At 61.1% G+C, this 56,087-nt stretch carries 57 protein-coding genes and 1 tRNA gene (2 of these 58 only partly in view); 42 read left to right on the forward strand and 16 right to left on the reverse strand.

Going from position 1 to position 56,087, the window contains the following annotated elements:
• The 9 genes from AB7951_RS08815 to AB7951_RS08855 form a co-directional block, all read left to right on the forward strand.
• Positions 1-625, forward strand: partial view of an urea ABC transporter substrate-binding protein gene (locus tag AB7951_RS08815; protein WP_120292931.1) — the 3' portion only. It extends 614 nt beyond the left edge of the window; the window shows 625 of its 1,239 coding nt (coding positions 615-1,239); its start codon lies beyond the left edge, outside the window; its stop codon occupies positions 623-625.
• Between the two features lie 107 nt (positions 626-732).
• Positions 733-1,605 (forward strand): ABC transporter permease subunit, encoded by an 873-nt coding sequence (locus tag AB7951_RS08820; RefSeq protein ID WP_089267934.1) that lies wholly within the window; start codon positions 733-735, stop codon positions 1,603-1,605.
• 13 nt (positions 1,606-1,618) lie between these two features.
• Positions 1,619-2,683, forward strand: coding sequence for an ABC transporter permease subunit (locus AB7951_RS08825; RefSeq protein ID WP_120292933.1), 1,065 nt, complete (start codon positions 1,619-1,621; stop codon positions 2,681-2,683).
• Positions 2,683-3,399 (forward strand): ABC transporter ATP-binding protein, encoded by a 717-nt coding sequence (locus tag AB7951_RS08830; RefSeq protein WP_120292935.1) that lies wholly within the window; start codon positions 2,683-2,685, stop codon positions 3,397-3,399. Before AB7951_RS08825 ends, AB7951_RS08830 begins: the two co-directional genes overlap by 1 nt.
• Entirely contained in the window at positions 3,392-4,105 is a 714-nt protein-coding gene (locus AB7951_RS08835) for a branched-chain amino acid ABC transporter ATP-binding protein (RefSeq protein WP_120292937.1), read from the forward strand. Before AB7951_RS08830 ends, AB7951_RS08835 begins: the two co-directional genes overlap by 8 nt.
• Positions 4,106-4,150: 45 nt before the next feature.
• A complete protein-coding gene (locus AB7951_RS08840; RefSeq protein ID WP_120292939.1) occupies positions 4,151-5,140 on the forward strand; it encodes an acetamidase/formamidase family protein in 990 nt (329 codons plus the stop codon).
• 15 nt (positions 5,141-5,155) lie between these two features.
• On the forward strand, positions 5,156-6,913 hold the full coding sequence (locus AB7951_RS08845; protein ID WP_120292941.1) for a nitrilase-related carbon-nitrogen hydrolase: 1,758 nt from the start codon (positions 5,156-5,158) through the stop codon (positions 6,911-6,913).
• A gap of 47 nt (positions 6,914-6,960) precedes the next feature.
• Complete coding sequence (locus tag AB7951_RS08850; protein ID WP_120292943.1) at positions 6,961-7,716, forward strand: SDR family NAD(P)-dependent oxidoreductase; 756 nt, start codon at positions 6,961-6,963, stop codon at positions 7,714-7,716.
• A gap of 1,512 nt (positions 7,717-9,228) precedes the next feature.
• On the forward strand, positions 9,229-9,528 hold the full coding sequence (locus AB7951_RS08855; RefSeq protein ID WP_158596872.1) for a DUF3551 domain-containing protein: 300 nt from the start codon (positions 9,229-9,231) through the stop codon (positions 9,526-9,528).
• A 138-nt stretch (positions 9,529-9,666) separates the two neighbouring features.
• On the opposite strand, the gene AB7951_RS08860 is transcribed toward AB7951_RS08855, so the two are convergent.
• From AB7951_RS08860 to AB7951_RS08875, 4 genes are read right to left on the reverse strand one after another with little or no spacing between them, the layout of a single operon-like run.
• Positions 9,667-11,205, reverse strand: coding sequence for a DHA2 family efflux MFS transporter permease subunit (locus AB7951_RS08860; protein ID WP_439061755.1), 1,539 nt, complete (start codon positions 11,203-11,205; stop codon positions 9,667-9,669).
• Positions 11,202-12,350: an FAD-dependent monooxygenase gene (locus tag AB7951_RS08865; RefSeq protein WP_158596874.1), complete on the reverse strand. Its 1,149-nt coding sequence runs from the start codon at positions 12,348-12,350 to the stop codon at positions 11,202-11,204. Before AB7951_RS08865 ends, AB7951_RS08860 begins: the two co-directional genes overlap by 4 nt.
• Positions 12,347-13,084 (reverse strand): methyltransferase domain-containing protein, encoded by a 738-nt coding sequence (locus AB7951_RS08870; protein WP_092144976.1) that lies wholly within the window; start codon positions 13,082-13,084, stop codon positions 12,347-12,349. Before AB7951_RS08870 ends, AB7951_RS08865 begins: the two co-directional genes overlap by 4 nt.
• Before the next feature lie 4 nt (positions 13,085-13,088).
• Positions 13,089-14,609 carry a type III polyketide synthase gene (locus AB7951_RS08875; RefSeq protein WP_439089832.1) on the reverse strand — a complete coding sequence of 507 codons (1,521 nt, stop codon included), beginning with the start codon at positions 14,607-14,609 and terminating at the stop codon, positions 13,089-13,091.
• Between the two features lie 81 nt (positions 14,610-14,690).
• On the opposite strand from AB7951_RS08875, the gene AB7951_RS08880 reads away from it, so the two are divergent.
• From AB7951_RS08880 to rpoH, 4 genes are all read left to right on the forward strand, one after another.
• On the forward strand, positions 14,691-15,368 hold the full coding sequence (locus tag AB7951_RS08880; RefSeq protein ID WP_441256112.1) for a response regulator: 678 nt from the start codon (positions 14,691-14,693) through the stop codon (positions 15,366-15,368).
• A complete protein-coding gene (locus AB7951_RS08885; protein WP_120292951.1) occupies positions 15,328-16,710 on the forward strand; it encodes a sensor histidine kinase in 1,383 nt (460 codons plus the stop codon). The genes AB7951_RS08880 and AB7951_RS08885 overlap by 41 nt, the downstream gene beginning before the upstream one ends.
• 124 nt (positions 16,711-16,834) lie before the next feature.
• Complete coding sequence (locus AB7951_RS08890; protein WP_199712136.1) at positions 16,835-17,248, forward strand: hypothetical protein; 414 nt, start codon at positions 16,835-16,837, stop codon at positions 17,246-17,248.
• A 223-nt stretch (positions 17,249-17,471) separates the two neighbouring features.
• Positions 17,472-18,425 carry an RNA polymerase sigma factor RpoH gene (rpoH, locus tag AB7951_RS08895; RefSeq protein WP_441255738.1) on the forward strand — a complete coding sequence of 318 codons (954 nt, stop codon included), beginning with the start codon at positions 17,472-17,474 and terminating at the stop codon, positions 18,423-18,425.
• A gap of 120 nt (positions 18,426-18,545) precedes the next feature.
• On the opposite strand, the gene AB7951_RS08900 is transcribed toward rpoH, so the two are convergent.
• The gene (locus tag AB7951_RS08900; protein ID WP_158596876.1) at positions 18,546-18,725 is read right to left on the reverse strand and encodes a hypothetical protein; all 180 of its coding nucleotides are present in this window, start codon (positions 18,723-18,725) and stop codon (positions 18,546-18,548) included.
• A 27-nt stretch (positions 18,726-18,752) separates the two neighbouring features.
• On the opposite strand from AB7951_RS08900, the gene AB7951_RS08905 reads away from it, so the two are divergent.
• The 16 genes from AB7951_RS08905 to eutC all read left to right on the forward strand — a co-directional run bounded on the left by AB7951_RS08905 (position 18,753) and on the right by eutC (position 38,297).
• The gene (locus tag AB7951_RS08905; protein WP_441255739.1) at positions 18,753-19,892 is read left to right on the forward strand and encodes an ATP-binding protein; all 1,140 of its coding nucleotides are present in this window, start codon (positions 18,753-18,755) and stop codon (positions 19,890-19,892) included.
• Positions 19,893-19,983: 91 nt separating this feature from the next.
• Positions 19,984-20,328 (forward strand): hypothetical protein, encoded by a 345-nt coding sequence (locus AB7951_RS08910; RefSeq protein ID WP_147421751.1) that lies wholly within the window; start codon positions 19,984-19,986, stop codon positions 20,326-20,328.
• A gap of 72 nt (positions 20,329-20,400) precedes the next feature.
• Positions 20,401-23,583, forward strand: a complete 3,183-nt coding sequence (locus AB7951_RS08915; protein WP_120292957.1) for an efflux RND transporter permease subunit — start codon at positions 20,401-20,403, stop codon at positions 23,581-23,583.
• Entirely contained in the window at positions 23,580-24,833 is a 1,254-nt protein-coding gene (locus tag AB7951_RS08920; protein WP_120292959.1) for an efflux RND transporter periplasmic adaptor subunit, read from the forward strand. The genes AB7951_RS08915 and AB7951_RS08920 overlap by 4 nt, the downstream gene beginning before the upstream one ends.
• A gap of 20 nt (positions 24,834-24,853) precedes the next feature.
• A complete protein-coding gene (locus tag AB7951_RS08925; RefSeq protein WP_147421753.1) occupies positions 24,854-25,501 on the forward strand; it encodes a hypothetical protein in 648 nt (215 codons plus the stop codon).
• Between the two features lie 422 nt (positions 25,502-25,923).
• Positions 25,924-27,507, forward strand: a complete 1,584-nt coding sequence (locus AB7951_RS08930; RefSeq protein WP_120292964.1) for an ABC transporter substrate-binding protein — start codon at positions 25,924-25,926, stop codon at positions 27,505-27,507.
• A 68-nt stretch (positions 27,508-27,575) separates the two neighbouring features.
• A complete protein-coding gene (locus AB7951_RS08935; protein WP_120292966.1) occupies positions 27,576-28,556 on the forward strand; it encodes an ABC transporter permease in 981 nt (326 codons plus the stop codon).
• Positions 28,556-29,473, forward strand: a complete 918-nt coding sequence (locus AB7951_RS08940) for an ABC transporter permease (RefSeq protein WP_120292968.1) — start codon at positions 28,556-28,558, stop codon at positions 29,471-29,473. The genes AB7951_RS08935 and AB7951_RS08940 overlap by 1 nt, the downstream gene beginning before the upstream one ends.
• The gene (locus AB7951_RS08945; protein WP_120292970.1) at positions 29,473-31,311 is read left to right on the forward strand and encodes an ABC transporter ATP-binding protein; all 1,839 of its coding nucleotides are present in this window, start codon (positions 29,473-29,475) and stop codon (positions 31,309-31,311) included. The genes AB7951_RS08940 and AB7951_RS08945 overlap by 1 nt, the downstream gene beginning before the upstream one ends.
• Positions 31,312-31,375: 64 nt before the next feature.
• Complete coding sequence (locus tag AB7951_RS08950) at positions 31,376-32,137, forward strand: DeoR/GlpR family DNA-binding transcription regulator (protein WP_116661694.1); 762 nt, start codon at positions 31,376-31,378, stop codon at positions 32,135-32,137.
• Positions 32,130-33,416: a Zn-dependent hydrolase gene (locus tag AB7951_RS08955; RefSeq protein ID WP_120292972.1), complete on the forward strand. Its 1,287-nt coding sequence runs from the start codon at positions 32,130-32,132 to the stop codon at positions 33,414-33,416. The genes AB7951_RS08950 and AB7951_RS08955 overlap by 8 nt, the downstream gene beginning before the upstream one ends.
• Before the next feature lies 1 nt (position 33,417).
• The gene (locus AB7951_RS08960) at positions 33,418-34,383 is read left to right on the forward strand and encodes a phosphotransferase (protein ID WP_120292974.1); all 966 of its coding nucleotides are present in this window, start codon (positions 33,418-33,420) and stop codon (positions 34,381-34,383) included.
• A gap of 14 nt (positions 34,384-34,397) precedes the next feature.
• Entirely contained in the window at positions 34,398-35,333 is a 936-nt protein-coding gene (locus tag AB7951_RS08965; RefSeq protein WP_120292976.1) for a choline/ethanolamine kinase family protein, read from the forward strand.
• On the forward strand, positions 35,333-36,121 hold the full coding sequence (gene hisN, locus AB7951_RS08970) for a histidinol-phosphatase (protein ID WP_120292978.1): 789 nt from the start codon (positions 35,333-35,335) through the stop codon (positions 36,119-36,121). The genes AB7951_RS08965 and hisN overlap by 1 nt, the downstream gene beginning before the upstream one ends.
• A gap of 9 nt (positions 36,122-36,130) precedes the next feature.
• On the forward strand, positions 36,131-37,522 hold the full coding sequence (locus AB7951_RS08975; protein WP_120292980.1) for an ethanolamine ammonia-lyase subunit EutB: 1,392 nt from the start codon (positions 36,131-36,133) through the stop codon (positions 37,520-37,522).
• 1 nt (position 37,523) lies between these two features.
• A complete protein-coding gene (gene eutC / locus AB7951_RS08980; RefSeq protein WP_120292982.1) occupies positions 37,524-38,297 on the forward strand; it encodes an ethanolamine ammonia-lyase subunit EutC in 774 nt (257 codons plus the stop codon).
• Positions 38,298-39,281: 984 nt separating this feature from the next.
• On the opposite strand, the gene AB7951_RS08985 is transcribed toward eutC, so the two are convergent.
• Positions 39,282-39,593 carry a hypothetical protein gene (locus AB7951_RS08985; protein ID WP_120292986.1) on the reverse strand — a complete coding sequence of 104 codons (312 nt, stop codon included), beginning with the start codon at positions 39,591-39,593 and terminating at the stop codon, positions 39,282-39,284.
• Positions 39,594-40,068: 475 nt separating this feature from the next.
• Between AB7951_RS08985 and AB7951_RS08990 the strand changes: the two genes are divergently transcribed.
• A complete protein-coding gene (locus AB7951_RS08990) occupies positions 40,069-40,290 on the forward strand; it encodes a hypothetical protein (protein WP_147421754.1) in 222 nt (73 codons plus the stop codon).
• A gap of 9 nt (positions 40,291-40,299) precedes the next feature.
• On the opposite strand, the gene AB7951_RS08995 is transcribed toward AB7951_RS08990, so the two are convergent.
• Positions 40,300-40,503, reverse strand: coding sequence for a hypothetical protein (locus AB7951_RS08995; protein ID WP_120292988.1), 204 nt, complete (start codon positions 40,501-40,503; stop codon positions 40,300-40,302).
• A 94-nt stretch (positions 40,504-40,597) separates the two neighbouring features.
• Entirely contained in the window at positions 40,598-40,861 is a 264-nt protein-coding gene (locus tag AB7951_RS09000; protein WP_093762074.1) for a hypothetical protein, read from the reverse strand.
• 290 nt (positions 40,862-41,151) lie between these two features.
• Here AB7951_RS09000 and AB7951_RS09005 point away from each other — a divergent pair, with 290 nt between their 5' ends.
• The gene (locus AB7951_RS09005; RefSeq protein WP_120293146.1) at positions 41,152-41,577 is read left to right on the forward strand and encodes a hypothetical protein; all 426 of its coding nucleotides are present in this window, start codon (positions 41,152-41,154) and stop codon (positions 41,575-41,577) included.
• 50 nt (positions 41,578-41,627) lie between these two features.
• Positions 41,628-42,260, forward strand: a complete 633-nt coding sequence (locus AB7951_RS09010) for a hypothetical protein (protein WP_120292990.1) — start codon at positions 41,628-41,630, stop codon at positions 42,258-42,260.
• Positions 42,261-42,389: 129 nt separating this feature from the next.
• Here AB7951_RS09010 and rlmB read toward each other — a convergent pair whose 3' ends face one another.
• Complete coding sequence (gene rlmB, locus AB7951_RS09015; protein WP_120292992.1) at positions 42,390-43,241, reverse strand: 23S rRNA (guanosine(2251)-2'-O)-methyltransferase RlmB; 852 nt, start codon at positions 43,239-43,241, stop codon at positions 42,390-42,392.
• Between the two features lie 244 nt (positions 43,242-43,485).
• On the opposite strand from rlmB, the gene AB7951_RS09020 reads away from it, so the two are divergent.
• A tRNA-Tyr gene (locus tag AB7951_RS09020) sits at positions 43,486-43,571 on the forward strand.
• A gap of 486 nt (positions 43,572-44,057) precedes the next feature.
• Here the strand turns inward: AB7951_RS09020 and AB7951_RS09025 are convergent.
• On the reverse strand, positions 44,058-44,423 hold the full coding sequence (locus tag AB7951_RS09025) for a hypothetical protein (RefSeq protein ID WP_120293044.1): 366 nt from the start codon (positions 44,421-44,423) through the stop codon (positions 44,058-44,060).
• Positions 44,424-44,895: 472 nt separating this feature from the next.
• Here AB7951_RS09025 and AB7951_RS09030 point away from each other — a divergent pair, with 472 nt between their 5' ends.
• The 3 genes from AB7951_RS09030 to AB7951_RS09040 all read left to right on the forward strand — a co-directional run bounded on the left by AB7951_RS09030 (position 44,896) and on the right by AB7951_RS09040 (position 46,990).
• Positions 44,896-45,945, forward strand: coding sequence for a YeeE/YedE family protein (locus AB7951_RS09030; protein WP_120293046.1), 1,050 nt, complete (start codon positions 44,896-44,898; stop codon positions 45,943-45,945).
• Positions 45,946-46,078: 133 nt separating this feature from the next.
• Positions 46,079-46,507 carry a DsrE family protein gene (locus tag AB7951_RS09035; protein WP_439061728.1) on the forward strand — a complete coding sequence of 143 codons (429 nt, stop codon included), beginning with the start codon at positions 46,079-46,081 and terminating at the stop codon, positions 46,505-46,507.
• Between the two features lie 30 nt (positions 46,508-46,537).
• A complete protein-coding gene (locus AB7951_RS09040; RefSeq protein ID WP_120293050.1) occupies positions 46,538-46,990 on the forward strand; it encodes a DsrE family protein in 453 nt (150 codons plus the stop codon).
• A gap of 109 nt (positions 46,991-47,099) precedes the next feature.
• On the opposite strand, the gene AB7951_RS09045 is transcribed toward AB7951_RS09040, so the two are convergent.
• From AB7951_RS09045 to AB7951_RS09055, 3 genes are all read right to left on the reverse strand, one after another.
• Entirely contained in the window at positions 47,100-48,209 is a 1,110-nt protein-coding gene (locus AB7951_RS09045) for a YeeE/YedE family protein (protein ID WP_120293052.1), read from the reverse strand.
• 69 nt (positions 48,210-48,278) lie between these two features.
• Positions 48,279-48,656 (reverse strand): ArsR/SmtB family transcription factor, encoded by a 378-nt coding sequence (locus AB7951_RS09050; protein WP_068731992.1) that lies wholly within the window; start codon positions 48,654-48,656, stop codon positions 48,279-48,281.
• Between the two features lie 35 nt (positions 48,657-48,691).
• On the reverse strand, positions 48,692-49,090 hold the full coding sequence (locus tag AB7951_RS09055) for a thioredoxin fold domain-containing protein (RefSeq protein WP_165826790.1): 399 nt from the start codon (positions 49,088-49,090) through the stop codon (positions 48,692-48,694).
• 49 nt (positions 49,091-49,139) lie between these two features.
• Here AB7951_RS09055 and AB7951_RS09060 point away from each other — a divergent pair, with 49 nt between their 5' ends.
• Positions 49,140-49,883 (forward strand): cytochrome c biogenesis protein CcdA, encoded by a 744-nt coding sequence (locus tag AB7951_RS09060; RefSeq protein ID WP_199712132.1) that lies wholly within the window; start codon positions 49,140-49,142, stop codon positions 49,881-49,883.
• Positions 49,884-49,903: 20 nt separating this feature from the next.
• Positions 49,904-50,500, forward strand: a complete 597-nt coding sequence (locus AB7951_RS09065) for a SoxW family protein (RefSeq protein ID WP_120293054.1) — start codon at positions 49,904-49,906, stop codon at positions 50,498-50,500.
• 13 nt (positions 50,501-50,513) lie between these two features.
• On the opposite strand, the gene AB7951_RS09070 is transcribed toward AB7951_RS09065, so the two are convergent.
• The 3 genes from AB7951_RS09070 to soxA are packed head-to-tail and all read right to left on the reverse strand — an operon-like array spanning position 50,514 to position 52,498.
• Entirely contained in the window at positions 50,514-51,014 is a 501-nt protein-coding gene (locus AB7951_RS09070; protein WP_120293056.1) for a heme-binding protein, read from the reverse strand.
• Positions 51,015-51,036: 22 nt separating this feature from the next.
• A complete protein-coding gene (gene soxX / locus AB7951_RS09075) occupies positions 51,037-51,663 on the reverse strand; it encodes a sulfur oxidation c-type cytochrome SoxX (protein ID WP_120293058.1) in 627 nt (208 codons plus the stop codon).
• Between the two features lie 10 nt (positions 51,664-51,673).
• Positions 51,674-52,498: a sulfur oxidation c-type cytochrome SoxA gene (gene soxA / locus AB7951_RS09080; RefSeq protein ID WP_120293060.1), complete on the reverse strand. Its 825-nt coding sequence runs from the start codon at positions 52,496-52,498 to the stop codon at positions 51,674-51,676.
• Between the two features lie 165 nt (positions 52,499-52,663).
• Here soxA and soxY point away from each other — a divergent pair, with 165 nt between their 5' ends.
• From soxY to soxC, 4 genes are all read left to right on the forward strand, one after another.
• Positions 52,664-53,128, forward strand: coding sequence for a thiosulfate oxidation carrier protein SoxY (gene soxY / locus AB7951_RS09085; RefSeq protein WP_068732003.1), 465 nt, complete (start codon positions 52,664-52,666; stop codon positions 53,126-53,128).
• Between the two features lie 48 nt (positions 53,129-53,176).
• Complete coding sequence (gene soxZ, locus AB7951_RS09090) at positions 53,177-53,506, forward strand: thiosulfate oxidation carrier complex protein SoxZ (RefSeq protein WP_120293062.1); 330 nt, start codon at positions 53,177-53,179, stop codon at positions 53,504-53,506.
• Between the two features lie 102 nt (positions 53,507-53,608).
• Positions 53,609-55,306: a thiosulfohydrolase SoxB gene (soxB, locus tag AB7951_RS09095; protein WP_120293064.1), complete on the forward strand. Its 1,698-nt coding sequence runs from the start codon at positions 53,609-53,611 to the stop codon at positions 55,304-55,306.
• 40 nt (positions 55,307-55,346) lie between these two features.
• Positions 55,347-56,087: the 5' portion of a sulfite dehydrogenase gene (gene soxC / locus AB7951_RS09100; RefSeq protein WP_120293066.1), read on the forward strand. 540 nt of this gene lie beyond the right edge of the window; only the first 741 of its 1,281 coding nucleotides appear in the window; it begins with the start codon at positions 55,347-55,349; its stop codon lies off the right edge, out of view.

Raw genomic sequence — 56,087 nt, forward strand, 5'->3', positions numbered from 1 at the left:
CCAGTTCTCACAGAGCATCCAGAATATCCAGAAAGCAAAGCCTGATTTTGTGGTGACGCTGCTGGTTGGCACTGCGCAGGCTTCCTATTACGAGCAGGCGGCATCCGCCAACGTCAATCTGCCGATGGCCTCGTCGGTCAACGTCGGGCAGGGCTACGAACACAAACGCTTCAAGCCGCCAAGCCTGAAGGACATGTACGTCACGACCAACTACATCGAGGAAATCGATACCCCGGCCAGCAAGGCATTCTACACCAAGTTCAAGGCCAAGTTCCCTAACGAGCCCTATGTGAACCAGGAAGCCGAGAATTCCTATCTCGCAGTCTATCTCTATAAGCAGATGGTCGAACGGGCGAAGTCGACCAAGCGGGAAGATATCCGCAAGGTAATCGCGGTCGGTGATGTCTGCATGGATGCGCCGGAGGGCAAGGTCTGTATCGACCCGAAGAGCCAGCATATGTCGCACACCATTTATCTCGCCAAGGTCGGGGCCGATCATTCGATCTCGTTTCCGAAAGTGTGGGAGGGCATCAAGCCGTACTGGCTGGGCGATGCCGGTTGCGATCTGACCAAGAAGGATCCTATGGCGCAGTACACGCCCTCGAACCCGCCGCCGAAACCCTGACATCGGCGTCGGCGCCGTCCCGGCAGGTACGTCTGCCTGCCGGGACAGTGTTCTCGAAGAGCTGAAGTTTCCCTCGCATTTCGAATTTGCATCATCCCGGTTGGTTCATGGACATCGCAACGCATATATTCTCGGCGCTCTATCAGTTCGGCGATGCATTCGCTTTTCTCGTGCTGTCGGCATGCGGACTCGCGGTGATCTTCGGCATGATGGGCGTGATCAATCTCGCCCATGGCGAGTTCATCATGTGCGGCGCCTATGTGACGGCTTCCACCGTCCATCTCGGCCTGCCGCTGCCGCTGGCGATCTTGGCCGGGGCCATCGTCGCCGCGTTGGTCGGCGCGCTAGTCGAACTCGTGGTGATCCGCCATCTCTATGACCGGCCGCTCGACACCATCGTGGCAACCTGGGGCCTGAGCCTCATTGCGACCCAGGGGACGCTGATCTTGGTGGGCTCGTCCATGGCCGGCGTCGGAACGCCGTTCGGCAGCTTTCAGGTTGGCGAGTATTCTTATTCCATCTATCGCCTCGTGCTGTTTGCCTCCGCGCTCGGCGTACTCGGCGGCCTCTATATGCTGTTCAACTGGACGCGCTTCGGCGTGCTTGCCCGCGCCACCATCCAGGTGCCGCACATGGCCGCGGCTCTCGGTGTCGATACCCGCCTGATCTACAGTCTCACCTTTGCCTGCGGTGCCGGGCTCGCCGGTCTTGCAGGTGGCCTGTACGCGCCCACCATGACGCTGGTGCCGACGATGGGCGCCACCTTCATCATGGAGGCCTTCGTCACCGTGGTGATTGGTGGGGCCGACGTATTCCTCGGTACCGCGCCGGCCGGCGCGATCCTCGCGGTGGTGAAGTCGGTGATGACCTCCTGGCAGGGACAATTGTTTGGCCAGATCGGTTTGCTGGTCGCCGTGATCATCGTTGTCCGGGTCCTGCCGAAAGGCATCTCCGGCTTCCTGCTGCGCGAACGAACCTGAAGGATCCGCAGCTGTGAACGGTTTGCCTGGTTTCCTCCGCCGCCTCGAAGGCCCGCAGACTGTGGGTCGTGGTCCGGCGTTCTGGATTACGTTCGCCATCGTGTTCGCGATTGCCTGCGCCTATCCGTTGTTCAGCGACGGTTATACGGTCGGCAATACCGTGTATTTCTTCGTCTGGGTGTTCATCGCGCTCAGCCTGTGTGTGATCTGGGGCTATGGCGGTTCGCTCTCGTTCGGGCAGACCGCTTTTTTTGGCATTGCCGGTTATAGCTACGGCATCCTCACGCTCAATTTCGGCTCGGCTTATGGGTTCACCTTGGCCGCGCTGGTGCTGGCGGTCGTGATCGCCGCGCTGTTTGCGTTGCTGCTCGGCTATTTCATGTTCTTCGGCCGTATCGCCGGCGTCTTCCTCGGTATTGTCACGCTGGCGGTGACGCTGATGCTGGAGCGCTTTATGGCCCAGACCGCGGGCCCTGAGTGGCGCATCGGCGCGGCGCGCCTCAACGGCTTTAATGGCATGAGCGCGATGCCGCCGCTAACGATCCCATGGTCCGGTGGCGACATCGTGTTGTTGGCCGATATCGGACTCTATTACGCCGTGCTGGGATTGCTGCTGCTGGTCTATCTCGGCCTGCGCATCCTGATGAACTCCTCGTTTGGCAATGTCATCGTTGCTATCCGCGAGAATCCGGAGCGCGCGGAGATGCTGGGCTACGACGTGCGCAAATATCAGCTCATCACCTTCGTGATCGGAGCGGCGCTCGCGGGCATTTCCGGCGTGCTTTACACGGCGTGGGGACAGTACATCACGCCGTCGAGCATGGGCATGACCGCGGCCGCGCTGCCGTTGATCTGGGTCGCGGTCGGCGGCCGCAGCGATCTCACGTCGACCGTGATCGGCACGCTGGTGGTGCTCGCGGCCTTCCAGGCCCTGACCATTTACGGCAGCCAATACGCGCTGGTGTTCATGGGTGTGCTGCTGGTCCTGACCGTGCTGATCGCGCCGAACGGGCTCGTGCTCGGTGCCATGAATCTGATTTCCCGGCTCGTTGCGCGCCGCAGCAAGGGAGACGTCTGATGGCGCTTCTCGAGCTTCGCGGACTCAATAAACATTTCGGCGGCTTGCATGTCACCAATTCGGTCGATCTCGTGCTTGAGGCCGGTGAAATCCATTGCCTGATCGGTCCGAACGGTGCGGGGAAGAGTACGCTGTTCAGGTTGATCCTAGGCGAACACCATCCCGGCAGCGGCGATATTCTGTTCGCCGGCGAGAACATCACTGCGCTGAAACCGTTCGCGCGCATTCACCGCGGGCTGTCGGTCAAATTCCAGGTGCCTGGCGTATTCAAGGGATTGTCTGTCCGACAAAACCTCGAAATCGCCCTGCAGCGGACGCATCGCAGCGTTGAGCTCGCGCGCGGGATCGATCGGTTGCTGACGTTCCTCAACCTTGAAGCCGAGCAGATGCAGACCGCCGGGAATCTGAGCCACGGCCAGAAGCAGTGGCTCGAAATCGGCATGGCGATCAGCCTGAAGCCGCAACTGTTGCTGCTCGACGAGCCGACTGCGGGCATGTCGCCGGAAGAAACGCATCAGACGGGCGAGATGGTGCAGCGATTGAATGCGGACGGCATGACAGTGTTGGCGATCGAGCACGACATGGCCTTCGTGCGCCAGGTCGCGCAGCGCGTCACGGTGCTGCATCTTGGACAGGTCTTCGCGCAAGGCTCGATCGATGAGATCGTCGCCGACGAACGCGTCGCAGCTATCTATCTGGGGCAGGCCCATGCGTAAGGAAGTCATTCTCTCGACGCAGGCCTTGCGCGCCGGTTACGGCGGCAAGCCGGTGTTGCAGGGCCTCGAAATCGAGGTACGGGAGAGCGAGATCATCGCTGTGATCGGCCGCAACGGCGTCGGCAAATCGACGCTGATGAAAAGCCTGATTGGCCTCGTGCCGGCGATGAGCGGTTCGGTTGTCTATCGCGGCGAGGCCGTCGAACTGTTGCCGCCGCACAAACGGGCGCGGCTTGGCATGGGTTATGTGCCACAGGGGCGCGACGTGTTTCCGCGGCTGACGGTGGCCGAAAACATCGCCGTCGGCGCTGCGATCAAGGGCGATATCCCCGAGGAGGGACGGCGGCGGATCGTGGAAGCCTTTCCGATCCTCGCGGAGCGCTGGAGCCAGCGTGCCGGCACCATGTCCGGTGGCCAGCAGCAGCAACTCGCCATCGGGCGTGTGCTGATAGCCGATCCCCACCTCATTTTGCTCGATGAGCCATCCGAAGGCATTCAGCCGAATATCGTTCAGGACATTGCCCGCAACATGGTCGAACTCAACCGCAGCACCGGCGTCACTATCATCCTGGTCGAGCAGAATCTCGACATGATCCGCGCCATGGCGCAGCGCTGTTACGTGATGGACAAGGGGCGCATCGTCGCAAGCCTCGATCGGGCCGCGCTCGACGATCAGGCAGAAATGCGCCGTCATCTCGCGGTCTGAAACCAACCCACGCCCATAACAACACAGAGACGAAGGAGTGAATCGATGGCCTGGCAGGAAAATTCGATCATGGCGAGCAAGGGCGTCGCCAAGGGAAAACCCGGCACCCATCACATGATCACCGAACAGGATCAGGGCAAGTACCACTATGTCTATGGCCCTTACGTAGGGCCTGTGCTGACGGTCGATCCCGGCGCTGTGGTCTCCGCCGAAACCCATGATGCGTTCGAGGGCGCCATCAAGCACGAGACCGACATCCCCTCGAAGATTCTCAACTTTCCCTTTCTCAACCCGCAGAACGGGCCGATCTGGATCAACGGAGCCGAGAAGGGCGATACGCTCGCGGTCTATATCGAGAGCATCGTGCCGCGTGGGCCGCAACCGCGCGGCACCACTGTCGTCATGCCGGAATTCGGCGGGCTGGTCGGCACCGGCCAGACCGCGTTGCTCAATCCGGCTTTGCCCGAGCGCGTCAAGAAGCTCGAGATCACTCTCGAGAACGGCACCAAATGGAACGACAAGATCACGCTGCCCTATGAGCCGTTCATCGGCACCATCGGCACTTCGCCGGAGATCGAGGCGATTTCGTCGCTGGTGCCGGACTATTACGGCGGCAACATGGACCTGCCCGACGTCGGTGTTGGTGCGGTGATCTATCTGCCGGTCAATACCAAGGGCGCGTTGCTCTATCTCGGTGACTGCCACGCGGCGCAGGGCGACGGCGAACTCTGCGGCGTCGCGATCGAGCATCCGACCGTGACCACGGTCCAGATCGATCTGATCAAGGGCTGGAGCATTGCTTGGCCGCGGCTGGAGACCAAGGACTTCATCATGACGATCGGCTCGGCGCGGCCGATGGAAGATGCTGCGCGCATCGCCTATCGCGAGCTTTGCCGTTGGATGACGGCCGATTACGGCTTTGAGGAGATCGATGCCTACATGCTACTGACCCAGACCGGCCGCGTCCGGCTCGGCAACATGGTGGATCCGAAATATACGCTCGGCGCTTCGATCAAGAAATCATTTTTGGTCTAAAAGGGTAAGCCGATCATGTCGCGCGTGCACAAGGTTGCCACGGTTCAGTTCGAACCGACCATGTTCGAGAAGGAGCGCAATATCGCGCGGCTGCTCGAACTCTGCGAAGCGGCGGCGACAGCGGGCGCCCGGCTCATCGTTACGCCGGAGATGGGCACCACGGGCTATTGCTGGTTCGACCGGGCTGAGGTCGCACCTTTCGTCGAGACGATCCCGGGGCCGACCACGGATCGCTTCGCAGTGCTCGCGCGGAAACATGACTGCTACATCGTTGTCGGCATGCCGGAGGTCGATAGCGACAGCATCTATTTCAACTCTGCGGTGCTGATCGGACCCGAAGGTGTGATTGGCCAGCATCGCAAGACGCATCCCTATATTGCGGAGCCGAAATGGTCGGCGGCAGGCGATCTCGGCCATCAGGTCTTAGACACGCCGATCGGTCGCATCGCGCTGCTGATCTGCATGGACATCCACTTTGTGGAGACCGCGCGTCTCGTCGCCTTGCAGGGCGCCGACGTGATCTGCCATATCTCGAACTGGCTCGCTGAGCGCACACCGGCTCCGTATTGGATCAGCCGGGCGTTCGAGAACGGTTGCTATCTGATCGAAAGCAATCGGTGGGGACTTGAACGCACCGTCCAGTTCAGCGGCGGCAGTTGCGTGATCGCGCCGGACGGAACAATTGCGGCCCTGATCGATGGCGGGGACGGCTTCGCACTAGCTGACATGGATCTGGACGCGTCCCGCGCGCGGCGTGTTGGTGGTGAAGCCGTGTTCTCTCAGCGCCGCCCCGAGCTCTATGCGGGGCTGCTGTCCGATACGTTCAGCTGGAATCCTCGCGATTTCTTCAAGTTGTACGGCCACAAGCCCTGGCCGACGGGGCGGACGTCGCGGGTTGCGGTCGCGCAGATGAGTCCCGGTGACGACGTCGAAGCAAATCTCGCGCGCATCACCTCGCTTGCGCGGCAGGCGGAGCTTGAGGGCAAGGCCGACCTCGTCGTGTTTCCGGAACTCGCGCTGAGCGGCCTCAACAATCCCGGCGCGCGAGCGCAGACTGTTCCGGGGCCGGAGACCGATCAGCTCTGCCGTCTGGCCGCCCAGCTCAAGGTGTATCTTGTCGTCGGCATCGCCGAGCGTAACGGCGATGCGATCTACAACAGCGCGTGCCTGATCGGGCCAGAAGGCCTTGTCGCGGTTTACCGCAAGACCCACTTGACGGAATCCGAGCGTGCCTGGGCGCGTCACGGCGATGACTGGGTGGTGGCCGACACGTCGGTCGGGCGTATCGGCCTTCTGATCGGTCACGATGCATCGTTTCCTGAAGCCGGCCGCATCCTTGCGCTGAAGGGGTGTGATCTCATCGTCTGCGCGGCAGCGATTAAGGAACGTTTCAGCACCCCGCATGTGGGATCGCTTGTGTCGCAGAACTATCCGATCCCGACCGGCGCCGATCTCTATCACTGGCATCACTTCCGGGTTCGCGCCGGCGAGAACAACGTGTTTTTTGCGTTCTCGAATGTGTTCGATCCCGGCAACGGATATCCAGGCCTCAGCGGCGTGTTCGGCCCCGACACCTTCGAGTTTCCGCGTCGGGAAGCCATCGCGGCGGATACCGAAGGGACGGCGACGGCGGTGGTGGACACCACGAATCTCGACACCGTCTATCCGACCAACGTTGTGCGCCGGAAAGATCTGGTTGCTATGCGGATGCCGCACAGCTACCGCGGGTTGATCACGAAGGCTGCGGGGTGGCACGCGCGAGAGCACCGATGACAATCGTGCAAGCCGAGCAGTCAGGCATCTCAACCGAGGAGTGAACCATGGATCTGGGATTGAAGGGCACGAACGCTCTGGTGACGGGCGGAAGTAAGGGAATCGGTCGTGCGATTGCGGATATGTTCGCTAGCGAGGGCGCCAACGTCGCCATTTGCGCGCGACAGCAAGTGCAGATCGACAGCGTCGTTGCGGCCTTGCAGGCGAAGAGCGTCAAGGCCTGGGGCAAGTCGACCGATGTCGCCGATCCCGTCGCCCTCAAGCAATGGGTTGACGGCGCGGCCGCCGAGCTCGGCGGCGTCGATATCCTCGTATGCAATGTCAGCGCACTGGCGGTCGGCGATACCGCGGAAACCTGGGAAAAGTCATTCCGCATCGACATGATGCACACGGTCAATGCGGTGGCGGCCGCGCTTCCCTATCTGGAAAAATCGAAGACGCCGTCGATTGTCATCGTCTCCAGCGTCTCCGGGTTCGAGGTCGATTTCGCCGCCGGCTCTTACGGCGCCTTCAAGGCTGCACTGATCCACTATGCCAAGGGATTGAGCAATCAGCTCGCCGGCAAAGGCGTCCGCGTCAACGCGGTGTCGCCCGGCAACACCTATTTCGAAGGCGGCATATGGCAGGGCATCGAACACGGCTCGCCCGAACTTTACAAGACGGCCATGAGCTTGAATCCGACCGGTCGAATGGGAACCGCGGAGGAAGTGGCCGCCGGAGTCGTGTTCGTGGCTAGCCCTATCGCGAGCCGCATCTCGGGTACCAACCTCATCATCGACGGTGCTCTGACGAGGGCCGTGTAGCTCTGAACCCGCTTCGAAACGAGGCGCGATCAGTTCGAGGAGCGGGATAGTTCGACGATCATTGCTGAACTAAGAAACATGAGAATTCATCCACGCTGACGACTGTATAGGAAACTGCAATTTCCTATACAGTCATCGGCGATCAGCTAACTCGGTGTGATCTCGCCATTCTGCAATGAGTGACATCAACCCGGCGCCAACGCCAAACTGCGACCGTGGAAACGAAACGGGCTGGAAGGTGGGGCTCAGTCGGTTGGTGCCCCCATGTGCCTCTAATTGGCGGCTATGGGGCTGGTGATACGACAGCTACGAGCTATCGTGAAGCAGTGGGCTTTTCGGCTCAGCTTGGGCGATTGGCAGCTCCTGGCGCAAAGCAAACCTTCGGCAAATTCGGGGGCAGCGAAGTGACAAATGACACCGATTGCGATCGGCCTGAGTGCTGACTGCCAACGGTTGCCAGATGCAAAACAAACGCAGGTGGGCTTCTCGAGCTACTCTTTACCATTATGAATTTCGAGGGTTTTGACTGAGTCTTAAAACGCTTTTCCAAACCTATCATTCCGAGCACAAAATCTAGCGCGCGCCCTTCCAGTTTTTGCCCTCTCTGACAACAACCACGTCAATATCCGTTGGCATCCTGCTGTGGTGTGAAAATGTAGGTGTGATCCGATCTGCCTCGATGCACCTTCAAGTTTGTATGGGAGAAGGCATGAGCCCTGGCTGATATGCGATGAGCAGGGAGCGCTTCGATCTGATCTGTCTCGAGCAAGTATAGAGCCTTCATCCGGACTAAAGGAAACTTGCCATGGGAGCGCTCAATGATTGAGATGACTCCCAATGAGACGGCCCCCATCGCCCCGAGCATCAGTCGCCCTAACCTTCCGCAAGCGACGCTCCCGCCACCAAGGGTAAAATCGAGCACTGCATGTGTTGGCGCTTCAGCCTGGAGCGCATCGTGCGCGCTTCTACAGTCGGAGAGGGTTCAGTGGTGATGAGCGATGCAGCTCGCAGCAATCGTTGGAAGCCGACGTTTTACGTGCTGATCGAAGACAATGCAGCCGAGGAATGATGGTCGCCTAGCCAATATCTTGAGGTCGTAGTCACCAAATGTCGTTAAGTGACACAACCGTGGACACTGGACGGGCCAGGTGGCTTTTGCAGCGTGATGGCCGCTTTGTGCCGAAGATGATGGCGGCTGTTCGAAACGCTGCGGAAAATTCGAGAGGCCGATTTTCCGCCGTCAGTCAGACCTTCATTCGGAACGTCGATCGGGGTCGCTGCGAGCGCTTTCGAAAGTTAAACACGTATTTATTCGGGAAATTCATAGGATTTCCTATCTCTTTGGTATGGGACCTGTGCGAAGAAAATCTTGAATTTCCAGCGCACGATGATCTCGGAAACGTAGCCCTTGGCTGCCCATCTGGCAGGCTTTGCAATCGCGATCTCCCGATCGATGCGACTGCGGGACCGCGAGCGGCACGCTTTGAGGTTCACAGCAGATGGAGATGGATGATGATTTTCGATCGACAATCCAGATATCTCACCGCGGCCTTTGCCGTTGCCGTCGTGCTCTCGTTCGCAGCGCTGAGCTCGCAACCCGCCGAAGCTACGCCACTGCACCGTGACGCGTCGCCGTTCTGTCTGTTGCCAGGCTCATCCAATGGTCCGGGGGGGGCACCGCAGATCTGCGGCTACTATGATTATCAGGAATGTCTGCAGGCCGCGGCCGACATGCACGCCAACTGCGTGGAGAACATCGATTTCCGCGGTAGTTATGAGCGAACGCCCGACGGGTGGCGTGCCCGGTACTGAGCGCCTTCGCGAGCGGCACAGCCCGGTCGATAATAATCTCTTGTGCGGAAAACGAGATCATCTTGAAAAGGGGGCGCCGTGAAGCGCGTCTATCGCTTCTCGAGATGGTGGCAGCAGCGCCGCTCGCCCCGGGCCGAACTACCGTTCGCGCCCGCCCCACGCGAATGGCACCAGCAGCACGGCAAGCAGCGCCGTTGCTGCCAGCATTGCCCAAGCATCGTTCACACTCCAGATAAAGGCCGTCTTTTCGATCATGGGCCGGACCAGGGCTTCCATGGCAGGAGTGGGTGGGCCGGAGAGAGCGCTTGTCAGCGATGCGGGATCGAGGCCAATGGCCGTTGCCGCCGTGGGGTCTGCCGACAACAACCGCATATGCAACGCAGCGGCGTAGATGTGAGCGCGGGTGTATAGGATGGTGTCAATCAGCGCGATGCCGATCGCGCCGCCCAGATTGCGCATCAGATTGAACAGGCCGCTCGCTGCCGGCACCTGCGCTTCCGGCAGCGAGCCCAACGCCAGGCGGGTCGGTGGCAACAGGCAGAACATGATGGCGACGCCGCGAACGATCTGTGGCCAGAACATCTGGTTGAAATCGGTGTCGCGTGTCTGAAACATGCTGAGGGCGAGGCCGATACCAAACACCGCAAAACCTGCGGCGGTCAGCCAGCGCGCACTGAGTCGCCGTTCCAGCGCGACGGCGATGGGCGACATCGCCAGTTGCGCGGCGCCGGTCACCAGCATCGTCGAACCAATCTGCAGGGCGTCGTGACCCCTGATGTAAGCCAGAAAAACCGGGATGAGATAGACTGAGCCGTACAGGCCCACGCCCAGGCAAAAGCTCAACGCGCATCCGATCGCGAACGAGCGGTTTCGGAACGGGCCAAGCTGCACGACAGGATAGGCAGCACGCAATGTGCGTCGTACGAATAGGCCGCCGCAGAGAGCGCTGATTGTGAACAGGCCCGTGCAGGTGGCCGACGCCCAGCCGTCATGGGGTGACTGCTTCAGTCCGATCTCCAGAGCGGCAAGCGACATCGCCATCAGAGCTAGCGACCGCCAATCGATTTTCGCAACGTCGCCAAAGTTCAGCTGCTGCTGGGGCAGCAGGGGAGGCGCCACAAGGCAAGCGATCAGCCCGGGAACGACATTGATCAGGAACAGCCAGTGCCAGGACCAGGTCTGCGTGATCCAGCCGCCGACCACAGGTCCGACCGTCGGCGCCAGCACAGCCACGATGCCGGCGATCGTCGTGGCGATACCTTGGCTGCGCGGCGGAAACAGCAGGAAGACTGCGGCGAACACCGCCGGGATGAGCGTGCCGCCCGCGAATCCCTGTAGCACGCGAAACGATACGAGGGCGGCGAAGGTGCCACTCGCGGCGCAGCCGATCGACGCCAGCGTGAAGAGAGCGAGGGCGGAGGCAAACAGCCAGCGCATCGAGAGCACATGCGTTAGCCAGCCCGTCAGGGGAATGGCTATGATCTCGGCAATCAAATAGGAGGTCTGGATCCAGCTCATCGTCTCCGGGGAGATGGCTAGGGCATTCTGAATGGTCGGCAGCGATGTTGCGACCACCTGAATGTCGAGGATCGCCATGAACATCCCAAGGCACATCAGGACAAAGCCAAACCATGTGCGGGTGTCGGCGAGGGGCAGTTCGGTGCGCAGCGTCGTCATGGGTTCACGAGCGGTGGGGCTGGCAGCACGGCAGGGTCAAGGCCATCCATCGCATGGGTCAACCGGGTGCGGCGGACGATCGAGCTGATCAGGTCCGGGCCGTGCGTGGCCGCGGCGAACATCAGGTTTCGGCTGATGCGATGTCCGGCAAGGCAGGAGACGATGCTCGCCAGTCGGATCGGTCCGGCAATGAGTTTTCGCGCGGCCGCCAGATACACATCAGGTGAAAGTCCCCCTCGGATATGAGCGACTGCCAGCGCGGCCGATCCAAGGGCGATGGCAAGGCCGTCGCCGGTGAAGGGCGGGATGTGTGCGAGACGGTCGCCTACCCGATAGGCTGCAGCGTTCCGCTCGCGATGAAGATGCCCGCCGCTGGGACAGACCACGGCCTTGGGCTTGTCCCACAGCGGCTCGGCGTCTGCTAGCCGCTCCGCCAGTGCGGGAAATGTCGCGGCCACATGGTTGCGCAGCGCGGTCCAGCCGGATCCGAACTGGCTCATGGTTTCACCCGGCAGCACCAAGCAGAGGTTGGCGATACCGTCTTCGACCAGTTCTAGGCCAATATAGCTGGCCTCGAGAAAGTAAAGCTCGACCCGACCCTCAAGCGCTCGGCGAATGTCGGGGGCAGGCCGCAGGTGCATTTTCAACCCGACCTGCGAGCCGTCGCGCGTGTCGTCGATGCCGCGCAAACCCAGCTTGCCGGTGGCCAGTACGAGATTTCTGCAACTGATTGTGTGGCCATTGTCGCACACGACCAGCCAGCCGGATCCATCGGGTCTCGCCGTTTTCACAGTCACGTCTCGATGCAGGCGGGCGCCGCTGAAATGCGCGTGTCGCAGCAGCGCAGCGTCGAGACGATAACGCGAGAGCGACAGCCCGTGAAACGGTAGTGCCGAGGTCACGCTGCGGCGAGCGGAATACAATGCCACCTCATCGACCGGCACGGCGCCGAGCGCCAGCGGATCGACGCCCAGCCGCCGTAACAGCAGCTGTGTCTCGACGCTGAGGAATTCGCCACACACTTTATGCTGGGAGGTCGCCGTGCGCTCGATCAGCATGACGTCGTGGCCATAACTGGCCAGACCGCAGGCCACCGCGCTGCCGGCCGGCCCGCCGCCGATGACGATTGTCTCGACCTGGATCATCGCACACGTCCGATCACGAAGCGGAACAGGAACCATCGCAGGCGCACCGCGCGCGGCGAGATACCGGCATCGCGTAACCGTGCCATCCATTCCGTGCGGGTGAGGGCTCTCGCAACCGAGATCCGGCCGTCGTGAATGACAATGGGATGCAGCCGCGTCAGCCAGCCCATCAGGCCGATGAAATGGAACGGCACCCGGTGGCGCTGCAGATCGTAGATCATCCAGCCGCGCTGCGCGTTCCTCTCCATCCAGCACAGGAACGTCACGATCATCTCGTCGGACATATGATGCGTGAGCAGGCTGCTGACGACGAAGTCGATGGGGGAGGGCGGGATGAAATTGAAGATATCCATCACCTGATATTCGATATTGAGATCGTTTCCTGTCGCCGACTGCGCGATGCGGACCGTCTCGCGATTGAGATCGAGCCCGATCAGCTTGATCCGCCGGCCGCGCCCGGCGGCCCAGCTGCGGATCGCTCGCAGCAGGTCGCCATAGCCGCAACCGACATCGACGAGCGTGAGCTCGGTGCTTTCAGGTATCCGCTGGATGGCGGCGTCCAGCCAGGCGATCACCGCCCTGTGCCCGAGCATCGCGCCGTTGAAGCGGGCGAGGTCGCGCAGCACAAGTTCGAGCTCTTCCGGACTTGCGTCGGCGCTGTCCAGCCATTCGGCTTCGGTACTTCGCTGCGACAGGTCCGTCGCTGCAGCGTGGGTGGTGCTGAATGTGCTCATGGGGTCAGGCCGCGGTTCGAAAAAGCATGGTTTCGGCGATCAGTCCGGGCCCGAACGACATCGCGCACCCGCTGCGGCCGCGTGCGCCCGAACGCATCAACCGCTCGATCACGAACATGACCGTCGCCGACGACATGTTTCCATAACGGCGCAGCACGTCGCGCGACGCCGCCAGTGCGGTCGGCGCCAGCGCGAAGGCTCGCTCCACCGCGTCGAGAACGGTCCGGCCGCCGGGATGCACCGCCCACAGGTCGATCGCCGCCGCGGGCGCTCCAGCCAGGATTTCATCGGCGCTCCGCCGTAGGCCGTCCTGGATAACGGCCGGAACGCGTCCCGACAAAACCATGTCGAAGCCGGCATCGCGGATGTTCCATGTGATCAGATCGTGGGTATCGGGGACCAGCATGGCGCGGAAACTGTCGAGCGCGATGCCGGACGGCTCGGCGCTCACAAGGCTTGCCGCACAACCGTCGGCGAACAGCAGGAACGAGAGCATCTGCTCGAGATCGGCGGTTTCCTTGAGATGCAGCGTACAGAGTTCGAGGTTCACGACCAGTACGCGCGCCGACGCCTCGGAGCGGACGATGTGATAGGCCAGCTTCAGGGCGTTGATGGCGGCGTAGCAGCCCATAAAGCCGATAACGGTACGTTCGACCGTCGTTGGAAGCTCGCAACGCGCGATGAGATCGAGGTCGAGGCCGGGCGCGGAGAAACCTGTGCAACTGGTGATGATCAAGTGCGTGATGCGGTCACGATCTGCTCCGAGATGCAGGCGATCGACGGCGGCTTGCGCCAGTTCGGGCGCGTGCCGCTCATACTGCTCCATCCGCGTCGCCGTATCGGGAAAACCACTACGGGCATAGAAGCCGCCGGCATCGAAATGGTCGCCTTCCGGTCGATTGCTCGGCGTAAGGCACGAGAAGCGGTGCTCGATACCGGACTTGTCGGCCATGCGTTCGAACAGCCGCGCCTGACGCGGGTTGGCCAGATGGAGCGTAGACTGTGCGAAGCGGCGAAAAGTGTCATGAACGTCGTAAGGCGGCACAGCCGTTGCGACACGATTGATATAAACTGCTGGCAAGGGAATCCCTCCGTATGCCTCCGGCGAAATGAGCGCCGGCCGATAAAGGTCGAGATAGCGAAGAAAGTCCGCGGAGCGATTAAATTGCGATTTAAGAACGGACCGACGCTCTGCTTCGGTTGCTGCCGGGGATGTCGATGGCAGGTGTCTGGCCGGCAATCGCCGCGCATGGGACGTCGCTGCGTCGCAAGTTAAATTCGTATTTAATTGAAGAACACAGGTCTTCCGAAGATGTTGTAGCCATTGGTCTACTGTTCGGTTGGGCGCGTTCCGATGACTGCTGTGAGGACACGAGGAAAATCTCTGCGGCTTGGCCCGGCAGATCATGGCGATACGGCATACCGATGCCGCAGCAACGCCATACGCGATCCCGGGATCCTTGGTCCCTGTCGCAGTGGTGAGGCTTGTACCGACCGGATGGACGAAATGACCGAGTTTCGACAAGATGACGACGTTTTCCGCTATGCTACGGCGCGGTCGCACCTTGTCGTGTCTTCAGATCAAACGGTGCCCGAGATACTCCAGATGACCAAGATTCTGCTGATCGAGGACGACGTTGAGACCGCCGAGGAACTCGCGGCCGAACTGACGCAGCGCGGCTTCGAGGTCGAACATGCGGCGAGCGGTATCGAAGGACTCGACAAGGCTCGCTCCATCAAGCCGGACTTGATGGTCGTCGATCGCATGTTACCGGGAATGGACGGCCTCACCATCGTCGAGGCGCTGCGGAATGACCAGATTCGCACGCCCGTACTGATCCTGAGCGCGCTCGGAGCGGTCGATGATCGCGTACGTGGATTGCGTATTGGCGGCGATGATTATCTGACCAAGCCTTTTGCGATCGTCGAACTGGTGGCGAGGATCGAGGCCCTGTTGCGCCGTCCGATCGAAACGCGGGAGACCATGTTGCGGGTAGGACCGCTCGAACTCGACCTGATCGAACGCACAGCGCGGCGTGGCGAGCGGGAGATCGAATTGCTGCCGCGGGAATTCCGCCTTCTCGAATACATGATGCAGCGCAACGAGCAGCTGCTGACGCGGGCGATGTTGCTGGAGGAGGTCTGGAACTATAAATTCGTCCCGGACACTAATCTTGTCGATGTTCATATGGGGCGGCTGCGGCACAAGGTAGACACGCCGGGCGATCCGCCGATGATCCACAATGTCCGCGGCGCAGGATTTATTCTTCGTGCGCCTTCCTGATTTCGTCCGCACAACGACGTTCCGGTGGACTTCCATCGCGATCGCGCTCTGCATTCTTTTGTTCTCGGCCTTCGTGTACTGGGAGGCTGGCAGTTCGATGCGGGCCGACATGGACGCTTCGATCGCGGAGGCGAGCGAGGCGATCGCTGCGGACGTGCCGGAGCGCAGGGTCATCGCCATCGAGGACCGCCTGGCGTCCGATCCGCGCCGGACCCGGTTGGCCGGTCTGTTCACAGCTGACGGAAAACGGATCGCCGGCAATCTGCGCGATATCCCGCCGCAATTGGCGATCGACGCGCGGATTCATGCGACGCAGGTGGTCAGGATCGATCCGCACAAGCCGGAGTCGATGTCCGTGCGTGCCATCGGTCGTCGCTTGCCTGACGGCCAAGTGTTGGTCATTGCGCGCCATAGCGGCGAACTCAAGGAACTGGCGGCGGCGATCGGCCGCGCCCTGCTGCTCGGTCTGCCGGTGGCGGGCGCCCTCAGCCTCGCGATCGGTGGTGTGCTCAGCCTGCGGGTGCAGCGTCGTGTCGATGAACTCCATGCACAGGTCAGGCGCATTATCGATGCCGACCTGCGCGAGCGACTTCCGACGGCCAACCTCGACCACCCCTTCGACAAGCTGGCTATTATCGCCAACGGTATGCTCGACGAGATCGAGGTGCTGGTCACCGAAATGGCGGGGACTGGCAACGAGATCGCGCATGATCTGCGCACGCCGCTGACCCGTGTCCGCGTTGGTCTCGAGCGTGGCCGCGCCAATGCCACGACGGTCGCGGACCTGCAGGCGGTCGCCGACCGCGCGATCACTGGCGTGGACGAAGTGCTGACCATCATCACCAGCCTGCTACGTATCCAGGAGATCGAACATTATGGCGACCGCAGGGGATTCGGCGATGTGGTGCTGGCGGGTTTACTACGTGAGGCCTGCGACCTCTACGAACCGATCGCTGAAGACAAGCAGGTCAGCCTGCGCGTCGATGTCGACGACGATGCCATTGTCCGATGCGACCGCGATCTGCTGCAGGAGGCTATCATCAACCTGGTCGATAACGCGGTCAAGTTCACGCCGCCCCACGGATGCGTCCGGTTGGCTCTGGTGCGAGGGCCCGGCGATGTCATTATCAGAATATCGGACACTGGACCCGGCATTGGAGAAGACGAGCGTGAAGCAGTGCTGCGGCGGTTCTATCGCTCCGACAAGAGTCGTAGGACTGTTGGCACCGGTCTTGGCCTCAGCCTCGTTTCCGCGATAGTCAAGCTGCATGGATTCCGGCTGACGTTGTCGACCGGTCCCGGCTGCGTCGCGGAGATCGCCTGTCCATTGCCGGAAAGGTGATCTGTCTAAAGGGCATTTTAATCGTCTCGCCGTGTCCCCTCACCATGTTTCGTAGATCGCGCTGTTGCCTCGATGCCATATGGGCGCTTACGGCAACAACGGCATCGATGGAAAGGATGAGATCATGAAAGGACGTACATTCAAGGTATTCGCAACGGCTGCGCTGGCGTTGAGCCTGCTGGCTACCGCCGCTGATGCGCGCGGCGGCGGCGGAGGAGGCGGCCACGGTGGTGGTTTCGGCGGCGGTGGTGGCCATATGGGCGGCTTTGGCGGCGGCTTCGGTGGGGGGCACATGGCGGGCGGCATCGCCGCCGGTCATGTGGGTGGAATCGGCGGCGAGCATCTCGGCGGAATCGGCGGCCGGCGTTTCGCTGGAGGCGGATTCGGATCGCACGCTTTTGCCGGACATCACCTCGTCAGACATACCGGTCGTGGCTTCGGCTTCCCAGGCTACTACGACGATTACGGCTATAGCTGTCCGTATGTTTACGGCCCGCTGCATCCCAACCATTATCCTTGGGTCGCCGGCTGCAGCTGACGAACCGTCCTGCAAGGCATCGCGGGCGTGACGTTGCGGAAGCCACGTCACGCCCGCCTTGTTCGTGCCGCAAGCCGAACCTGAATTCGAATTTATATCCTTAACCTGTAATTTAATGGTTCCCGTGATCGCCGCCGCTATCTTTTCAGGATCGTCCGCAAAGGCCGTGACATCGGCCCCGGACATCGATCAGCAACAGATCAATCATAGCGGAGGGGCTGACATGAATACCGATGGAATGTCGACGGAGTATTCCACACCGGGGTCTGGCCTGGCGGCTCCGATCGGGCTTCGATCGCCCGCGGCAGCCGGCAGCGCCCTGAATTACCGAACCGACATCCGGCGTTTTGCGATGCTCGAGCGCGAGCAGGAATACGTGCTGGCGATACGCTGGCGCGATCACGGCGACCGTGCTGCAGCCGAGCAACTTGTCACCAGCCACTTACGCCTCGCTGCCAAGATGGCCATGAACTATCGTGGTTACGGCCTGCCGCTGTCGGAGATCACGTCGGAGGCCAATCTCGGCCTGATGCAGGCCCTTGACGGGTTCGACCCGGACAAGGGATTCCGCTTCTCCACCTACGCGGTGTGGTGGATCCGTGCGGCGATCCAGGACTACATCCTGCGCTCATGGTCGCTGGTGAAGATCGGCACCACCGCGAGTCAGAAGAAATTGTTCTTCAAGCTACGTTCGGCCAAGAGCAGGATTTCGGCACTGGGAGGCGGCGACTTGCGGCCCGACCAGGTGACCCTGATAGCCACCGATCTGGGTGTGCCCGAGAAGGACGTCGTCGACATGAACCGTCGGCTCGGCGGTGATGCTTCGCTCAACGCACTAGTGCATGATGACGAGGGCGCCGCCGAGTGGCAGGACTATCTGATCGACCAGGCGCCCACACCAGAGCTGATCACGGTCGAGCAGGACGAAATCGATCATCGGCGTCAGGTTCTGGTGCGCGCGATCGACGTACTCAATGCGCGCGAGCGGCACATCTTCGAGGCGCGTTATCTCGCCGACGAGCCGGATAAGCTCGAAGACCTCGCGCAGCACTATGGGCTGTCGCGCGAGCGGATCCGCCAGATCGAACAGCGGGCGTTCGAGAAGGTGCAGTCGGCGGCGCGCAAGCTTTCGCAGGATCGACGTCACACCCGCGCCCCGGCGCTGGCAACGCATTGAATTGCGTCATTCCGGCGGACGATGACGAATCGCGCAAGCGTGGGAAATCCGTTATGTTGGCGGCCCAAATATCCCTCACGGGCCGCTCACGCGATGAATCTGGCCGAGTTTGCGAGTAGTTCAACCTTCCGCGCCGCTACGGTCGCGGCTGTCGCACTTTCTTTGTTCGTGCTGGTCCTGTTCGGCTTCATCTATTGGAAGACCGACCGCCTGCTGGTGACCCGCTCCGACCATGTCATCGCCTTGCAGCTGCAAACGGTAGCGGCATTGCCGAATGAACGCAGGCTCGACGCGCTTCATCTTCAACTCAGCGAGGATTCGCGCGACGTGCATTTCGTCGGCCTGTTCCGGGCGGATGGAAGCCGGGTCGCCGGCAATCTTGAGCGCCCGCCGGCGATGCTGCGGCTGGACGCCACGGTGCAGACCGTCGAGATCATAAGGCCGCGCCCCGCTGGCCCGGAGCAACTAACCGTTCAGGCCATCGGCCAGCAGTTGCCGGACGGCGAAATATTGGTGATCGGCCGCTATGTCGATGAGGCGATTCAGCTGTCGATGGTTGTCAGCCAGGCTCTGGCTCTCGGTCTGATCCCGGCTCTGCTGCTATGCCTCGCGCTGGGCGCACTGCTCAGTCTGCGTGCCGAACGTCGGATCGCCGGCGTTAATGAGCGCATTCAGCGCATCGTGGCGGGTAGTCTGCATGAACGGCTCCCGGTTGATCGCGGCCGCGATCCGTTCACTCAGCTCGCCGCCATGGTCAACAGCATGTTGGACGAGATCGAAACGTTGATCCACACGATTGCCGGAGTCGGCAATGACATCGCGCACGACCTGCGGACCCCGTTGACCCGGGCACGCCTGGCCCTGGAGCGCGGCCGGAACAACGCCAGGACGCTGCCCGAACTGCGATCTGTGGTCGACAAGGCCATCTTGAGCATGGACCAGTCGCTGGCGATTGCCGCAGCGCTGCTGAGGCTGGCCGAGATCGAGAACAGCCGTCGCTCCACTGGATTCGGCAAGGTCGCACTGGAGGAACTGCTGCACGAGGTCCGCGATCTCTATGCGCCGATCGCCGAAGACAAGGGCATCACGCTGCGCACCGATATCGTTCATGCCCCGATCGTCGAGGGCGATCGTGATCTGCTGATGGAAGCGATCGCCAATCTGGTCGATAACGCCGTCAAGTTCACGCCGCGGGGTGGGCAGGTCCAGATCACGGCCGTGTCCGGCGACGGCGAAAGTATCCTGCGCATCACGGACACCGGCGCGGGGATAAGCGAACACGAGCGCAATGCGGTGCTGCGGCGGTTCTACCGCTCCGATGCGTTTCGCAAGACACCAGGTCTTGGGCTTGGCCTCACTCTTGTTGCCACGATTGCCAAATTGCACGGCTTTCGGTTGACGATCTTTTCGGGGGCGGGGTGCGTGATCGAAATTGGATTCCCTGACGCTTCCGAGACAAAAGTCTAGATCGCGATCACATCGCCGCGAGATCGCTGTCCGTTGCTCGGTGCGCCGTTTCCTAAATCGTTATTTAGTTGGTCCGCCGCATCGCATCATTATGTCTTCCGAAGACCCAACAGTCGCGCGCCGCTGGATTGCTAATCCGGTCGGACGTCAAGGAAGGAATGATCCAATGCGCTCAAATCTCATGCCAGTAGTGTCGGCAGTTTTCGTCGCGTTGATCGCCATCGCAGCAGCTCCGAATGCCGCGATGGCCCGTGAACCCATCGTTGCATCGAAACCCCTGCCGGCTCCGGTGGGGCATGCCCAGCCGACCCCGAATGGCTTTCTGTCAGACGAAGATGCGAACGCGGACGAACAGCAGCGACTTTCGAAGTTCGATGTGCAGCAGCATTTGCTGGACGAGCAGCTCGACAAGTCGCTGAACATCTGCCGGTGCTGATGTTCTGCCTTCACGCGGCGCTTAGGGGCAGTCGCAGAATTATTCCACGTACGGACAATCTTGGAGCGAGCAATGGGCATCGTGCGGTTTGCACTGAGATTTCCGTATACCTATTACGTGGTGGCGGTGTTGATTCTGTTTCTCGGCGGCGTTGCCATCCGCTCGATGCCGACCGACATCTTTCCAGAGATCCGAATTCCCGTCGTAACGGTGATCTGGAGCTATACGGGTCTCTCGACACCTGAGATGGAAGATCGAGTCTCGACCTACAGCCAGTACTCCATCAGCGCGAACGTCAACGGCATCAAGAATATCGAAGCACAAACTCTGAACGGGCTCTCGATTCAGAAGATTTACTTCCAACCCGACGTCAATCTCGACCTCGCAATTTCGCAGATCGTTTCGGCTACAAATGCGATCCGTGCGCTGATGCCGCCTGGCATCCAGCCGCCAATCGTGGTGCAGTTCAATGCCTCCAGCGTTCCGGTGCTGCAGCTCAGCCTCAACTCCGATACGCTCAACGAACAGCAATTGTATGATTTCGGCATCTACAGAGTCCGGCAACAGCTGGCGCCGGTGCATGGCGTGACGCTACCGACCCCGGCTGGCGGCAAGTATCGCCAGATTATGGTTGATCTCGATCCTGACAAGCTGCTGTCGCGCGGACTGACGCCGCTCGATGTCGTCAACGCGGTCAACACTCAGAACCTGACGCTGCCGACCGGAACCGCCAAGATCGGTGACAAGCAGTATACGATGCGTACCAACGCGACGCCCGCCAGCATCGCTGACCTCAACATGATCCCGGTCAAGTTTGTCAACGGCGCGACGATCTTTCTGAAGGACGTTGCCCAGGTTCGCGACGCGTCGGCAGTGCAGCAAAATATCGTGCGCCAGGACGGCCGGCGTTCGGTGCTGTTGAGTATCATCAAGAACGGCAACGCCTCGACGCTGACCGTGGTCAACGCAGTCAAGGACGTGCTTAAACAGGCGCGGGCAGCAGCGCCCGCCGGGTTAAAGATCAACGAATTGTTCGATCAGTCTGTATTCGTCAAGTCATCGGTGACGGGCGTGCTGCACGAAGGCGCGATCGCCGCCGGCCTGACGGCGGTGATGATCCTGCTCTTCCTGGGATCGTGGCGTTCAACACTTGTGGTGATGATCTCGATCCCGCTGGCGATCTTGTCGTCGCTCGTGGTGTTATATTTCCTCGGCGAGACGCTCAACACGATGACGCTCGGCGGCCTCGCGCTCGCGGTCGGCATTCTGGTCGATGATTCCACGGTGACGATCGAGAATACGCATCGGCTACTGACCGAGGAGCACATGACGCTGCCGGACGCGACCCTGCATGGCGCAGCCGGCATCGCGATCCCGACGCTGGTCTCGACGCTGGCTATAAGTTGCGTCTTCACCTCGGTAGTGTTCCTCGATGGCCCCGCGAAATATCTGTTCACGCCGCTTGGCCTGGCGGTCGTATTCGCCATGCTGGCATCCTACGGCCTGTCGCGGACGCTCACCCCGATTACTATCGGGCTGCTGCTGCGGTACGAAAAGCACGGCCCGGACGATGGCCATCCGAAGGGGCTGTTCGCGCGGCTGTCGGGTGCGTTCGAGCGCGGCTTCGAGCGGATGCGTACTGGCTACGTCGCGCTGCTGACCCAGTTGCTCAAGAACCGCGTCGCCGTGCCGGTGGCTGCAGTGCTGATCATCGGTCTCGGCGGCGTCATGCTGGTCTCGGTCGGCCGCGATTTCTTCCCGCTGATCGACGGCGGCGAGATCCAGCTCCACGTCCGTGCCCCTGCCGGCACGCGGATCGACGCCACCGAAAAAATCTTTCAGCAGGTGGAGGACAAGATCCGCCAGATCGTTCCGGAGAGCGAGCGTAGTCTGATCGTCGACAATATCGGCCTGCCTGCTCGACCCTATAATCTTGCCTTTACCGACGGCTCAACCATCGGTGTCAATGACGGCATTATTCAGGTGGAGCTCAAAGAAGGTCACAAGCCTACGGCGGATTATGTCCGCAGGCTGCGTGAAGTGCTGCCGGCCACATTCCCTGAAGAGGTGTTCTACTTCCAGGCCGCCGATATCGTAACGCAGATTCTGAATTTCGGGCTGCCGGCGCAGATCGACGTCCGGACCGTCGGCTACGATCCCGGTGACCTTGCCATCGCGCAGAAGCTGCGGGAACGCATCGCGGCGATCCCCGGCATTGTCGATGCACATCTCCAGCAGGAAACTGACGCGCCGTCATTCTATACCGAGATCGACCGTACCCGCGCGGCGCAGCTGGGACTCAATGCCAGTACGATCGCGACGAATATCAATGTCAGCCTGAGTTCCTCGTCGCAGGTGTCGCCGAATTTCTGGACCGATCCGACATCTGGCATTCCCTATTATCTCGCCGTGCAGACACCCGAATACCGAGTCAATTCGCTCAACGCCTACGGCAATACGCCGGTGTCGAGTACGCTGACCGTTGGCGGCCAGCCGGTGCCGGGAATGCTCAGCAACGTCGCGACCTTCAAGCGCGAGCCGCTGCCCACCAACCTGAACCAGGCCAACGTGCAGCCGGTTTACGACGTCTATGCAAGCGCACAGGGCCGCGACCTCGGCGCGATCTCCGCCGACATCAACAAGGTAACGGCCGATTTGCAGAAGGAGATGAAGCCCGGAAACAGCATTGTTGTACTGGGGCAGATCCAGAGCATGAACGATGCCTTCGTCAATCTCGGCATCGGTTTGCTGTTCGCTGCTGTGTTCGTCTATCTCCTGATGGTGGTGAACTACCAGAACTTCAGCGATCCCTTCGTCGTGATGCTGGCGCTGCCGGCGACGCTGGCCGGCATCGTCAGCATGCTGTTCATCACGGGTACCACCCTGAACGTGCCGTCGATGATGGGCGCGATCATGGCGGTCGGCGTGGCGTCGGCGAATTCGATCCTGTTGGTTACCTTCGCGCGCGAGCAGCAACTCGCAGGCCATTCTGCGTTCGAGGCCGCAATCAGCGCCGGCCACACCCGGATCCGGCCGGTGCTGATGACCGCGGCGGCGATGATCGTCGGCATGATTCCGATGGCGATCGGCAGCGCCGGGGAGGAACAGAATGCAGCGCTCGCCCGCGCGGTGATCGGCGGATTGCTGTTTGCGACGCCGACTACGCTTTTGATCGTGCCGTACTTGTTTTCGCTGTTGCGCAAACGCGTCGACGGCCAGCCGCAACACGGCGTCTTTGAGGAGGCTAGTTCATGACCGGGATTCAGAGGTTGCATGAGGCGCGGACGCAGGAGGGGCCGTCCGTGGTGAATCGGCAGGCGGAGCCGCCGCCGGTGCGGCCTCGCTCCAAGGCCCGGCTGATGCTGGTTCTGGCGGTCCTGCTGTTACTCGGCGGTGGTCTCAGCTTCGGCTTCTGGCGGCATGAGCAGGCGCAGCAGGCCGTTGCGGACGCAGCAAAGGAACTCCGCGATCTGGTCCCGGACGTTAAGGTCGCGGTTATCAGCGACAGCACCGGCAGCAACGACATCTCACTGCCGGCCACTACCACGGCGTTCGAAGCGGCGAATATCTTTGCCCGAACCAGCGGCTATGTTGAAAAACGCTATGTAGACATTGGCGATCGGGTCAAGGCTGGCGACCTTTTGGCCGAGATCACCGCGCCGGAACTCGATCACCAGATCACTCAGGCTCAGGCCACGCTGAAACAGAACCAGGCTGCGTTGCAGCAGACCCAGGCCAGCCGCGATCTGGCGGACGCCACCAACGGCCGTGACAGCAGGCTCGTGAAACAGGGCTGGCTGACGCTGCAGCAGGGCGACAACGACCGGCTGACGCTGGCAGCCCAGCAGGCGGCGGTCGGAGTCGCGCAGTCCAACATCGCCGCGCAGGAGGCGCAAATTCGAATACTCACGCAGGAGAAGGCTTATCAGCGCGTGATCGCGCCGTTTGACGGCGTCATCACCCAGCGCAATATCGATAACGGCAGCCTGGTTCAGTCCGGATCCACGTTTATGTATACGCTGATGCACAGCAATGTCGTCCGCGTTCAGCTATTCGTGCCGCAGGACGCGGCGTTCGGTGTGACTCCCGGCGTGAAAGCGAGCGTCCACGTCCCGGAAATTCCCAATCAGGTGTTTGACGGCACGGTCACGCGGATCGCTTCTGCGTTGCAGCCCGGCAGCCGGACGTTGTTGACCGAAGTTGACATCCCCAATCCGGATGGGGCGCTCAGCCCGGGCATCTATTGCACCGTGGATCTGCACGTTCCGCGCAAGACGCCCGCCTTTATCGTGCCGGCAGATGCTGTGATCTTCAACGCCGAGGGCACGCAAGTGGCCGTTGCGCAGAATGGCATCGTCCATATGCACAAGATCACCATTGCGCGCGATTTCGGCACCTCCGTCGAAGTGCGCAATGGCATCAAGGCGGGCGACCAGGTGGTGCTGAATCCGATGGTGAATCTGGCCGAAGGTCAGAAGGTGAGGGCCCACAAGCAGGCTGTGTGAGCAGGAAAGGAAACGTAGCCATGGTGCGACTGTTAGGCGTTTTGATGCTATCGCTGTTGGGCTGCGATGCGGTTCTGGCGCAGGTCTCGACCATGGGCACGACGTCGATGGGGCTTCCGACCACTCCTGGTACGATGGTTTCCTCGCCGCTCAACGGCCCGAGTCCGTTCTCCGCGGCGACGCTTCCGGGGGCGGCAGATACCAGCCTGGCTGCGGTGCCGCTGGCGTCGGATCCGACAACGCCGGGCACCGTTATCAATTGCGCGCCAACCACAGCGCCAAGTGCGGCGACACCCGCCGCCGCACTGGGAACGATCTCGACGACGAATCTCGGTAGCGCGACCGGTACGGCCACCCCGACCACGCCGGTTGGTAGCCCGCTGGACTCCAGCAGCTGTATCCTGAACGGGAATACCAGCCCAAGCGACCCCTCATCGTTGCCGCTCACGACTCCGCTGATTTCCAGCGTCCTGCCCGGCACGCTTGAGGCGCCGACTGCCATCCTCGGCGACACCAGTATCGCCCCGTCGGCGACGATGCCTACACCGAACGCGACGGCCTGCAACGAGACCGTCTCGATGAAGCTTGCCGCCCCCGGCATGATGGCGGCTGCCAATGACACGGGTGCCACAGCGACGCCAGGGGTAACCATGCTTTCGGGCTGCTGACTTAAGGTGCAGAGCTGTGCCTATGACTGCTTCTGGCGCAAAGCGGACGTCGTATATCGCCGGAGCATGGCTAAGCGCTGATTGCCCAAGAAATTGTTGCACCATGCCGAGCAAATTTAACAACGCTTATGTCACTGAAATTGCCTTTTAAGTCATTGGGGGAGTTCCGTGGTGGATGTCGCTGTTGGAACATGGTGCTAATAGCTGCATCGTGTCGGCGATGAGATCGTCATAGCCGATGCCTAAGAGATAGCCGTTCGCTCTTCGAAAATCAGGCAAACGATGTCGCAGTCATCTATGGCTTCGAACAACGGTCAAAAAACACACAAAATATCATCTGGTTTTCGCTATTTTTGAAGATGGCACAGCTCCTGCATGACCGTTTTGACCGATTGTCCGGTTTGCGGAAACAGGAGATGGCTATGCCTACACAATTTGACCGTCGCTACTTTCTGAAGGGAGCTGCCGGCGCTGCAGTCGCCGCTGGCTATGCGCAGATCGATCCGGACTTCTTCATCTCAAAGGCTCATGCCCAAGCCGGCAAGACCATGAGCTTTCTGTCGGCCGAAAACATCACGGGCAATTGGGATCCGACCGCGCACACGACGCTGTCGCAGAAGAACATCGAAGGCTTCGTGATGGGCTTTCTCACCCGCACGCCAATGAAGCTCGATAATCCCGGCGAGGTGATCTACGAACTGGCGACCGACATCAAGCTGCTCGATCCCAATCGCCTGCAGATCAAGCTGCGCCAGGGCGTGACCTTCCATGACGGCAAGCCGTTCAAGGCGGAAGACGTTAAGGCCACATTCGAATATGGATCGCGCGCGGATCGCCCGGCGCAGTGGTATCCCGGCCCGACAGAAACGCTGAAGATCGAGACGCCGGACGACTACACAGTGATCGTCGATACGTCGAAGGGCGGCTATCCCGCACATCTCTTCATGTTCCTGGCGGCGTTCCTGCCGATCATGTCGGCGAAGGACATCGCGGCCGGTCCCGGTGGCGTGTTGCCGCAGCGGCTTAACGGCACCGGGCCGTTCCGCTTCGTCGAGCAGCGCGGCAATGACACCGTGATGAAGGCCTATGACGGCTATTTCAAAGGCAAGCCTGCCATCGCCGGCATCAACTTCACATTCACCGGCGATTCCACCACGCGGATGCTCGCGCTGATGAACGGTCAGGCCTCGATCGTCGAGCGACTGGAGCCCGAGCAGGTCGATACAGTCAAGGGCAACGCCAATATCCGCATCAATCGCGTGGTGTCGGTCGAGAACAAATATCTGTGGTTCCGCTGCTCGAAGCCGCCGTTCAACGATCCGCGCATCCGCCTCGCCGCCTGTCACGCCATCAATCGCGACCTCATTCTCGAAGTGCTGGGATCGGCCGGCCACGCATCGTCGAACTTCGTGTCGCCCGTGAAATTCGGTTACGTCGATCTCGAAAACTATCCGAAATTTGATCCGAAGAAATCCCAGGCGTTGCTTGCCGAGGCAGGCTTCCCGAACGGCAAGGGATTGCCGCCGCTCGAATATATCACATCGGTCGGCTTCTACCCGAAGACCAAGGAATATGGCGAGGTCATCACCGCGATGCTCAACGAGCAGGGCTTCAATGTCAGCCTGACGGTGCTCGAGCCGGCCGCCTGGAACGAGCGGCTCTATCATCGTCCGGGCGGCGGTCCCGGCCATATGGTCGATTGCGGCTGGTCGACGGGCTCGCCGGAGCCCGATCTGGTCCTGCGCACCCACTTCCATTCGTCGTCGCACCGCATCTGCGGCATCGAGGATCCTGCCATCGATGCAAGCCTCGACAAGGAACGCAGCGCGGCGACGCTCGAAGAGCGCAAGAAGATCCTGCAAACCGAAACGATGCCCTTGCTCGCTTCAAAAATGCCAGCGCTCCCGCTGTTCACGTCGGTCATGATCCACGCGATGCAGAAGGATTTCGAAGGCATGTATATCTATCCGGATGGATCCATGGACGCATCCAAGCCCGTTGCATGACCAGGAGTGACCGCTGCGCACCGCAATGATGCGGTGCGCAGCCATGCCTGGCTTTCTTGGAGCTTTGAATGTTCGTTCTGAATTTTCTTATGCGGCGCCTTGCTCAGGGAGTCGTCATTATCTTTCTCGTTTCGCTGCTGATCTTCACATTGCTGAGGGTCGTACCGGGCGATCCCGTACGGCTGATGGCGGGAGGCATGGCGCCCGAAGCGCTGATCGAGAAGATCGCAACCGACATGGGCTTGCGCGATCCGATCCTGGTGCAGTTCGGCCGCTACATGTATGGCGTCGTCCGCGGCGATCTCGGCCAGTCCTTCGTGCGGCCCGCCAACGGAGCCTCGACCGGCGGGGCGAACTTCAACGACACGACGCGCGGTGAGCGGGCTTCTGTTCTCGGCCTCATCATAGAAGTTCTGCCCATGACGCTGCAGCTCGCTGCGGTGACTCTGGTGATCGCGCTGGTGTTTTCAGGGATCGTGGGGATCGCCGGCGGCCTCGCGATCGGGCGATGGCCGGACAAGCTCGCATTCTACGTGTCGTCCGTCTTCATCTCACTGCCGAATTTCTGGCTGGGCATCGTTCTGGCGCTGCTGTTCTCCGTCAAGCTCGGTTGGCTGCCGGCGATCGGCTATCGCGGCTTCGCCTATACGATCCTGCCGGCCATCGTGCTTGCGGTGGAGTTGTCGCCGGTGCTGATCCGAACGCTGGTGAGTTCGGTGTCGGCGCAAATGACCGAACCCTATGTGGCGGTAGGTCATGTGCGCGGCCTTAGCCGCAGCCGCATCATCGCCAACCATGCGCTGCGCAACGCATCGGTGCCGCTGCTCAACCTGCTGGGAATCCAGTTCTCCAGCCTGCTCGGCGGAGTCATCATCGTCGAATACATCTTCGACTATCCCGGTCTCGGCCTGCTGACGATCAACGCCGTGCTGCAACGTGATTTCCCGCTGATCCAGGGCATCGCGATCGTGACCAGCGCCATCTTCGTGCTCATCAATATCGTCGTCGATCTCGCTGCCACCGCCATGGATCCGAGGCTGGAATACTGATGTCCATCGTCACCGCCACCGCAGCGCCCATTGCGCCCGTTACATCGCAACGCTCCATTGCTCGCCGAATTTTCAGCCGGGCAGCGTCGATGCCCGGCTTTCGCGCGGGCCTGGGAATATTTCTCATCCTCGCGCTCGCCGCGGCATTCTACCCCGAGCTAAGCGGCATCGACCCCACCAAGATAAATATCAAGGCACGGCTGCTGCCGCCGCTCTTCATCGGCAACAACTGGAGCTGGGCCTATCCGCTCGGAACGGACCAGATCGGCCGCGACATGCTGGTTCGTTCGCTGGTGGGCTTGCGCTATTCGTTCCTGATCGGCGTCGCGTCGGTCATCGTGACGCTGATCATAGGCTGTGCGCTCGGCACTATCGCGGGATATTTCGGCAACCGGACCGACGCCATCATCATGCGGCTGACCGATGCCCAGCTTTCCATTCCCATGATCATCCTCGCCATCGCGGTTCTGGGCGTGTCGCGGCCCACCATCCCGGCGATCATTCTGGTGCTCGGCGTCTCCAACTGGCCGGTCTATGCACGCATCATGCGCAGCATCGTCATGACCGAGCGACAACGCGAATATGTCCGGGCCGCCAAGATCGGCGGATCGACGGATCTCCGCATCATCCTGACACTGCTGCTGCCGCTGCTCTTGCCGCCGGTGCTGTTCACGTCGGTTCTCGACGTGGCCCGCATGATGATCTTCGAATCGACGCTTGGCTTTCTCGGCCTCGGCGTCCAGCCGCCGACGCCGACATTCGGCAACATCATCGCTGACGGCCGCAAATATCTGCTCAATGCCTGGTGGATCGCCACCATGCCGGGCCTTTTTCTCGGCCTGACGCTCACCAGCATCAATCTGATGGGCGCCTCCCTCGAACGCGCACGCAGCACCATTCATGGAGGTTCGGAGTGATGACGGAGCCGCTTCTCGAACTTAGGAACGTGACGGTCACCGCCGGCCGCAGCTCCTCGAAAATCATCCTCAACTACGTATCACTGAGCCTCGCGCCACGTGAAATCGTCGGTGTGGTCGGCGCCAGCGGGTCCGGCAAGACCGTGCTCTCGAAGACCGTCGTCAACTGGCTGGAGCAGCCGCTGGCGAAGCAATCCGGCGAGGTGCTGTTCGAAGGACGTGACCTCTACGCCATGCGCGGATCCGACATGCGGCTACTGCGCCAGCGGATTTCTTACGTAGGTGCGAATCCGCAGGGCGCGCTGGATCCGACGCTGTCGGTGGGTGCACAGATCGTGGAGAAGATGCGTGCCGTCGTCCCCAACGTCTCACGCCGGGAGGCGCAGGATCGGGTCGTCGAACTGCTCGACGCCGTCCGCATCCCCTCGGCGCGAAGCCGCTTTCATGACTATCCGTCGCATTTTTCGGGCGGCATGATGCAACGTGCGCTGATCGTGGACGCGCTGGTGACAAACCCGGCTTTGCTAGTCGCGGACAACGTCACGCAGCCGCTCGACGTCACCGTGGCTGCGCAGGTTATCCGGCTGATGAAGGAACTGACGACTAGTTTCGACACCGCCGTCCTGTTCGTGTCTTCGTCGTTGCCGGTCGCACGCGAAGCATGTTCGCGGATCCTGGTGATGGATGAGGGCCGGATCGTCGAGGAGCAGTCGACTGAGGATCTGATCGCAAAGCCGATCTATTCATATACGCGCGATCTCGTCAGCCAGACCCCGAAAATCTGGATCGACGCGCCCGTGCCCGCGCCGCGCGATGATCGCCGGGATGTCGTGCTAAGCCTGCGTGATGCGTCGCAGAGCTACAAAGTACGCAAGAAGACGGGTTTCGGCGGGGTCGATCTCGTGCGCGCCGTTCGCAACGTCACCTTCGACATCCGGCGCGGCGACAGCTTTGCCATCGTGGGCGAGTCCGGTTGCGGCAAATCCACGCTGATGCGGCTGCTGTGCCGGCTCGAACTGCCGAGTTCCGGCCAGATTTTGTGCAGCGAGGCCGATATCGCAAATCTGAAAGGCAAGCAACTGCTGGCATTCCGCGGGAAACTGCAGATGGTCCTGCAGGATCCGTTCGGATCGCTGCCACCTCGCACCTCGGTCGGCAAGATACTGGAGGATCCGCTGCGAACGCACGGATGGCGTGACAAGGCAAAGATTCGCGCGCGCGTGCTGAAGGTGATGGGAGAGGTCGGGCTTCCGGTCGATCTCTATGAGGAGCTTCCGTTGGGACTGAGCGCGGGGCAGCGGCAGCGCATCAATGTTGCACGCGCGCTGGTTCTGGAGCCCGAGATCCTGATCATGGACGAAACCTTGTCGTCCCTCGACCAGGCCGAGCAGTTCAAGCTTCTTGATCTGTTCCAGAATCTGCAGAAGGAATACGACCTCACTTACATCTATATCTCGCACGATCTCGCGATGGTGCGGAAGGCGTGCAACCGTGTGGCGGTGATGTATCTCGGCGAGGTGTTCGAACTCGCCGACAACGAGCGGCTGTTTTTCGATCCGGGGCATCCCTATACGAAGGCGCTTCTCAGCGCGATGCCGACGCTCGAACAGCGGCGCTACCGGCCTGAGGACTGCCTAATGGAAGGCGAGCCGCCGAGCCCGCTCAATATTCCCGAAGGGTGCAGTTTCAGGTCGCGCTGTCCGCAAGCGATGGACAAATGCAGCCAGTCGCAGCCAAGCCTGACGGTGCGGGAGCGGCAGGATTTCGCCGCCTGCCATCTCGTGGTGCCGCCGGCCGCAACCGCTCGCTTCAGCGAGACGGTCCCGGTCAATTCCTGAGGATGATCGTGCATAAGAACAGGCGCCAAGAGCCTGCAAAAGCTATCGAAGTCGAGGAACGTCCATGAGTTTCACGGAGCATCGCCTGGAATTGATCCGCGAAATGCTGCGTCACAAGCAACGTGTTCACGTCAAGGATCTCGTCGATCAACTCAGGGTCAGCCACGAGTCGATCAGGCGGGATCTCAGGGAGCTCGAGACGCAGGGTTTTGCCCGCCGGGTTTACGGCGGCGCTGTCATCGATCGGCAGGAAAGCGATCAGCCGTTTGCGGAACGTCTGCGGGTAGGCGCCAAGGAGAAGGCACGCATCGGCGAAGCCACCGCAGCGCTGATTGAGCACGGCATGAAGGTCTTCATTGACGAGGGAACGACGGCTCTCGCCTGCCTGCGCTATATCGAGGGACGCAAGGATCTTACCATCGTCAGCAATTCACTGGCTGTCGCAGCCCACTTCTACCGGGAGCCGACGCCCAGCGTGCGCGTGCTCGGCGGCCGACTGCGGACCGAATACCAGGCGACGTTCGGACCGGAGACGGTGGCCGCGATGAAGGACCATTTCTTCGATCTCGCCATCATCGCCATCAGCGCGGTGCATGCCGAGCGCGGCTTCATGGACTACGGCGAGGACGAGGCGATCATCCGCCGGATTGCGCGCACACAGGCCAAGCGCGCCGTCATCGTCGCCGACAGTTCGAAATTCGGGCGCATCGGTTCGATCCACACATTCGGCCTTTCGGATGTGCATGCGGTGATCACCGGGGCACCGCTGACCAAGGACTTCGCCAGCCAGTTTCTGAAATCCAAAGTGGACATCATCTATGCCTGACACCCTCTCTGACCACGCACCGATCGACGAAGCCCGCCTGCAGGCGATGATGGACGAACTGTCGGTCTTCGGCGGTGGACCGGACGGCGCCATGACGCGGCTGACATTGTCGAAAGAGGATGGCGCGGCGCGGGACTGGCTCGCGGGCTGGTTTTCCGCTCAGGGCTTCACACAGGCGGTCGATGCGATCGGCAACCAGTTCGGCAGCCTGATATTGGCAGGCGCAAATGCGCCGGTGGTCATGGTCGGGTCGCATATCGACAGCCAGCCCAATGGCGGTCGATTTGATGGCGCGCTCGGCGTGGTGTCAGCCTGCGAGGCCGTTCTCGCCGTGTCACAGCGCCTCAAGGCCGAGGGTAAGTCGTCGCTCTGCAATTTTCGAGTGGTGAACTGGACCAACGAAGAGGGCGCGCGATTCCAGCCGAGCTTGCTCGGTAGCAGCGTGTTAGCTGGCGCAGTTGAACTTGATTGGGCGCTCGACCGCGTCGACGGCGACGGCATCTCGGTGCGGCAGTCGCTCTTAGAAATCGGATATGCAGGCACGAGCAAAATTGCCGTGCCAAGCGCTTTGATCGAGCTTCACATCGAGGGCGACAAGGCACTGTTTCAGTCCGAAGAGAAGTTTGGTGTCTTCACCCGGTTCTGGGGCGCTACCAAATATCGCCTCGCATTCCTCGGTCGACAGGCCCATACGGGCGCAACGCCAATGGCGGAACGCAAGGACGCGTTGCTTGCAGCCGCCTATCTTATCGCCGATCTCAAGCAGATCTCGCGCGAACACGGCCTCGACCTGCACACATCCGTCGGGAGGCTCGAAGTATTTCCCAATTCACCGAACACTGTGCCGTCGGAGGCCGTTCTGTTCATCGAGCTGCGCTCTGGTTCGCCAGAGCTTCTCGCCGAAGCCGAAACCAAGATGCTGGACCGGATCGAGGTGGCGGCGGCGAATGCCAGCGTCACCTACGAGGTTCGCTCGATCGACCGCCGCAAGGCCGGCCGCTTCGATGCGGGGCTGATCGCGCTGGCCGAGCGGATGGCCGCAACATACGGAGAGACCGTGCGTTCGTTGGATACGATCGGCGGACACGACGCCGTTGCGTTGTCGGCGGTCTGTCCGTCGATCGTGATGGCCGTGCGCTCGCGCGATGGCGTCATTCATCACCCCACCGAATTCACCAGTGCCGCAGATCAGGCTTTCGGTACGCAGGTCCTGGCGGACATGCTCTACGAAATCGCCTGCAAGGGTCTGCAAAGCTTCGGCAACACGGACGGGGCATGACATGAAGGCGCTCGGGAATCCGGTTTCTCTGCTCGAACAACGCGTGGAACGTGCAATCGTGAGCCTGCCGGTGCTCGATGCATCGCGGGTGACTTATGTCGCCTGCACGTCGCCGGTAGCGTCGCCGTCCTATCAGGCTGTCGAGTCGCAGTCGTTTGATGTCGCGATCGGCGGCGCAGAACCAAGCTACTTCCTGCGCCTGGCAAATGACGAAGTGGCTGAGCTGGTCGATGACGATGTCGCGTTCGCCGCTGCCGGCAGGCTCAATGATCTCGCGTTTTCGCCGGAACCAGTCGGACGTGCAGCCGAGCAACGCGCCGTGCTTTTTGCTCGACTCGGAAACGGCTGGCGTGCGGCCAAGATCGACGACTTGATGCAGCCGCCGATGGTTGTCAGGCTGATCGAGATGCAGAAGACAATCGCGGCGGCCGCCCCGTTCGGGCGGTCGTGGTCAGTGTTCGACGGCATCGATGGGCTGATGACGCTCGTCGTACAGACCGGCGAAGCGCTGCCTGCCGACGCGGAGTGGATGCTGGACTGGATGACAGCGATGCGCGAGGCGATCTCCGCAGCAGGCGTTGCTCAAAAGCCCGCGCACGGCGACCCGCATTCCTCTAACGTGATGTTGGGACCGGGCGGATCAGTTATGCTGGTAGACTTCGACATGGCGGCAGATATCGATCCCTACTATCAGCTTGGCGTTCAGATGAACGAGCTCTATCAGTTCGAGAGCCAGATGAAGCCGCTGCTGGAGATGCATGACGGGCATTTCAGCGAAAAGTCCTTCAGCCGATGCCGGATCTACGCTGCTGCCGATGATCTGTATTGGGCGCTGCGCAGCCTGCTGCAGCATGCGCGATCGCCGCTGCGCAGCGTCGAATTCCTGAAATATGCGGGGTGGCGATTCTTGCGCTGCCGGATGCTGCTGGGGAATCCCGGTTTCGAGCAACGCTTGCGATCTCTCTAGGCGGGACAAGTACCATGATGGACATAGGCGCCGGCACGTCGGATGCCGAACGGTCGCTCGAAGCGGCTATCATTCAGGTCGCGCCCTGGAAGGGCCGCCGCCTGTCCTATGCGCCGGTCTCCGGCGGCATCAGCAACACCAATTTCCGCGTCAGGGTCGAGGACGATCCGGTCGGCTATTTCGTCAAGATTCCCGGCCGCGGCACGGAGATGTTCATCGATCGCAACGCCGCGCGGGCAGCGAGCAGGCAGGCGGAGGCGATCGATATCGGACCGCGCACCTTCGATTATCTCGATCATCTGGATATCGAAGTGTCGGAATTCCTCGCTGACCGCCGCGCATCGACCCATCGCGATGCCGTGGATCAGGGGTTTCGCACCAACGTGGTGCAGATCTATCGCCGCTTCCATCAGGCTCCGTCGCTCCCATTGACGAAGACTGTGTTCGACATGATCGACGAACACTATGACCAGGTCGGGGATATTGGCGGCTACTGGCCTGAGGATCACGCCTGGCTGTATCGTCAGTATCAACAAGCGCGTGCAGCACTGGAAGCATCGGGGCTGGATCTCGTGCCGTGTTTCAACGATCCCATGCCAGGCAACTTCCTGGTGGGCGATGACGGCTCGGTCAAGCTAATCGACTTCGAATACGCCTCCAACAACGAACGGCTCTACGATCTTGCGATCTGGAGCAGCGAGCACTTCTTTCCGGAGGATGTCGAACAGGAGATCATCGAAGCCTATTTCGGCCGTTTCGACCGGCGGCTGCACGCACGCTTCGTCGTTCACAAGGCGCTCGCCGACATCAAATGGAGCACTTGGGCGATGGTGCAGAATCGCGTCTCGACGCTGGATTTCGATTTCTACAAGTATGGGATCTGGAAACACATGCGCGCCCGCTCCATCATCCACGATCCACGATGGCCGTCGTTTCTGAAGGCACTTTGATGTTCGAGGACGCCCTGGTGGCAGATGATGCCGACGCCTATCTCGCTTTTGCCACCGAACTCGCGGATTCGGTGCGACCGCTTCTGCTGTCGCATTTCCGCAGTCCGCTGGATGTCATCTCCAAACCTGACGACAGTCCGGTGACGGTCGCCGATCGCGCGGCCGAGCTGCATCTGAGAGAAAGGATCCAGCAGCGCTTTCCGGATCACGGGATCATCGGCGAGGAAACCGGCGGCACGCCGCGCGGCGCCTTTAACTGGATCATCGACCCGATCGACGGGACCAAGAGTTTCATCACCGGTTTCCCGCTTTTCGGGACGTTGATAGCGCTCTCTCATGAAGAGAAGCCGTTCTGCGGAGTGATCGACATTCCCTTTACGGGGGAGAGATGGAACGCCAGGCCGGGACTGACCAACTGCAACGGCGAAGCGGCGCGGACCAGCTCTTGCGAGCGGATCGCTGAGGCACGCTTCTACACCACGTCACCGGATATGTTCCACGACGGGGAAGCCGAGACCTATGAGCGACTATCGCGGAGCACGAGGCTGCGTCGCTTTGGTGGCGACTGCTATATCTATGGATTGCTTGCCTCCGGGCATTGCGACATCGTTCTGGAAACGGGGCTTCACCCCTATGATTACATGGCACTGGTTCCGGTCGTGCACGGTGCGGGTGGTTGCATGACTGATTGGGAGGGGCGTCCACTGTCGCTCCGCTCGGACGGGCGCGTGCTGGCGAGCGCGACACCCGCGCTGCATGCGGAAGCGCTGGCCTTCATCCGGCGGTAACGAGTGAAAATGCCTTACAAAACCACTATCGAAGGCACCGTCTTCCGCTTCGACGATCTGAAGGAGCTGATGGCCAAGGCGACGCCCGAGCGATCGGGCGATCAGCTCGCCGGCATTGCCGCGGACGGGCCGGTGGAGCGGCTGGCGGCGCAGATGGCGCTGGCCGATCTGCCTCTCAAAACATTCCTAACCGAAGAGCTGATCCCGTCGGACACCGACGAGGTGTCGCGGCTCATTCAGGATCGGCACGATCCGGCAGCTTTCGCCGCCGTCTCGTCGCTCACCGTCGGCGAGCTCCGGGAATGGCTGCTTGCCCCTGAGACTGCTCAGTGCGAACTGGAGGACCTGACGCCCGGCCTGACGCCGGAAATGGTCGCGGCGGTGTCCAAGATCATGCGCCTGCAGGACCTGATTTCGGTCGCGTCGAAGCGCGAGGTCGTCACTAAATTCCGTTCGACCATCGGGCTGAAAGGACGGCTATCCACGCGCAACCAACCCAATCATCCTGTCGACGACTCCTATGGCATCGCGGTATCGGCGCTCGACGGGCTGCTGATGGGTTCCGGCGATGCCGTGATCGGGGTCAACCCGGCCACCGATACTGTGGAGGACTATGTCCGCATCGTCGCGTTGCTCGACGAATTGCGGACGCGCCTAGCGATCCCGACACAGACCTGTTGCCTTGGTCACGTGACGACAGCAATGAAGGCGATGGCCGCGAAGGCGCCGGTGGATATCGTGTTCCAATCGGTCGCCGGTTCGCAAAAGGCGAATGACGGCTTCGGCGTCAGTCTGTCGCTGTTGCGCGAGGCCTATGAGGCGGTTCGTGCCCTCAAGCGTGGTCCGGCGGATGCTCATCTGATGTATTTCGAGACGGGGCAGGGCGCGGCGCTGTCGGCCGACGCGCATTTCGGTGTCGATCAGCAGACGATGGAGGTACGTGCCTATGCGGTCGCGCGCGAGTTCGATCCGCTGCTCGTCAACACGGTTGTCGGCTTCATCGGCCCGGAATATCTCTTCAATGGCAAGCAGATCATCCGCGCCGGGCTCGAGGATCATTTCTGCGGCAAGCTGCTGGGCCTGCCGATGGGCGTCGACGTCTGCTACACCAATCATGCGGATGCGGACCAGGAAGATATGGATGTGCTGCTCACACTGCTCTGCGCCGCCAATGTCAATTTCGTCATTACGGTGCCTGGTGCCGACGACGTGATGCTGAACTATCAATCGCTCGCGCATCACGACGCCGTTTATTGCCGGGAAACCTTGAATCGTCCGCCGGCGCCGGAGTTCGAGCGTTGGCTCGTTGAGGTCGGCTTGACCGATGAGGCGGGTCACCTGCTTGACGCGCCAACCCGGTTGACCGACTACATGGCGAATTCCAGATTACTCGGGATCTGACATGACGAAGGAGCCAGAACGTACATCCCCACTGCCACGCGATCTGCGGCAGATGACGGACGCACGGGTACTTCTCGGCAGATTCGGAGCGGGCATGCCGACACGCGCGGCACAGTCCTTTCTGCTCGATCACGCGCGTGCACGGCAGGCCGTGTGGTCCAGTGTCGATTGGGCTTCGGTCGAAGCCGGCCTGAATGAGCTCGGGCTGGGTATCATCGAGGTCGCCAGCAAGGCGGGCGATCGTGCCACCTATGTCCGTCGCCCCGATCTCGGCCGAACTCTCTCCGCCGAGGTTGCAGAGCGGCTCGCAAGCATGACGCCGGGCTGCGATGTCGCGATCATTCTCGCCGACGGCCTTTCCGCCAGCGCGATCGACATCAACGCGGTGCCGCTGACGAGGGCGATCGTCGCACGGCTGTCGGCCCGGCAGCTTTCCATTGCGCCTATCGTTCTGGCATCGCAGGCGCGCGTCGCCATCGGAGATCCCATTGCGGCGATCATCGGCGCGAAGGTGTCAGTCATGATCATAGGCGAACGTCCCGGCCTTTCGGCGGCCGACAGTCTCGGAATCTACCTGACCCATTCGCCCGCGATCGGCACGCCGGATTCGAAGCGAAACTGCATCTCCAACGTCCGGGATGGCGGCCTTGCCATTGTGGATGCCACCGACCTGGTCGTATCGTTGGTGGTCGACATGTTGAAAGTCGGTGTCAGCGGCGTCGGGCTGAAGGCGGCTCTCGACGTCTTGCCGTGTCCGGATGCGAACGGGCGGTGACCTTCCGGAACGCTCGTGACGTCAGCGCTGCAATAACATCGGCATGGTCCAACGGGCAGACCGAGGGACGGATAACAAAGCTCAAGCTCGTTAAGCGTCAGTCAGATGTATGGACGCGCCAAGCTCGACTTGCTCCAAGCCCGACTAATCGGCGCCCCGTGATGCGCCTGCACCAAATTGCGTCAGAGCCCAATATTGCCCCCTTAATCCGGGGACCGCGCCTTCGATCCGAGGCGTGCGAGGCCGCGCCGAGCGGATGCTAGCGCGGGACGCCAGAGCCGGCTGGAAGGCGCAATGTGCGAACCTGCATTGTTGCAATGCAGCAATTAGCTATCGCAATGCAGCAAAGGGGGCTAGGCTGCCTTATTGAATCCTACGAGGAGAATAATAGTGAAGATGACTTCCTTATCGATCGCAGCCGTCGCCGCGATCGCGATTTCGGGTGGCACTGCCGGCTTCGCTGCGGAGTTGCCGACCTATGAATCGGCGGGTTTGCCGATATCGGCGGTGCAAGTTCGAGTGCTGGGAGCCGCGAATGTCCAGGAACAGTCGGCGGCGCCAACCTCCACGGCCTCTGTGCATCAGCTGGGAGTCCTAGCACCGCGGACGACAATGACGACCGCGACGGCCGCAGCAACCCGGACCGAAACCGCTCACCCAATTCGTTGACCGGCACCTCCGTAGCCGTTTGAGGCCTGGGCCCTCAACTGCGGCCGCTCGTCATATGTCTGCTGCAGGAGCACGGCGGCGGGGACTTCCGATTGTCCACCTTCACCGTCGGACAGCCGTTATCTCATTGAATTCATAGTCGAAGATGCGCACCATCGCACTCCAGATCCCTAGGGGCGAGCTGTGCGAGATGGCGCTCCCACTCTTCAAGCACCTCAAACAGAAAGTTCAAGCTTTCTCTCTCTAAGCGCACCATCATTTCAATAACCTGGCCAAACGGTCTTTTCGCACCGGCTCGCCATCGGTGGGTTCAACCTATGAACGTTGTTCCAAGGTAGCCCGGACTTTTGCGATGACCTCCTGATAATAGGCCTCCCGCTTGTCCTGCATGTCCTGTTGCCGTGCCTTGAATGATGCAACGCGATTGCGGATGTCTTCCCGGAGATCAGTCAGCTTCATCGGCTGCGCAGGTTCCGGGAGGATCTGCTTCGGATTTTCAGCGGCTTTCATCTCGGCGTCTACCGCAACGGTCAACTTCGCGGCCAGCTCGGGCTGGTTGCCCGAGACCTCTTTTACAAACGCCAATGTCTCCGCGATTAAACGATCGCGCTCTTCGACCCAACTCATGGCGTCATCATTTAGATTGAGCGACGTTAGTGCAAGCGTGTCAGCGGGTTAAGCCTAACGGGGCACAGTGCAGAATTGGCTCCGTCGTCGTGTCAGCGCCAATGCGTCTCCAAGCGGCCTGCTGACGCCTTTGGGCGGCTGGCTGTGGGAGGTTCGCCGACGGCGAACGGGCGTCAAATAATCAAATAAACAGACAGGCTGCGAACGAGGCCGTCAGGCCGAAGAGTAGGGCGCCTGCGCAGAGGGCGCGCTCCAAGACCTCGCGTGCGTGATGTCGCTCGAAGCACTGCCGGCTGAAATACTGGTGAGTGAAGTGGTCTTCCATCTCCGCCTCCCTGAATGGGGATAGAGAATCCTTCATGTGATTCGCCGTCAAGCGGCGTGTGTGCTAAACTGTTAAATAAGCCCCGCGGCGAGTTGAACCAATTTGCCGTTCGCGCGACCAAAGCGCGTCTCAATGAGTAAGGGGAATCGCATGACTTTTCGCGAATCCATCACCCGGCTTTTCGGCAGCACCTCAACGCCCGAATCTGAAGAGCGCGCCAGGCGACTGAACGCGTCCATGGATGAGTTTGTGCGGCTACTGCATACCAATGGCTACGACAGCAAAAGCCCCACCACCCCTAGAGAGGTGGCAGGACTTTCGGAACGTCCATCCTGCGCTCAGGACGCTCAGTCTTCCAACCAAGGATTGTGAGAGTCGTTCCTAGGCCACTGCCGGCGGTACCGCGATCGGCTTGCCCGTGTCCTCTTCGGTGCTGCACGGCTGAATAGTGTAGCCGTCCTCCAGCACCGTCTTGCCGTCCACAACATCAACGAGTCCGGCTTCGTCGGCATGTTGCCAGACGTCCTCCTCGGTCGGGAATTCCTGGCTGAGCTTCTGGTCGTCTTCGAATAGCGCGTAGGGCATGTGCCACCTCCGGCGCGGCAACGCGGCAGAGGTTGAGTAAGTTCGATCGCAGTGGCCAATCTGCCCACCCGTCAACCGGCCTGTGGAACCTCAATCAGAAGCAGGGATACGCCCGGCCGTCCTGGCCGCGATAGGCCGCGGCCGATTGCTTGCAGCGGGCGGCGAGGGGACCGTCGTAATAGGCGAAGGTGCCCGGCTGCAGACCCGGACCGTAATTGTGCCCGAACTGGATCCGGTAGGGCTGGCCGGGTGCGGCAAAGACGAAGGTTTCGGCGCTGTGATGATGTTTCCAGTGCCGCGCGAAAGCAGGGGTCGCGACCAGCGTCGACAGGATGATGGCTGCACTGAGGAACTTCATCGGGGCTCTCCGGACATGACGACTGCAGATGTCTGCGACAACGACGGCTGAAGGGATCAGACCACGTTGCCAAGGCAACGCGCAAGATGTGTGCGGCGCGCGCTTGACGTCTTTCGACCGGGATCAGATCGCCGTGCGAGCGCGTTGCGTTAACGAATCCACGCTGCGATCCCGCGCATTTGAACTTCGCCTGATGCTTGCGCGTTAGGCTTACCGGCAGTTTAGACCGCGCCCTTAACCCATCCTGCCAGGCGTTCGAATATCGTACCGCCGAGATGCAGGACATGGCCATGCGAATCCTTTCAGCGCTGCTTTTCGTGATCGCGACCACGCTTCCGGCGGCAGCCGCCGATGGATTCAACATCGTCGTGCCCGGTCGTCCCGGCGTGCCGATCATCATCAACGGCGTCGATGCGTCCTATCGCGTGATCGAAGGCGACTGGGGCTTGCAGCGCGGCATTCATATTCAGCCGACAGTCTATGGCGGCCGTTACGTCGATCCGGTCCCGAATGTTGGCCACTACTATCCGAGCCTTGGTCACAAGCCGGGCTACGGGCGTCTGGAAATCGAGCCGCCGGCCAATCGCAAATTGCCGCAGCCGGCCGAGAGCTTCCACGAGCACTGGTCGGCGAAATCCGCGCCGATGGAGCGGCATAATGAAGTGCCGTTCAATCCACCTGAGGTCATCGTCGCACCGCCAGAATTCCGACGCTGACCGACCAATCACCAACACCAAAAAAAGACACCCGACAGGAGAGAGTATTCATGCGTAACGTGATTTCAAAATGGGTTGCGGCATTTGCCGTTGTCACCGCCACTGCCGGCGCTGCGCCCGCAATGGCCTGCGGTGGAGGCCTGTTCACCTCAAACGGCTGCTCGCCTTGCGGCCAGGCCTATGTCAGCCCCTGTGGCTATGGCGCCGGTTATGAGCGGCTGCCCGATCCGACGCCGGTGACGCGTCAGTATTATTACGCCAATCAGGGCCCGACCTTCAGCGGCCCGGGCATGTTCGCGCCGGTTCCGACCTATCAGGAAACCGCGATCGGCTGGCGCGGCTATGGCCAGGGTTACGGTCAAGGTTACGGTTACGGCTATCGTCGCGGCTATTACGGCGGCCCCTATGCCAATCCGGTGAACTACTCCTATGGTCCGGCCTATCGCGCGCCGGCGATCTACAGCTATCCGTCGCGCAGCCAGTATCGTGCGCGCCCGAGCTATCGCTACGGCTACAGCATGCAGCCGCGCACGCGTTACGGCACTACGCAGCGCAGCTACGCGTCGCGCACCGGCTATCATCAGGCGCATCGCTATGGCGCGCCGAAGGTGATGTATGCGCCGCGCGCCGCAGCTCCGCAGCGTGGTTATCATCAGCCGCAGCAGCATCGCCGCGCGTACTGATCTGATTGAATTGAACGAAGAACGCCCGCTCGCAGCAATGCGGGCGGGCGTTCTCGTTTTGGATAGAGGGATTCTTGTTTTGACGCGTTTTCTTGACGCGAACCGGGACCCACTTCGCTCGAAAACGCTCTAGCCCATGAGTCCGAGCTTGCTGGCGCCGACATAGAGCGCAAGCACGGCGGCGTTCGACACGTTGAGGCTCTTGATCTCGCCGGGCATGTCGAGCCGCGCGACGACGCTGCAGGTCTCTCGCGTCAGCCGCCGCAATCCGCTGCCTTCGGCGCCGAGCACCAGCGCCAGCGGCTGTTGCAGCGGGATCGCGCTGATGTTTTCGCTGCCCTCGCTGTCGAGACCGACGGTCATGAAACCGAGATCGTTCAGTTCGTTCAGCGCCCGCGCCAGATTGGGCACCGTGATCATCGGCACCAGTTCCAGTGCGCCCGAGGCGGATTTCGCCAGCACGCCGGTGGCCTCCGGGCTGTGCCGCGCCGTGGTGATGATCGCCTTGACCGCAAAGGCCGCGGCGGAGCGCAGGATAGCGCCGACATTATGCGGGTCGGTGATCTGGTCGAGCACCAGCACGATGCCGTCCTGGGACAGGCTGTCCAGATCCGGCGATTCCAGCGGTTCGACCTCGGCCAGGAGGCCCTGATGCACGGCATCGGGCCCCAGCCGGCGATCGATCTCGTCCGGACGGACCAGGACCGGTGCCACGCGGGTATCGATCTTCTCCTCGGCAAGACGCCGGGCGGCGTTCTCGGTCAGAATCAGCTTGAGAATTTTCCGCTGCGGATTGGCTAGCGCCATGGTGACGGTATGCCAGCCATAGAGGATGGCCGGGCCGTCACCGCCGGATTCCCGGCCCCGCCGGGGCGGCCGCCGGCCCTGATCGCGGGGTTTATCCCGGTTTTGACTGCTTTGGCCGTCGCGTCCCTTGTCAGGTCCACGCTGGAATCGCTGTTTTCGTTCTCGATCGCTCATGGCTGGCTTGTCTCACGCATGCCGAATAATGGCAATTTGGGGCCCCGGAAAGAGGTCGGGAAGGGCGGATATTCCTGCCAGGGTCGGTTGACTTTGCCCCATGGCTTCCGTCATAAACGCGCCAACCGGGAGCCCGTTTACGGGCGCGCGTTTTAACGTCATCCATGGCCGTCCAGCCACTTGTTCGGTGGGACTGCCGTGTTGGGCCAAGGTCTTGTTGGGCTTGGTTCCGATGGCGTCAGGCGGGGGAGTGTCCCGAGTGGCAAAGGGAGCTGACTGTAAATCAGCCGTCTTATGACTTCGAAGGTTCGAGTCCTTCTTCCCCCACCATTTTCAAATCGCTAGCGAATTGGCCCTGCGGGGCGGCGGCTTGTCAGCAATCCTGTAAGCAATTCCATTTTCGGCGTTTGTTCGCTTCAGGCAGCGCGTATTTGCTTGGTTCCGAACACGCCAGCCTAATTCGATTTGGGGTCCGACGGTGGCTTCCGCAGGTTGGCGGTCTCGGGATCGAAGCCAATAGCGTAGACGTCCAAGACGCCAGCTTCACGCAGCTTCCGTAGCTCGCTCGCCGTCTGATCGAGGGTCTGTACGGTTCCGTAGCAGACCTTCTCCGGCTGCCCGTGAGGGGTCCCGTAGATACTGTAGGCCACGACTGAAGCAGACCCCGTGATTGCTGCGAAAGGTTTGCAAACGCTACCGCAGTCATTGGCGCGTTGTCTATCAAAATAGACAACTTGGCGGTGGACGGCTGCGTCAACGCTTGTGGCCGCCAAGACTTGCGCAGATGGGTCATGACCGTGGTGGTGCTAAGCTTGCTCACGCATGCACGCTTCTCATTGGTTTATCTGACAGCCACGAACACACCGCGGCTGGAACTGCTCCCGCTATCGCAACGGACACATCGAAATATGGCTGGCCCATGTAGCGTGCGACAAGCTCGGCCAGGACAGCAGCCACCGGCATCGTCGCGATGAGCCGCACGTAAAGCGGCTGGGCAGAAAGCGCCCAGTCCACTCCTGCCGTCAACCAAGCAGGAATGACGGCGAGCACATACGCAATTCCCACCAGCCACGCCAGGAACCCGATGCCGGGAAAACCATCGCGCAACAACTGATCGGCTGTGATGTAGACGAACAGCACGAGTGGCGGAAACAGCATCGTGAAAACGAGTAGTCGCTTCATAAAATCATCTCCAAGATCTCTTGGTCTGACTTGGAGAAGTTTTCGTTCAACTTTCTCAGTCGCGTGAACTCAGCGTTGCACGGCCGTGCGGCCGGTGGCGTACACCCTTCTCCGAGCCCCGCCGTCCTCATTCGGGAGCGCGGGAGCCTAGCCCTTGATGTTGCTTTGATCGATGAAGCTTCAGATCCGCTTGCCGCGTCCTCCAAAGAACTGAGCGCTATGCCCCGTGTTGAGCCGGGCAAGATCGAAAATGCCGTTTCGAAAATTGGGTGCGAAACAACAGTGTGGCGATCTCTGCCGCTCCCAGAGCGATAGTCATTCTGTATCGTGTTTCCGAGTCTGATGGAATTATGTTTCCTGTTTTTCATCGTCCGTAGAACTTCCTCCTTAAATCATGCGTCAACTGGACCGCTTCTGAAACTGCCAGTAGTAATCCGGCGTCATCACCTCAAAATCACGTTCGGATCATTCGATGTTTGCGCTCCCGGTTATCGCGGGTTTTGCGATTGGCGCCGTTTTCGGCGTGGTCGGTCTGCTGAGCGGGTTCTGCCTCATGAGCAGCCTCCGCGACTGGTGGGCGCATGACGACGGACGCAAGATCCGGAGCTACGCGGTGGCGGTTGCCGTGGCGGTTGTCGGCACACAATTCATTGCCGGCACCGGCGTGGTCGAGATCGCCAAGTCGCTTTATCTGCAGCCGTCATTCTCGGCGCCGTTGATCTTCGTCGGCGGGCTGTTGTTCGGCTTGGGCATGGTGTTGTCGAATGGCTGCGCGTCGCGCGCACTGGTGCTGCTGGGCAAAGGCAATCTACGATCGCTGGTCGTGATCGCGATCATCGGCGTTACCGCGCAGATGACCTTGAAGGGCCTGCTCGCGCCGTTGCGACTATCGATCCTGCAATGGACGCAGACGACGCCTGGGGTGAATTCTCTCCCGTCGCTGTTCGGAACGCTCGGCCTGTCTGACGCGACGGCGCGTGTCGTAGCAACTTTGATTGTCGGCGTTGCGCTATTGGGGTTCGCGCTGTCGCATCGTGCGTTCCGACGTTCGCCGGGGCAGCTCGTGGCGGGATTGGTGATGGGCCTGCTGGTGATCGCCGGCTGGCTGACGACCGGTTGGCTTGGTGCTGATGAGTTCGATCCGATTCCGGTGGCGTCGCTGACATTCGTGTCGCCGGCTGCCGATACGCTGCAATTCATCATGCTGTCGACGGGCATGACGCTGAATTTCGGAATTGCGCTGGTGGCGGGTGTGTTCATCGGCAGCCTACTAACAGCCCTGCTGACCGGACGCTTTGAGTTCGAGGGCTATACGTCGGCACGCCACACGGGCCGTTCGATGGCAGGTGCCGCGCTGATGGGGATCGGTGGTGCGATGGCTTATGGCTGTTCGATCGGGCAGGGGCTGACGGGTGTGTCAACGCTCGCATTGCCATCCTTCGTTGCGGCTGCGGGTATCTTTGCGGGCGCTGCAGTTGCGATCCGCGGCCTGGCACTGCGTCCTGTGTTTGCGACGCAATAAATCCTCTCAAGTCCGCTTCGTTAGTTTGATTGCGCTGGCGCAGGGCGATTGCTAATCAATCCCCTGATCGTCAGAGGTTTTGTGCGCAATGAATAAGCGAGGGCTGTTTTTCTGTTTGTCGGTCCTTGCGCTGATGTCATTTGCAACGGGCGCGGTCACTGCGCAGACACGGCCCGCCAAACAGGATGCCGCTCCGGACAAGCCCTTCGCCGAGCATTTCATCGCCTTGCAGCTGTCCGATTCCGATCCGAAGAAAGAACGCCTCGTTCTCAGCGTCGCCAGCAATCTCCTGAAAGCCTATGGACCGGACAAGGTGGCGGTTGAAGTCGTCACCTTCGGTCCCGGCATCGATCTGTTGCGCGACACCAACGAACACCGCGCACTGGTCGATAGTCTGGTGACACAGGGCGTGCGCTTCAGCGTCTGTGGCAATACACTGGATACGATCGAGCGAGAGACTGGCAAGCGACCGGCGATCAATCCGCATGCGGTGGAAGTGCTGGTCGGCGTCGGCCATCTGCTGGATCTGACTGAGCGCGGTTTTACGATCGTGCGTCCCTGAAATTGTATGTCCCTGAAAAGGAATTTTGAGATGCGATCATTGTTGAGATCGATTGCCGGAGCCGTCCTGTTGTCGCTGATCGCGTTGTCCGCTTATGCAGCAGGCGCGAAGGAGCATCGCGTCGCCATTCAGGTCAATCAGAACGATCCGGCTCTGATGAATCTGGCTTTGAACAACGCGACAAACGTCATGGAATTCTACAAGGCGAAGAATGAGGATGTTCAGATCGAGATCGTCACTTATGGTCCGGGTCTGCACATGCTGCGCGACGACACGTCGCCGGTGAAGGACCGCATCAAGCAGATCGTCGATGCCAGCTTTCCGTCCAGCGTCAAATTCATCGCCTGCGGAAATACCAAAGAGGGCATGGAGAAGCGCGAGGGCAAGGCTATCAGTGTCGTATCCGAGGCGACGGTGGTGCCATCGGGCGCGGTTCGGCTGATTGAGTTGCAGGAAGCCGGCTGGAGCTACCTCAAACCCTGACGCTAGAGCCTTATTGGTTCTGATTGCATCAGAACCGGGCCCTGGCCTTTTTGTTGTGACGCGTTTTCTTAACGCGAACCGGCATCCACTTCGCTCGAAAACGCTATAACTACTTCGATGGCGGGGCTTTCCGCGCCAGCAGCATCCAGTTGCGCTGGATGAGGTCGCGTGGCGAGCCATCGACCAGAATCGCAATGCCGACGCGCGCGCCAAGTATCATGCCGCCGACGGCGATTGGCCAGGACAGTGCCAGCATCGATCCCGCGGTGATGCCCTGACCGATGGTGCAGCCGCCCGCCAGAATGCCGCCGACGCCCATCAGGCAGGCGCCGATAAGATGGCGGCGCATTTCGTGATCGTCGTCGAAGGCTTCCCAGCGCAGTTCTGCGGCCAACCACGCTGCGGCCCATGCACCGGCAATGACGCCGAACACGCTGCCGACGCCGAAATCGGCGAAGTTCGCGACATTCAGAACCCCGGCATACAGTGCTTTTCCGATCGTCGATACGAATGTCAGGCTTTGCGGGCGGGGCGGGCCAGCGAATTCATCGGTTAGCCCGACCGTGACGAGCCAGCCGGCAATCGTGAGCAATCCGAGTGCGACACCGGCAGTGAGCAGACGCGGCGCGCGGCGCAGGCGTTTGTCGCTGAGTGCCAGCCAACAGAGGCCACTGCCGACAATGATGGCGAGCGGCACGCGCAGATCGCGGCCGGTCGCTTGCGTCAGCAGCGATGCAAAGTCGGAGCGTATGCCGTCCGGCATGCGGATCGCTAGCTGCTCAAGCACGCCAATGCGAAGATCGGCGAACAGTCCGCGCAAGGTCGCGTAGGCCGTCGCACCCAGCACGAGGATCACGATCAGACTCCTGAGATCGCCGGTGCCGAGCCGCACCAGCGAGCCGAAGCCGCAGGTGCCGACCATTGCCATGCCGGTGCCGAACATGATGCTGCCGATGACGATCGCAATGAGAGGCAATGCGGTGGGAACGTAAGTTGTGTGTTCCGGCGCGAGAAAGCCGGACAGGATCAGCGCCTGCGTGCCGAGCACGGCGATACCCAGCGCCAGCCCAAAGATCTTCAGGCGGCGATTGTCACCGCCCATCAACGCATCTTCAATCGCGCCAAATGTGCAAAGGCGCGCGCGTCGTACGGCAAACCCTGCAGCAGCGCCGATGGCAAAGCCAGCCAGCGCCGATAACCAGGCAGACATGTTCTGCATGGGTTTCCTCCCGATGTGAGGAGCGCCGGCCTTACGGGCCGCGCTTCTCCGCCTGCCAGATCGGCGGCGTTATTTTTTCTTGGTCGGCGCCGGCGTGGCGCAGAAAATATCGTAGATGACCGAGATGACGCTTCGCACGTCGTCATTGGCCAGGCTGTAATAGATCGTCTTGCCGTCGCGGCGGGTCTCCACCATGCCGTCGTAGCGCAGACGCGCGAGTTGCTGGGACACGGCTGACTGCCGCAGCGACAGGATGTTTTCCAGTTCGGACACTGACCGTTCCCGCTCCGCCAGCAGACACAACAGCAGCAGGCGGTTTTCGTGCGAGATCGCTTTCAGGAAATTGCTGGCCTTGCGGGCCTTGCGCATCAACTGATCGAGTTCGGGGGAATATTCCGCACCGTCGCGCAGTTCGTCTTCGAGTTCGGATGGGATGATAGAAGCCATGGCAGCGTGCGTGTCCCGCAAATGTTTGAAGAGGATCAGGAACGATTGGCGTTGGGCTGTGAGGTGGTCAGTCTGGCAGCATACTTCCCGAGCAGGCTCCAGAAGGATTCGTCGTTCATGTAGCCGGTGATGCGGCCGATCTCGCGGCCGTTGTCGACGATCAGAAAGGTCGGCGTGAAACGCACAGGCGAGGCCAGTGCGACGCCCGGCGATTTGTCGCGATCCATATCGATGCGGCGCAGCGGAAGAAGCTTGGCTTCGTCGGTCTTGTCATAGACCGGCGCGATCTCGCGATTCCATCGCGCGCACCAGACGCAGCCATCGCGCTCGAACATCAGTAGTTCGGACGCATCAGCGATGCGCGGCGACAGCGCCGCAGTCATCACCAACAAAGTCGCGATCAACGAGGTTTTCAGAGGCAATTTCCACGTCATGTGTTACACATACACGAATTTGAATGTTTATGCCAGAACCGGATCCGCCGTGGTGTCCTCAATCTCGTTCCTTGGTGCACTGGGCGCAGGGCTGTTGTCGTTCCTGTCGCCATGCGTTCTGCCGCTGGTGCCGCCGTATCTCTGCTTTCTGGCAGGCGTCAGCCTGGACGAACTCGATGATCGCGGTGGCCAGGCCGGCTGGCGACCGAACGGACGCGTGGTCGCGTTGTCCTTTGCGTTCGTGCTGGGGTTTGCGACGGTCTTCGTGGCGCTCGGCGCATCGGCATCGCTGATCGGCAAGGCGATTACGGCGCATTTCGAGACGCTGGGCATCGTCGCCGGTCTGCTGATCGTCATTCTCGGACTTCACTTTCTCGGCGTCTTCAGGATCGGGCTGTTGTTTCGCGAAGCGCGCTTTCAGGCCGTGCGCAAGCCGGCCGGATTTCTCGGCGCCTACCTGGTCGGGCTTGCCTTCGCTTTCGGATGGACGCCCTGCGTCGGGCCGGTGCTGGCGGCCATTCTGATGGTCGCAGGCGCCGAAGGTGCGCCGGCTCAGGGCGCGCTTCTGCTTGCGGCCTACGCGATGGGGATTGGAATTCCCTTCATGCTGGCTTCGTTGTTTTCGGGGCCTTTCATGCGGCTGATGGCGCGGCTGCGTCGGCATATGCTGGCTATCGAGAAGGTGATTGGCGCCGGCCTTGTCCTGACCGGCGTTCTGTTTTTGACTGGCGCAATGCCGCGCATTTCAGGCTGGATGCTGGAGACCTTTCCGGCCTTCGGCACCATCGGGTGATGCGGGATCGGGAGGATCGAATGTCCAAGCGAGAGTCCATAACTGGCGTGATCACCAGACGGCATGCGCTCGCGGCCATCGGCTTCGGCGTGGTCGGGTTACGCGCTGCACCGGCATCAGCGAAAGCGACGCTCGGTGATGACGGGCTCTATCAGATGGACTGGTATCTGGAGAGCTTCCTCGATCTCTCCGAGGATCTGGCGGGTGCGAGCGCCAAGGGCAAGCGCTTCGCCATCATGTGGGGGCTCAAGGGCTGTCCGGCCTGCAAGCGCATGCATGAGAGCTACATGACCGATCCGAAGATCGAGACCTATATCCGCGACAATTTCGAGATCCTGCATCTCAATCACATCGGCGCGCGGGAGGTGACGGATTTCGACGGCCGCAGGCGCGGCGAGAAAGCCTTTGGCGAAGCCTATGGCATTCGCTTCACGCCGACGATCCAGTTCTTTCCGGAGACCGTCGCGGGACTGGCATCGAAAAGCGGGCAGGCGCGGGAAGTCGCGCGCATGCCCGGGCTGCTGGAGCCCGTGGAATTTCTGGCGATGTTCCGCTACGTGCGCGAGAAGGGTTACGAGACCGCGCCATTTCCGGAGTGGCTGAAGAAGCAGGCGTAGTCGCGCGGGCGAACTAGAAATCCAGCTTGTCCTGGATCGCGGCAATGCCGGCCTTGGCGCAGAGTTCGTCCGCATCGCCACCCGGGGCTCCCGAGACGCCGATGGCGCCTAGCATCGAACCGCCGCCTTCGATCATCATGCCGCCACCGATGATCACGACACCAGGCAGGTTGCGCAGTCCGGCCTGCATCATGCCGGGCTGGCTGATCGCATTGAGTTCGGTGGTGCTGTTGCGAAAGGTCGCGGAGGTCCATGCCTTGCCGGTCGCGGTCGGCGGCGTGTGCGGTCCGGCAAAGCGGTCGCGCAACAGGACTTGCGGCGTGCCAAAGCGATCAACCACGGCAACGGCGACCTGATAGCCGCGCTTCTGGCAGTCGCTCAGCGCCGCACGGGCGGCGTCGAGCGCCAGCTCAAGTCCGAGGGACTTGTAACCGACGACAGGTTCCTCGGCTCTCACTGCAGATGATGCGAGCATCGACAGGACGACGGCAAACCACACGTTTCTCTTCGTCATATCGATCCACTCCCGGTTCGCGTTACTTGTTCACCGGCGATTCCGGATCGAACAGGAAGGCCACGATATCCTTGATCTGCTGTTCGCTCAGCACCTTGTTGACGCCGAAGCGCGGCATGTTCGAGCAGGCGAACATGGCTTGCGAGTCGTAGACCTTGGTGAAGGCGTTCTTGATTTCCTGCGGATCGTATTTGCGGTCCTTGCCGTAATTGGTCAGGCTCGGCCCGAGCGTGCCGTAGCTGACCTCCTTCTGCTCCATCTGATGGCAGGCGTAGCAGTTGCCGCCGGCGACGGTGTCGGGCGGATCGGAGAACTGGCCGCCGCGGCCGTTATTGGCGATCTTCGCGCCTTCCTTCCAGTTGCCAAGGAATTTGCCGTCGGCGGGATACACCACCCGCGCCAGTTCGCGCGCGGTGATCTTCTCGGCCTCGGCGCTCGGCACCTCGTTGTGATAGGCGTTGCAGGTCTTCAGCGTCTCGTCCGGCTCGATGCGTGCCTGCCATTCCGGCGGTGCCTTGCCGAAGGTCGATTTCATATAGGCATCGACGAGCGCCGGATCCGGCGTCTTGGCGGCGGTCTGCGCGTATGCGGATGTCGTGAGCGAGCCTGCTGCGAGAACGAGCGCGGCGAGTGTCAAAACGCGTTTCATCCCGGGCTCCTTATCGCTTGATCGACGGGACGTTGAGTTCGCCGGCCGCCGCTTGTTTCTGCAGGAAAGAGGTGAGGGCGGTCAGCGCATCCGAGCCGTATTCCGGCACGGGCCAGCGCTGCTGGCGGAAGCAATCCCACAGGCGATGCTGCATGGTGCGCAGCGCGCCCTGCGAGACGCGATAGGTCGGCCAGCCGCCCATGGTTTCCTGCGCCGGCTTGCCGGGCTTGGAAAAGTTCGGCAGTCCCTGTAGCCGGATGCGTTTGCCTTCGTCGGCGTGACAGGTGGCGCAGGAGAAATCATTGACGCCGCCGCGGCGATAAAACAGCGCTTCACCAACCGCCACCATCTCCTGCTCCTTGGGATGGCTCAGCGGAATGTCGATCTTCATGCCGTTCGATTTGTTGGCGATGTAAGCGACGAGATCTTCCATGTCCGACGCGCGGCCGGGGCCGGAAAAGCGCCGCGCGACGACATCCTTGGTGTCGAGACCCTGAATGTTCTGCATGCACCACAACAGACGCTGCTCGAGATCCATGACCTTGTCGGCATCTGCGAAGTAGCGCGGCAATTGCGCGAAGGCGCCTTCGAGCTTGCCGGCGCCGAGACCGAGATTGCAGGTTTCCAGCGAGACGTTCTTGCTGCCGCGGGCTTCGCCCCACAGCGCTTCGCCGCGATCGACGGCGAGATAGCCGGGATTGGACATCGGGTCCGAGATCATCTCGCGATAGCGTTCGATCTCTTTCTCGCTGGCGTCCTGCGCATGAATGCCGAAGCTCCCCGCGCAGAGTACCAGAATGGCCGCTGCTGCTGACCGAATGACGGTCTTCCTCATCTGTCCCCTCCCACATCGCCGTCTCTGCGGCACTTGTGCATTTCAGATCTTTACATTCAAGAAAAAGAATATAATGATATGTCCCAGATAAGATAGATCAGACTTGGAATCGTCAAGCGATACTATTGTAAAGGGATTGCTCAAATCCCGCAGGAGGAAGCACTCATGATTTTGAAATCGGTCGAGAAGACCCGTCGCGAAACGCTGGCCATGGCCGCGATCGCCGGTCTCGCAGCAATCCTTGCTCCCAGACTATCGCTGGCCGATGAACAGGCGGTCGCCGCCGAAATCAAGAAGCTGTATGGCGACAAGAAATTCGAAAGCGGCAAGATCAAGCTCGACGTGCCCGAGATCGCCGAGAACGGCCTCGTGGTCCCGGTCAATGTCGATATCGAAAGCCCGATGACCGATGCCGACTACGTCAAGTCGGTGCATGTGTTCGCCGAAGGCAATCCGTTGCCGGCCGTCGTCAGCTACCGTTTCACGCCGGCTTGCGGCAAGGCCTCGGCCTCGACGCGCATGCGCCTTGCGGAAACCCAGAACATCGTCTGCATCGCCGAAATGTCCAACGGCAAGCTGCACATGGCGAAGGCCAATGTGAAAGTCACGATCGGCGGCTGCGGCGGCTAGTCGCGCAGCTTCGTTCACAGAATAGATTTATCAGGCGAGGACTTTCCCATGGCAACCAAACCAACCCCGCGCGTTCGCGTTCCGACCCAGGCCAAGCCGGGCGAACTGATCGAGATCAAGACGCTGATCTCTCACGAAATGGAATCCGGCCAGCGCAAGGATGCGGCCGGCAAGGTCGTGCCGCGCAAGATCATCAACAAGTTCACCGCAGCCTTCAACGGCAAGATGGTGTTCGAGGCCGACTGGAATCCCGCCATCTCGGCCAATCCCTATCAGTCGTTTTTCTACAAGGCTGCCGAGTCCGGCGAATTCACCTTCACCTGGAAGGATGACGACGGCTCCGACTATGTCGCGACCAACAAGCTGACCGTGGCCTGACGGATTGCAGACCTTGAATTGCAGATACTGAATTGAAGATCCTGGATCTGACGTTCTTCTGAACATTCACCCTTCCATACCGGAAGGGATCATAGGTGGATCATGATATCGAGGCGGGATTTCCTGCAAGCGACCGCGGCTGCGTCTGCGCTCACGATCGGCAGCGGCCTTGGCCCGCTGGGTCGCGCGGCGGCACAGCAACGCCTCACACAGGCCGACATCCTGCGGTTCGATCCGCTGGGCACGGTGACGATCCTCTATGTCGCCGACACGCATGCGCAGCTGATGCCGCTGCACTTCCGCGAACCGTCAGTCAATCTCGGCGTCGGCGAAGTGAAGGGCATACCGCCACATCTCACGGATGCCGAGTTTCGCAACTACTTCAAGATCGCGGCCGGCACGGCCGATGCCTTCGCGCTGACGGCCGATGATTTCGTAGCACTCGCCAAGAATTACGGCCGCATGGGCGGTATGGACCGTATCGCGACATTGATCGGCGCCGTGCGCGCCGAGCGCGGCGACGACAAGGTGCTGCTGCTGGATGGCGGCGACAGCTGGCAGGGAAGCTGGACGTCACTACAGACCAAGGCGCAGGACATGGTCGACGTCATGTCGGCGCTGAAGCTCGACGCCATGGTCGGGCACTGGGAATTCACCTACGGCGCCGAGCGCGTCAAGCAGATCGCCGATAGCGCGCCCTTCGCCTTCCTGGCGCAGAACATTCGCGACAACGAATGGCAGGAGCCGGTGTTCGAGGCGCGCAAGATGTTCGAGCGCGGCGGCGCCACCATCGCCGTAATCGGTCAGGCGCTGCCGCGGACGGCCGTCGCCAATCCGCGCTGGATGTTCCCGAACTGGGAGTTCGGCATCCGCGAAGAGGACATCCAGAAGCAGGTCGATGAAGCCCGCGCTGCCGGTGCGTCCATCGTGGTGCTGCTGTCGCATAACGGCTTCGACGTCGACCGCAAGCTGGCCGGCCGCGTGAAGGGGCTCGACGTCATCCTGACGGCGCATACCCATGACGCGATGCCCGGCCTGGTCAAGGTCGGCAATACGGTGCTCGTCGCGACCGGCTCGCACGGCAAGTTCGTCTCGCGCCTCGATATCGAGGTGAAGGACAAGAAGGTCTCCGATGTCCGCTTCAAGCTGATGCCGGTCTTCGCCGATGCGATCAACCCCGATCCTGCAATGACTGCGCTGGTGGAGAAGGTGAGGGCGCCGTTCACCAAGGATCTGGCGCGCGAGATCGGCAAGACGGATTCGCTGCTGTATCGCCGCGGCAATTTCAACGGCACGTTCGACGATCTGATCTGCAACGCCATGATGTCCGAGCGCGATGCGGAGATCGTGCTGTCGCCCGGCTTCCGTTGGGGCGGCACGTTGATCCCCGGTGATGCGATCACCTGGGAGCAGATCACCAACGCCACCGCGATCACCTATCCGAACTGTTATCGCAACCAGATGACCGGCACCCAGATCAAGGAAGTGCTGGAAGACGTGGCCGACAATATTTTCCACCCCGACCCGTATTTCCAGGGCGGCGGCGATATGGTCCGTATGGGCGGCATGGGCTACGCGATCGATATCTCCAAGCCGATGGGATCGCGCATTTCCGGGATGACTCATCTGAAGTCCGGCAAGCCGATCGAGGCCAGCAAGACCTACACGGTCTCGGGCTGGGCCAGCATCAACGAGAATACGCAGGGACCACCGATCTGGGACGTGGTCGCGGCGCATGTAGCGAAGGTCTCAACCGTCAGGATCGAACCCAACACCGCGGTCAAGGTGACTGGTTCCTGATCGCAGGCCCTTGCATTGCAGAGATACGAAAGCTGGTCGCATGACTGATCGAACCTCAACCGAAACGCTCAATCGCCGCCGCTTTCTCGGCGCAGCGGGTCTGGCCGGTGCCGGTGCAGCACTTTCGGCGATTCCGGCGCTCGCGGGCGAGACGGCAAAATCCGAAGCACTCATTACGGATGTGCAGGACTGGCAGCGCTATCTCGGCGATGGCGTCGATAAACATCCTTACGGCGTACCCTCGAAGTTCGAGAAGAATGTGATCCGGCGCGACGTACCGTGGCTGACGGCGTCGGCTGAATCGTCGGTGAACTTTACGCCACTGCACGACCTCGACGGCATCATCACGCCGTCCGGCCTGTGCTTCGAGCGGCATCATGGCGGCGTCGCCGAGATCAATCCGGCGGATCATCGGCTGATGATCAACGGGCTGGTCGACAAGCCGCTGGTGTTCACCATGGACGACATCAAGCGGATGCCGCGCGTTAACAAGGTGTACTTCCTCGAATGCGCTGCCAATTCCGGCATGGAATGGCGCGGCAGTCAGCTTAATGGCTGCCAGTTCACCCACGGCATGATCCACAACGTGATGTATACCGGCGTGCCTTTGAAAGTGTTGCTGGATGAGGCCGGGCTGAAGCCGAATGCAAAATGGTTGATGCTGGAGGGCGCCGATTCCGCCGGCATGAACCGCTCGCTGCCGATCGAGAAGGCGCTGAACGATGTCATGATCGCTTTCGCCATGAATGGTGAGGCACTGCGTCCTGAGCAGGGCTATCCG

It is taken from the genome of Tardiphaga sp. 285_C5_N1_2 (assembly GCF_052076065.1).
Taxonomy (GTDB): domain Bacteria; phylum Pseudomonadota; class Alphaproteobacteria; order Rhizobiales; family Xanthobacteraceae; genus Tardiphaga; species Tardiphaga robiniae.

Excerpts from the sequence above, each read along its gene's own strand:
- AB7951_RS08820 (WP_089267934.1), top strand. The coding sequence starts at position 733 with ATGGACATCGCAACGCATATATTCTCGGCGCTCTATCAGTTCGGCGAT.
- AB7951_RS08830 (WP_120292935.1), top strand. The coding sequence starts at position 2,683 with ATGGCGCTTCTCGAGCTTCGCGGACTCAATAAACATTTCGGCGGCTTG.
- AB7951_RS08835 (WP_120292937.1), top strand. The coding sequence starts at position 3,392 with ATGCGTAAGGAAGTCATTCTCTCGACGCAGGCCTTGCGCGCCGGTTAC.
- AB7951_RS08840 (WP_120292939.1), top strand. The coding sequence starts at position 4,151 with ATGGCCTGGCAGGAAAATTCGATCATGGCGAGCAAGGGCGTCGCCAAG.
- AB7951_RS08845 (WP_120292941.1), top strand. The coding sequence starts at position 5,156 with ATGTCGCGCGTGCACAAGGTTGCCACGGTTCAGTTCGAACCGACCATG.
- AB7951_RS08850 (WP_120292943.1), top strand. The coding sequence starts at position 6,961 with ATGGATCTGGGATTGAAGGGCACGAACGCTCTGGTGACGGGCGGAAGT.
- AB7951_RS08855 (WP_158596872.1), top strand. The coding sequence starts at position 9,229 with ATGATTTTCGATCGACAATCCAGATATCTCACCGCGGCCTTTGCCGTT.
- AB7951_RS08860 (WP_439061755.1), bottom strand. The coding sequence starts at position 11,205 with ATGACGACGCTGCGCACCGAACTGCCCCTCGCCGACACCCGCACATGG.
- AB7951_RS08865 (WP_158596874.1), bottom strand. The coding sequence starts at position 12,350 with ATGATCCAGGTCGAGACAATCGTCATCGGCGGCGGGCCGGCCGGCAGC.
- AB7951_RS08870 (WP_092144976.1), bottom strand. The coding sequence starts at position 13,084 with ATGAGCACATTCAGCACCACCCACGCTGCAGCGACGGACCTGTCGCAG.
- AB7951_RS08880 (WP_441256112.1), top strand. The coding sequence starts at position 14,691 with ATGACCAAGATTCTGCTGATCGAGGACGACGTTGAGACCGCCGAGGAA.
- AB7951_RS08885 (WP_120292951.1), top strand. The coding sequence starts at position 15,328 with ATGTCCGCGGCGCAGGATTTATTCTTCGTGCGCCTTCCTGATTTCGTC.
- AB7951_RS08890 (WP_199712136.1), top strand. The coding sequence starts at position 16,835 with ATGAAAGGACGTACATTCAAGGTATTCGCAACGGCTGCGCTGGCGTTG.
- rpoH (WP_441255738.1), top strand. The coding sequence starts at position 17,472 with ATGAATACCGATGGAATGTCGACGGAGTATTCCACACCGGGGTCTGGC.
- AB7951_RS08900 (WP_158596876.1), bottom strand. The coding sequence starts at position 18,725 with ATGAAGCGCGTCGAGCCTGCGTTCATTCGGCAATGCCGCTACCGTTTG.
- AB7951_RS08910 (WP_147421751.1), top strand. The coding sequence starts at position 19,984 with ATGTCTTCCGAAGACCCAACAGTCGCGCGCCGCTGGATTGCTAATCCG.
- AB7951_RS08915 (WP_120292957.1), top strand. The coding sequence starts at position 20,401 with ATGGGCATCGTGCGGTTTGCACTGAGATTTCCGTATACCTATTACGTG.
- AB7951_RS08920 (WP_120292959.1), top strand. The coding sequence starts at position 23,580 with ATGACCGGGATTCAGAGGTTGCATGAGGCGCGGACGCAGGAGGGGCCG.
- AB7951_RS08925 (WP_147421753.1), top strand. The coding sequence starts at position 24,854 with ATGGTGCGACTGTTAGGCGTTTTGATGCTATCGCTGTTGGGCTGCGAT.
- AB7951_RS08930 (WP_120292964.1), top strand. The coding sequence starts at position 25,924 with ATGCCTACACAATTTGACCGTCGCTACTTTCTGAAGGGAGCTGCCGGC.
- AB7951_RS08935 (WP_120292966.1), top strand. The coding sequence starts at position 27,576 with ATGTTCGTTCTGAATTTTCTTATGCGGCGCCTTGCTCAGGGAGTCGTC.
- AB7951_RS08940 (WP_120292968.1), top strand. The coding sequence starts at position 28,556 with ATGTCCATCGTCACCGCCACCGCAGCGCCCATTGCGCCCGTTACATCG.
- AB7951_RS08945 (WP_120292970.1), top strand. The coding sequence starts at position 29,473 with ATGACGGAGCCGCTTCTCGAACTTAGGAACGTGACGGTCACCGCCGGC.
- AB7951_RS08950 (WP_116661694.1), top strand. The coding sequence starts at position 31,376 with ATGAGTTTCACGGAGCATCGCCTGGAATTGATCCGCGAAATGCTGCGT.
- AB7951_RS08955 (WP_120292972.1), top strand. The coding sequence starts at position 32,130 with ATGCCTGACACCCTCTCTGACCACGCACCGATCGACGAAGCCCGCCTG.
- AB7951_RS08960 (WP_120292974.1), top strand. The coding sequence starts at position 33,418 with ATGAAGGCGCTCGGGAATCCGGTTTCTCTGCTCGAACAACGCGTGGAA.
- AB7951_RS08965 (WP_120292976.1), top strand. The coding sequence starts at position 34,398 with ATGATGGACATAGGCGCCGGCACGTCGGATGCCGAACGGTCGCTCGAA.
- hisN (WP_120292978.1), top strand. The coding sequence starts at position 35,333 with ATGTTCGAGGACGCCCTGGTGGCAGATGATGCCGACGCCTATCTCGCT.
- AB7951_RS08975 (WP_120292980.1), top strand. The coding sequence starts at position 36,131 with ATGCCTTACAAAACCACTATCGAAGGCACCGTCTTCCGCTTCGACGAT.
- eutC (WP_120292982.1), top strand. The coding sequence starts at position 37,524 with ATGACGAAGGAGCCAGAACGTACATCCCCACTGCCACGCGATCTGCGG.
- AB7951_RS08985 (WP_120292986.1), bottom strand. The coding sequence starts at position 39,593 with ATGAGTTGGGTCGAAGAGCGCGATCGTTTAATCGCGGAGACATTGGCG.
- AB7951_RS08990 (WP_147421754.1), top strand. The coding sequence starts at position 40,069 with ATGACTTTTCGCGAATCCATCACCCGGCTTTTCGGCAGCACCTCAACG.
- AB7951_RS08995 (WP_120292988.1), bottom strand. The coding sequence starts at position 40,503 with ATGCCCTACGCGCTATTCGAAGACGACCAGAAGCTCAGCCAGGAATTC.
- AB7951_RS09000 (WP_093762074.1), bottom strand. The coding sequence starts at position 40,861 with ATGAAGTTCCTCAGTGCAGCCATCATCCTGTCGACGCTGGTCGCGACC.
- AB7951_RS09005 (WP_120293146.1), top strand. The coding sequence starts at position 41,152 with ATGCGAATCCTTTCAGCGCTGCTTTTCGTGATCGCGACCACGCTTCCG.
- AB7951_RS09010 (WP_120292990.1), top strand. The coding sequence starts at position 41,628 with ATGCGTAACGTGATTTCAAAATGGGTTGCGGCATTTGCCGTTGTCACC.
- rlmB (WP_120292992.1), bottom strand. The coding sequence starts at position 43,241 with ATGAGCGATCGAGAACGAAAACAGCGATTCCAGCGTGGACCTGACAAG.
- AB7951_RS09025 (WP_120293044.1), bottom strand. The coding sequence starts at position 44,423 with ATGAAGCGACTACTCGTTTTCACGATGCTGTTTCCGCCACTCGTGCTG.
- AB7951_RS09030 (WP_120293046.1), top strand. The coding sequence starts at position 44,896 with ATGTTTGCGCTCCCGGTTATCGCGGGTTTTGCGATTGGCGCCGTTTTC.
- AB7951_RS09035 (WP_439061728.1), top strand. The coding sequence starts at position 46,079 with ATGTCATTTGCAACGGGCGCGGTCACTGCGCAGACACGGCCCGCCAAA.
- AB7951_RS09040 (WP_120293050.1), top strand. The coding sequence starts at position 46,538 with ATGCGATCATTGTTGAGATCGATTGCCGGAGCCGTCCTGTTGTCGCTG.
- AB7951_RS09045 (WP_120293052.1), bottom strand. The coding sequence starts at position 48,209 with ATGCAGAACATGTCTGCCTGGTTATCGGCGCTGGCTGGCTTTGCCATC.
- AB7951_RS09050 (WP_068731992.1), bottom strand. The coding sequence starts at position 48,656 with ATGGCTTCTATCATCCCATCCGAACTCGAAGACGAACTGCGCGACGGT.
- AB7951_RS09055 (WP_165826790.1), bottom strand. The coding sequence starts at position 49,090 with ATGACGTGGAAATTGCCTCTGAAAACCTCGTTGATCGCGACTTTGTTG.
- AB7951_RS09065 (WP_120293054.1), top strand. The coding sequence starts at position 49,904 with ATGTCCAAGCGAGAGTCCATAACTGGCGTGATCACCAGACGGCATGCG.
- AB7951_RS09070 (WP_120293056.1), bottom strand. The coding sequence starts at position 51,014 with ATGACGAAGAGAAACGTGTGGTTTGCCGTCGTCCTGTCGATGCTCGCA.
- soxX (WP_120293058.1), bottom strand. The coding sequence starts at position 51,663 with ATGAAACGCGTTTTGACACTCGCCGCGCTCGTTCTCGCAGCAGGCTCG.
- soxA (WP_120293060.1), bottom strand. The coding sequence starts at position 52,498 with ATGAGGAAGACCGTCATTCGGTCAGCAGCAGCGGCCATTCTGGTACTC.
- soxY (WP_068732003.1), top strand. The coding sequence starts at position 52,664 with ATGATTTTGAAATCGGTCGAGAAGACCCGTCGCGAAACGCTGGCCATG.
- soxZ (WP_120293062.1), top strand. The coding sequence starts at position 53,177 with ATGGCAACCAAACCAACCCCGCGCGTTCGCGTTCCGACCCAGGCCAAG.
- soxB (WP_120293064.1), top strand. The coding sequence starts at position 53,609 with ATGATATCGAGGCGGGATTTCCTGCAAGCGACCGCGGCTGCGTCTGCG.